General features: G+C 65.8%; 59 protein-coding genes and 2 pseudogenes (2 of these 61 only partly in view). 21 read left to right on the plus strand and 40 right to left on the minus strand.

From position 1 onward, the window contains the following. A protein-coding gene (locus JQ573_RS21460; RefSeq protein WP_212316985.1) for an SDR family oxidoreductase crosses the window boundary here: on the plus strand, positions 1-627 show its 3' portion. The gene continues 129 nt to the left of window position 1, outside the view; 627 of the gene's 756 nt are visible here — the last part of the coding sequence; its start codon lies beyond the left edge, outside the window; it ends in the stop codon at positions 625-627. A 9-nt stretch (positions 628-636) separates the two neighbouring features. Here the strand turns inward: JQ573_RS21460 and JQ573_RS21465 are convergent, their stop codons facing one another. The 7 genes and pseudogenes from JQ573_RS21465 to JQ573_RS21495 form a co-directional block, all read right to left on the minus strand. Beyond that, positions 637-1,041, minus strand: coding sequence for a hypothetical protein (locus tag JQ573_RS21465; RefSeq protein WP_212316987.1), 405 nt, complete (start codon positions 1,039-1,041; stop codon positions 637-639). Next, positions 1,041-2,624: a hypothetical protein gene (locus tag JQ573_RS21470; protein WP_249132082.1), complete on the minus strand. Its 1,584-nt coding sequence runs from the start codon at positions 2,622-2,624 to the stop codon at positions 1,041-1,043. Before JQ573_RS21470 ends, JQ573_RS21465 begins: the two co-directional genes overlap by 1 nt. A gap of 81 nt (positions 2,625-2,705) precedes the next feature. Next, complete coding sequence (locus JQ573_RS21475; RefSeq protein ID WP_212316989.1) at positions 2,706-4,571, minus strand: sigma-54-dependent Fis family transcriptional regulator; 1,866 nt, start codon at positions 4,569-4,571, stop codon at positions 2,706-2,708. 175 nt (positions 4,572-4,746) lie between these two features. Continuing rightward, positions 4,747-6,861 (minus strand): glycogen debranching protein GlgX, encoded by a 2,115-nt coding sequence (glgX, locus tag JQ573_RS21480; protein ID WP_212316991.1) that lies wholly within the window; start codon positions 6,859-6,861, stop codon positions 4,747-4,749. Between the two features lie 360 nt (positions 6,862-7,221). Beyond that, positions 7,222-8,583 (minus strand): prenyltransferase, encoded by a 1,362-nt coding sequence (locus tag JQ573_RS21485; protein ID WP_212316993.1) that lies wholly within the window; start codon positions 8,581-8,583, stop codon positions 7,222-7,224. A 72-nt stretch (positions 8,584-8,655) separates the two neighbouring features. Next, positions 8,656-8,820 (minus strand): annotated as a pseudogene (locus tag JQ573_RS21490) (JAB domain-containing protein); the annotation flags it as partial. 105 nt (positions 8,821-8,925) lie between these two features. Beyond that, entirely contained in the window at positions 8,926-9,156 is a 231-nt protein-coding gene (locus tag JQ573_RS21495; protein WP_137900589.1) for an AlpA family transcriptional regulator, read from the minus strand. A gap of 530 nt (positions 9,157-9,686) precedes the next feature. On the opposite strand from JQ573_RS21495, the gene JQ573_RS21500 reads away from it, so the two are divergent. Then, on the plus strand, positions 9,687-10,694 hold the full coding sequence (locus tag JQ573_RS21500) for a TerC family protein (RefSeq protein WP_137900590.1): 1,008 nt from the start codon (positions 9,687-9,689) through the stop codon (positions 10,692-10,694). A 265-nt stretch (positions 10,695-10,959) separates the two neighbouring features. Beyond that, positions 10,960-11,382, plus strand: coding sequence for a tellurite resistance TerB family protein (locus JQ573_RS21505; RefSeq protein ID WP_157973351.1), 423 nt, complete (start codon positions 10,960-10,962; stop codon positions 11,380-11,382). Here the strand turns inward: JQ573_RS21505 and JQ573_RS21510 are convergent. Further along, positions 11,383-12,140 (minus strand): IS5 family transposase gene (locus JQ573_RS21510; RefSeq protein ID WP_116970707.1). Its coding sequence is split into 2 segments (ribosomal slippage): positions 11,383-11,807 and positions 11,807-12,140, totalling 759 coding nucleotides; the frame shifts between segments, so codons are not numbered across the junction. Between the two features lie 508 nt (positions 12,141-12,648). Between JQ573_RS21510 and ilvD the strand changes: the two genes are divergently transcribed. From ilvD to JQ573_RS21540, 6 genes are all read left to right on the plus strand, one after another. Then, entirely contained in the window at positions 12,649-14,412 is a 1,764-nt protein-coding gene (gene ilvD, locus JQ573_RS21515) for a dihydroxy-acid dehydratase (RefSeq protein ID WP_116970708.1), read from the plus strand. After that, entirely contained in the window at positions 14,399-15,502 is a 1,104-nt protein-coding gene (gene pyrC / locus JQ573_RS21520; RefSeq protein ID WP_116970713.1) for a dihydroorotase, read from the plus strand. Before ilvD ends, pyrC begins: the two co-directional genes overlap by 14 nt. After that, a complete protein-coding gene (locus tag JQ573_RS21525; RefSeq protein ID WP_116970709.1) occupies positions 15,489-16,373 on the plus strand; it encodes a DUF6671 family protein in 885 nt (294 codons plus the stop codon). The genes pyrC and JQ573_RS21525 overlap by 14 nt, the downstream gene beginning before the upstream one ends. Before the next feature lie 160 nt (positions 16,374-16,533). Next, the gene (locus JQ573_RS21530) at positions 16,534-17,835 is read left to right on the plus strand and encodes a folylpolyglutamate synthase/dihydrofolate synthase family protein (RefSeq protein WP_201280216.1); all 1,302 of its coding nucleotides are present in this window, start codon (positions 16,534-16,536) and stop codon (positions 17,833-17,835) included. Between the two features lie 381 nt (positions 17,836-18,216). Beyond that, a complete protein-coding gene (locus tag JQ573_RS21535) occupies positions 18,217-19,014 on the plus strand; it encodes a DUF4386 family protein (RefSeq protein ID WP_116970711.1) in 798 nt (265 codons plus the stop codon). A 46-nt stretch (positions 19,015-19,060) separates the two neighbouring features. Then, positions 19,061-19,996 carry an NAD-dependent epimerase/dehydratase family protein gene (locus tag JQ573_RS21540; RefSeq protein ID WP_137900591.1) on the plus strand — a complete coding sequence of 312 codons (936 nt, stop codon included), beginning with the start codon at positions 19,061-19,063 and terminating at the stop codon, positions 19,994-19,996. A gap of 8 nt (positions 19,997-20,004) precedes the next feature. On the opposite strand, the gene JQ573_RS21545 is transcribed toward JQ573_RS21540, so the two are convergent. After that, complete coding sequence (locus JQ573_RS21545; protein WP_116970728.1) at positions 20,005-20,628, minus strand: Crp/Fnr family transcriptional regulator; 624 nt, start codon at positions 20,626-20,628, stop codon at positions 20,005-20,007. Positions 20,629-20,738: 110 nt separating this feature from the next. Beyond that, complete coding sequence (locus JQ573_RS21550) at positions 20,739-21,626, minus strand: LysR family transcriptional regulator (protein ID WP_116970729.1); 888 nt, start codon at positions 21,624-21,626, stop codon at positions 20,739-20,741. A gap of 100 nt (positions 21,627-21,726) precedes the next feature. On the opposite strand from JQ573_RS21550, the gene JQ573_RS21555 reads away from it, so the two are divergent. The 6 genes from JQ573_RS21555 to JQ573_RS21580 are packed head-to-tail and all read left to right on the plus strand — an operon-like array spanning position 21,727 to position 28,897. Further along, positions 21,727-23,352: an NADH-quinone oxidoreductase subunit L gene (locus JQ573_RS21555; RefSeq protein ID WP_116970730.1), complete on the plus strand. Its 1,626-nt coding sequence runs from the start codon at positions 21,727-21,729 to the stop codon at positions 23,350-23,352. Continuing rightward, positions 23,349-25,907, plus strand: coding sequence for a YbcC family protein (locus tag JQ573_RS21560; protein WP_116970731.1), 2,559 nt, complete (start codon positions 23,349-23,351; stop codon positions 25,905-25,907). The genes JQ573_RS21555 and JQ573_RS21560 overlap by 4 nt, the downstream gene beginning before the upstream one ends. Then, positions 25,904-26,809, plus strand: coding sequence for a sulfate adenylyltransferase subunit CysD (gene cysD, locus JQ573_RS21565; RefSeq protein ID WP_116970737.1), 906 nt, complete (start codon positions 25,904-25,906; stop codon positions 26,807-26,809). The genes JQ573_RS21560 and cysD overlap by 4 nt, the downstream gene beginning before the upstream one ends. Positions 26,810-26,811: 2 nt before the next feature. Beyond that, on the plus strand, positions 26,812-27,675 hold the full coding sequence (locus JQ573_RS21570) for a DUF6671 family protein (protein ID WP_116970732.1): 864 nt from the start codon (positions 26,812-26,814) through the stop codon (positions 27,673-27,675). Between the two features lie 24 nt (positions 27,676-27,699). Further along, on the plus strand, positions 27,700-27,951 hold the full coding sequence (locus JQ573_RS21575) for a hypothetical protein (protein ID WP_116970733.1): 252 nt from the start codon (positions 27,700-27,702) through the stop codon (positions 27,949-27,951). 37 nt (positions 27,952-27,988) lie between these two features. Continuing rightward, the gene (locus JQ573_RS21580) at positions 27,989-28,897 is read left to right on the plus strand and encodes a LysR family transcriptional regulator (protein WP_116970738.1); all 909 of its coding nucleotides are present in this window, start codon (positions 27,989-27,991) and stop codon (positions 28,895-28,897) included. 34 nt (positions 28,898-28,931) lie between these two features. Here JQ573_RS21580 and JQ573_RS21585 read toward each other — a convergent pair whose 3' ends face one another. Genes JQ573_RS21585 through trbB form a run of 11 tightly spaced genes read right to left on the minus strand, consistent with a single transcriptional unit; the run spans position 28,932 to position 38,614 of the window. Beyond that, the gene (locus JQ573_RS21585; protein WP_116970734.1) at positions 28,932-29,156 is read right to left on the minus strand and encodes a DUF2274 domain-containing protein; all 225 of its coding nucleotides are present in this window, start codon (positions 29,154-29,156) and stop codon (positions 28,932-28,934) included. 2 nt (positions 29,157-29,158) lie between these two features. Continuing rightward, positions 29,159-30,373 carry a TrbI/VirB10 family protein gene (locus tag JQ573_RS21590; protein ID WP_201280134.1) on the minus strand — a complete coding sequence of 405 codons (1,215 nt, stop codon included), beginning with the start codon at positions 30,371-30,373 and terminating at the stop codon, positions 29,159-29,161. Then, a complete protein-coding gene (trbG, locus tag JQ573_RS21595; RefSeq protein WP_116970735.1) occupies positions 30,370-31,395 on the minus strand; it encodes a P-type conjugative transfer protein TrbG in 1,026 nt (341 codons plus the stop codon). Before trbG ends, JQ573_RS21590 begins: the two co-directional genes overlap by 4 nt. Next, the gene (gene trbF / locus JQ573_RS21600) at positions 31,392-32,075 is read right to left on the minus strand and encodes a conjugal transfer protein TrbF (protein WP_116970736.1); all 684 of its coding nucleotides are present in this window, start codon (positions 32,073-32,075) and stop codon (positions 31,392-31,394) included. Before trbF ends, trbG begins: the two co-directional genes overlap by 4 nt. After that, positions 32,075-33,415: a P-type conjugative transfer protein TrbL gene (gene trbL, locus JQ573_RS21605; protein WP_137900593.1), complete on the minus strand. Its 1,341-nt coding sequence runs from the start codon at positions 33,413-33,415 to the stop codon at positions 32,075-32,077. The genes trbF and trbL overlap by 1 nt, the downstream gene beginning before the upstream one ends. Positions 33,416-33,419: 4 nt before the next feature. Beyond that, positions 33,420-33,803 (minus strand): putative entry exclusion protein TrbK-alt, encoded by a 384-nt coding sequence (trbK-alt, locus tag JQ573_RS21610; protein WP_137900594.1) that lies wholly within the window; start codon positions 33,801-33,803, stop codon positions 33,420-33,422. A 10-nt stretch (positions 33,804-33,813) separates the two neighbouring features. Then, positions 33,814-34,575: a P-type conjugative transfer protein TrbJ gene (gene trbJ, locus JQ573_RS21615; RefSeq protein WP_137900595.1), complete on the minus strand. Its 762-nt coding sequence runs from the start codon at positions 34,573-34,575 to the stop codon at positions 33,814-33,816. Beyond that, positions 34,572-37,010: a conjugal transfer protein TrbE gene (gene trbE, locus JQ573_RS21620; protein WP_137900596.1), complete on the minus strand. Its 2,439-nt coding sequence runs from the start codon at positions 37,008-37,010 to the stop codon at positions 34,572-34,574. The genes trbJ and trbE overlap by 4 nt, the downstream gene beginning before the upstream one ends. A gap of 10 nt (positions 37,011-37,020) precedes the next feature. Beyond that, positions 37,021-37,302, minus strand: coding sequence for a VirB3 family type IV secretion system protein (locus tag JQ573_RS21625; protein ID WP_065998026.1), 282 nt, complete (start codon positions 37,300-37,302; stop codon positions 37,021-37,023). Next, complete coding sequence (locus JQ573_RS21630; RefSeq protein WP_033965391.1) at positions 37,302-37,634, minus strand: TrbC/VirB2 family protein; 333 nt, start codon at positions 37,632-37,634, stop codon at positions 37,302-37,304. The genes JQ573_RS21625 and JQ573_RS21630 overlap by 1 nt, the downstream gene beginning before the upstream one ends. Next, complete coding sequence (gene trbB / locus JQ573_RS21635; protein WP_137900597.1) at positions 37,631-38,614, minus strand: P-type conjugative transfer ATPase TrbB; 984 nt, start codon at positions 38,612-38,614, stop codon at positions 37,631-37,633. The genes JQ573_RS21630 and trbB overlap by 4 nt, the downstream gene beginning before the upstream one ends. Positions 38,615-38,990: 376 nt before the next feature. On the opposite strand from trbB, the pseudogene JQ573_RS40265 reads away from it, so the two are divergent. Next, a pseudogene (locus JQ573_RS40265) lies at positions 38,991-39,237 on the plus strand (glyoxalase); the annotation flags it as partial. On the opposite strand, the gene JQ573_RS40790 reads toward JQ573_RS40265, so the two are convergent. Further along, a complete protein-coding gene (locus JQ573_RS40790; RefSeq protein ID WP_137900598.1) occupies positions 39,215-40,153 on the minus strand; it encodes a GNAT family N-acetyltransferase in 939 nt (312 codons plus the stop codon). The pseudogene JQ573_RS40265 and the gene JQ573_RS40790 overlap by 23 nt on opposite strands. Beyond that, on the minus strand, positions 40,150-40,575 hold the full coding sequence (locus JQ573_RS21650) for a cyclopropane-fatty-acyl-phospholipid synthase family protein (protein ID WP_137900599.1): 426 nt from the start codon (positions 40,573-40,575) through the stop codon (positions 40,150-40,152). Before JQ573_RS21650 ends, JQ573_RS40790 begins: the two co-directional genes overlap by 4 nt. A 161-nt stretch (positions 40,576-40,736) precedes the next feature. Between JQ573_RS21650 and JQ573_RS21655 the strand changes: the two genes are divergently transcribed. From JQ573_RS21655 to JQ573_RS21670, 4 genes are read left to right on the plus strand one after another with little or no spacing between them, the layout of a single operon-like run. Further along, entirely contained in the window at positions 40,737-41,075 is a 339-nt protein-coding gene (locus JQ573_RS21655) for a helix-turn-helix transcriptional regulator (RefSeq protein ID WP_116970616.1), read from the plus strand. Further along, positions 41,065-41,532: an SRPBCC family protein gene (locus JQ573_RS21660; protein WP_116970615.1), complete on the plus strand. Its 468-nt coding sequence runs from the start codon at positions 41,065-41,067 to the stop codon at positions 41,530-41,532. Before JQ573_RS21655 ends, JQ573_RS21660 begins: the two co-directional genes overlap by 11 nt. Next, positions 41,532-41,987: an SRPBCC domain-containing protein gene (locus tag JQ573_RS21665; RefSeq protein ID WP_137900600.1), complete on the plus strand. Its 456-nt coding sequence runs from the start codon at positions 41,532-41,534 to the stop codon at positions 41,985-41,987. The genes JQ573_RS21660 and JQ573_RS21665 overlap by 1 nt, the downstream gene beginning before the upstream one ends. A 49-nt stretch (positions 41,988-42,036) precedes the next feature. After that, complete coding sequence (locus tag JQ573_RS21670) at positions 42,037-42,624, plus strand: uridine kinase (protein ID WP_157973342.1); 588 nt, start codon at positions 42,037-42,039, stop codon at positions 42,622-42,624. 50 nt (positions 42,625-42,674) lie between these two features. On the opposite strand, the gene JQ573_RS21675 is transcribed toward JQ573_RS21670, so the two are convergent. The 16 genes from JQ573_RS21675 to JQ573_RS21750 all read right to left on the minus strand — a co-directional run bounded on the left by JQ573_RS21675 (position 42,675) and on the right by JQ573_RS21750 (position 54,270). After that, positions 42,675-43,103: a CopG family transcriptional regulator gene (locus JQ573_RS21675; protein WP_116970689.1), complete on the minus strand. Its 429-nt coding sequence runs from the start codon at positions 43,101-43,103 to the stop codon at positions 42,675-42,677. Between the two features lie 9 nt (positions 43,104-43,112). Beyond that, positions 43,113-45,098 carry a conjugal transfer protein TraG gene (locus JQ573_RS21680; protein WP_137900601.1) on the minus strand — a complete coding sequence of 662 codons (1,986 nt, stop codon included), beginning with the start codon at positions 45,096-45,098 and terminating at the stop codon, positions 43,113-43,115. 407 nt (positions 45,099-45,505) lie between these two features. Continuing rightward, positions 45,506-45,898 carry a VOC family protein gene (locus JQ573_RS21685; RefSeq protein WP_137900602.1) on the minus strand — a complete coding sequence of 131 codons (393 nt, stop codon included), beginning with the start codon at positions 45,896-45,898 and terminating at the stop codon, positions 45,506-45,508. A gap of 228 nt (positions 45,899-46,126) precedes the next feature. Continuing rightward, on the minus strand, positions 46,127-47,866 hold the full coding sequence (locus JQ573_RS21690) for a VirD2 family relaxase/mobilization nuclease (protein ID WP_137900603.1): 1,740 nt from the start codon (positions 47,864-47,866) through the stop codon (positions 46,127-46,129). A 244-nt stretch (positions 47,867-48,110) separates the two neighbouring features. Continuing rightward, entirely contained in the window at positions 48,111-48,887 is a 777-nt protein-coding gene (locus JQ573_RS21695) for a lytic transglycosylase domain-containing protein (RefSeq protein ID WP_137900604.1), read from the minus strand. 4 nt (positions 48,888-48,891) lie between these two features. Then, positions 48,892-49,227 (minus strand): DUF736 domain-containing protein, encoded by a 336-nt coding sequence (locus tag JQ573_RS21700; RefSeq protein ID WP_137900605.1) that lies wholly within the window; start codon positions 49,225-49,227, stop codon positions 48,892-48,894. 46 nt (positions 49,228-49,273) lie between these two features. Then, the gene (locus JQ573_RS21705; protein WP_137900606.1) at positions 49,274-49,819 is read right to left on the minus strand and encodes a S26 family signal peptidase; all 546 of its coding nucleotides are present in this window, start codon (positions 49,817-49,819) and stop codon (positions 49,274-49,276) included. Continuing rightward, positions 49,816-50,337: a DUF2840 domain-containing protein gene (locus JQ573_RS21710; RefSeq protein WP_137900607.1), complete on the minus strand. Its 522-nt coding sequence runs from the start codon at positions 50,335-50,337 to the stop codon at positions 49,816-49,818. The genes JQ573_RS21705 and JQ573_RS21710 overlap by 4 nt, the downstream gene beginning before the upstream one ends. Next, entirely contained in the window at positions 50,334-50,588 is a 255-nt protein-coding gene (locus tag JQ573_RS21715; protein WP_137900620.1) for a hypothetical protein, read from the minus strand. The genes JQ573_RS21710 and JQ573_RS21715 overlap by 4 nt, the downstream gene beginning before the upstream one ends. After that, complete coding sequence (gene parA / locus JQ573_RS21720) at positions 50,585-51,223, minus strand: ParA family partition ATPase (protein ID WP_137900608.1); 639 nt, start codon at positions 51,221-51,223, stop codon at positions 50,585-50,587. The genes JQ573_RS21715 and parA overlap by 4 nt, the downstream gene beginning before the upstream one ends. 211 nt (positions 51,224-51,434) lie before the next feature. Continuing rightward, on the minus strand, positions 51,435-52,319 hold the full coding sequence (locus JQ573_RS21725; protein ID WP_137900609.1) for a replication initiator protein A: 885 nt from the start codon (positions 52,317-52,319) through the stop codon (positions 51,435-51,437). Positions 52,320-52,330: 11 nt separating this feature from the next. Further along, positions 52,331-52,612 carry an AlpA family transcriptional regulator gene (locus tag JQ573_RS21730; RefSeq protein ID WP_137900610.1) on the minus strand — a complete coding sequence of 94 codons (282 nt, stop codon included), beginning with the start codon at positions 52,610-52,612 and terminating at the stop codon, positions 52,331-52,333. A gap of 134 nt (positions 52,613-52,746) precedes the next feature. Continuing rightward, positions 52,747-53,286, minus strand: coding sequence for a DUF2285 domain-containing protein (locus JQ573_RS21735; protein WP_151646748.1), 540 nt, complete (start codon positions 53,284-53,286; stop codon positions 52,747-52,749). Further along, entirely contained in the window at positions 53,264-53,518 is a 255-nt protein-coding gene (locus JQ573_RS21740; protein WP_137901433.1) for a transcriptional regulator domain-containing protein, read from the minus strand. Before JQ573_RS21740 ends, JQ573_RS21735 begins: the two co-directional genes overlap by 23 nt. A gap of 111 nt (positions 53,519-53,629) precedes the next feature. Then, positions 53,630-53,893: a DNA -binding domain-containing protein gene (locus JQ573_RS21745; RefSeq protein WP_137901432.1), complete on the minus strand. Its 264-nt coding sequence runs from the start codon at positions 53,891-53,893 to the stop codon at positions 53,630-53,632. Positions 53,894-54,021: 128 nt separating this feature from the next. Further along, positions 54,022-54,270 carry an XRE family transcriptional regulator gene (locus JQ573_RS21750; RefSeq protein ID WP_033965369.1) on the minus strand — a complete coding sequence of 83 codons (249 nt, stop codon included), beginning with the start codon at positions 54,268-54,270 and terminating at the stop codon, positions 54,022-54,024. 154 nt (positions 54,271-54,424) lie between these two features. Between JQ573_RS21750 and JQ573_RS21755 the strand changes: the two genes are divergently transcribed. After that, on the plus strand, positions 54,425-54,643 hold the full coding sequence (locus JQ573_RS21755; protein ID WP_137901431.1) for a helix-turn-helix domain-containing protein: 219 nt from the start codon (positions 54,425-54,427) through the stop codon (positions 54,641-54,643). A 203-nt stretch (positions 54,644-54,846) separates the two neighbouring features. Here the strand turns inward: JQ573_RS21755 and JQ573_RS21760 are convergent, their stop codons facing one another. Next, positions 54,847-54,867, minus strand: the final stretch of a protein-coding gene (locus tag JQ573_RS21760) for an IS110 family transposase (protein WP_137901430.1). The gene runs 1,020 nt beyond the window's last position; only the last 21 of its 1,041 coding nucleotides appear in the window; its start codon lies beyond the right edge, outside the window — the gene reads right to left on this strand; it ends in the stop codon at positions 54,847-54,849.

The following is a 54,867-nucleotide window of genomic DNA, read 5'->3' on the forward strand; positions in this document are numbered from 1 at the left end:
TTGAAGGAGGCGCTGGCCGGCGCGGCCGTCGTGATCGACCTGGCCAACTCGCCATCATTCGAGGACAAGGCGGTGATGGCGTTCTTCGAGACTTCCGGACGCAACCTGCTGGCGGCGGAGGCGCCGGCCGGCGTCAAGCACCATGTCGCGCTCTCGATCGTCGGAACAGACCGCACGCCCGAGAACGGATACTTCCGCGCCAAGGTCGCGCAGGAGAAACTGATCGAGGCGTCCGGCATTCCCTACACCATCATCCGCGCGACGCAGTTCATGGAATTCGTCGGAGCCATCGCTGATGCGGGTGCAGTTGGAAACACCGTCAGACTCTCGCCCGGCCTGTTCCAGCCGATCGCGGCGGAGGATGTTTCCGCCCTTGTGGCCGATGTGGCGCTCGAGCCGCCGCGCAACGGCATCGTTGAGATTGCCGGACCGGAACGCGCGCCGTTCAACGAAATCGTGGCCCGCTACCTGAAGACGATCGGCGACCCGCGTCAGGTGGTGCGAGACCCTGACGCCCTCTACTGGGGCGGCCGGGTCGAGGAGCACTCGCTGGTGCCGTTGGGCGAGGCGCGCCTCGGCCGCATCGATCTGAACGAATGGCTGCGGCGCTCGCGGCCGGCAGGCTGACGGTAGCAGCTACTTGAGCCACACCAGCAGCGGGACAGGCGCGCGGCCCTCGCAGGACAGCGTGCCCTCGTAATTGTGCGTCTTGCGGGCGCTGTAGGTGCAGGGCGCGCCGTCCAGCACGAGTTCGGCCGTCACCTGCGAATCCGCACCCGTGAATTGCAGCCGGATCTCGCCGGCGCGTTCCTCGGGTCCATCCTGGACGCAGATTCCGACATGCTTCATCTTCAGCGGTCCGGAGAAGTGCTTGCGCGCATCCGGTCCGCTTTCGGTGAGATGCCCCGTCAGCTCCCATTCGCCGAGCACGCCGGCCTGGCCGAGGATCTCCATCGCACCGAGCGGCGGCACGTGGCAAAGACAGAGCGCAACGGCGCCGAGCAGCGCTGCACCACCGTTGCGCCATGTCGTCAGCGGCATCACAGCTTGCTTCCGGTTGTCTGGCGCAATTCGATCAGCTCCGGCCTCGACAGATCCGCATCCGCAGTGAGCCGGGCGATCTGATCAGCGCATTCCCGGGTCTTGGCCTGATCGCCGGACGCCCTGGCACTCTTGATCATCCCGAGATAGGCCGCCAGCCGGTTGGGCTCCTTCTTGAGCACGGCCTCGTAGGCGGCGAGCGCGTCGGCGGCCTTGCCGCGATCGAGCAGCATGGCGGCATAGAGCTCGCGCGCCGGCGCGAGCGGTCCCGGCGTGACGGGATGCTTCTCGGTCTTGTCTTCCGCCTCCGCGGCGGCATCCATTGCGCTGAGCGCCTCGTCGAATTTGCCTTCGGCGTACAGCACCCATGCGCTCGCGATCTGCTGCTGGATGTCGATGATGTTGGACCAGTAGGCGTCCTTCGCGTCCTTCAGCTTGTCGCGCAGCCCGACGAGCTTGGCGATGTCGGCCTTGGCCGCGGCCGGGTCACCGGAGCGCGCGGCGCCGACCGCCCGCGCGAAATATGTGATGGCATCCGCGTAGGCGTACTTGGTCGGACGGACCTGAAGCGCAGCAGCTCCCTTCCAGTCGCCGCGCTCGAAAACATAGCGGGCTTGGCTTGCCGCCACCGCGTAAGGGCCGGCGAACCGGTCGAGCTTGAACTCGAGCCTGCCGAGCTCGTCGACCACCGCGCGCGCCTCCTTGTCCTGGCCCAACTGCAGATAGGCGTAGACGAGGTAGTCCATCGCGTGCGCCTGATCCTGCTGTTCGCCGTCTTCCTTGGCGATGCGTGCGGATTCCTTGTTCGAGGCGATCGACTCCTTCCAGTAGCCGACGCGGGTGAAGATGTGCGACGGCATGTGCTGGGCATGCGGCGCGCGTTCGGCGATCTTGGCATAGCGCATCGCCGCGGGCAGGCCCTTCTCCGCGAGCGCCGGATAGTCGTAGAGATGGATCAGATAGTGGGCGATGCCGGGGTGCTCGGGCTGGCGCTTGAAGATCGGCTCGAGCAGCGCCGCACCCTTCAGCTGGTTGGCATAGGTCTTGTCGGTAGGGGATGCCGCGACGTTGAGCGTGATCGCATAGGCGATCTGCGCCTCGTCATCGTCGGCATAGTGCGTCGCGACCTGCTCTTCGGCTGCGAGGAATCTCTGCACGCGGGTGCGGTGATCGACCTTGTCATAGTCGACATACATCGCGGCGATCGCGTCGATGTAGTCCCGCTCGCGCTGCGTGCTCGCATTCAGCGCCTGGCCTTTCTTCACGGCTTCGAGGCCGAGCGGAAGGTTCTCCGGCGGTGGCGGCCCGTGCGGATTGTAGAGATAGCTGAGCGCGATCCCCCAGTAGGCGATGGCGCATTGCGGGTCGGCCTCGAGGACTTCCTCGAAGGTGCGTCGCGATGCGCTGTACCAGAACGAATGCTGATACAGCATGGCGCGATCGAACGCCTCCTGCGCCTCCGGTTTGCAGGATGTCGCAAAATGGACTTTGCCCAATCGTTGTTCAGTAGAATCCGAGGCGGCAGGCTGCGAAATGGTCGCGGCAACCAGGCCAACGACCACAGCGAGGGGAAACCGTGTCATGGGACCCGCTCCGTGGCGTTGAATGAAAGGCCTATGATAACACCGTTCCCGCGCGGCCGGAACAGAAGGTGCGCTTCCGGTCTAGCTGTCCAGCTCGATCCCTAACGCCTTGATCTTCCGGTACAACGTCGCGCGGCTGAGCCCTAGCGCCTTGGCAGCGTCCGTCACTCTTCCGTCATTGGTCCGCAACGCATCGACGATCGCGGCGCGCTCGCTCGCTGTGTGATCGGCCTCCACGCTGCGCGTGCCGAACGGCGGCAGGTCGAGATCGGCCTCGGTGATGACGCCACCTTCGGCGGTGGCACCCGCGAGTCGCAGCACGTGACGAAGCTGGCGCATGTTGCCGGGGAAGGGATAGGTCAGCAGCTGCGCCCAGGCATCCGGCGAGATGCGGCAGTGCGGCGCTTCCTCGTCGGCGATCTGCGTGATGATGTCCCTGCGGTCGGCGCGTTCGCGCAAGGCGGGCAGCCGGATCTCCATGCCGCGCAGCCGATAGTACAGGTCGGAGCGGAAGCTGCCGTCCTCCGCCATCCGCGCGAGGTCGCGATGGGTGGCGCTGATCAGGCGGATGTCGACGGGTACCGGCTTCAGCGCGCCGAGCGGCCAGACTTCGCGATTCTCCAGCACGCGGAGCAGCCGGGTTTGCAGCGAAAGCGGCATGTCGCCGATCTCGTCGAGGAACAGCGTGCCGCCAGAGGCCTGCACGATCAGCCCCTTCGATCCCTCGCGCCGCGCGCCGGTGAAGGCTCCGGCCTCGTAGCCGAACAGCTCGGCGTCGATCAGGCTCTCGGGCATCGCGGCGCAGTTCAGCGCAACGTAGTTGCGGCCGGCGCGATTGCTGGCCGCATGAATGGCGCGCGCGAACACGTCCTTCCCGGCGCCGGTCTCGCCCCGCAGCAGGATCGGCAGATCGAGATTGCCGACCGTCATCAGCCGCTTCACGCCCTTGATCAGCGCGGGATCGCGGCCCGCGAGCCGGTGCAGGCCTGAAAACTGTCCGGCCGGCGCCTCGCGCGACGGTGCCGGCAGCGGACGGGAGACACGCGCGCGCACCGGCGGCGCCACGCGGCCACGGCCCCATGGCGTGCCGTCGGCCCGGCGCAATGTGACCGGCTCGTCAACGGCCCGCGTCGCGCGATCGTCCAGTTGAATCAGGCGCGACAGGTCGATGCCGTCATCGATCATCGCATCGGTCAGCCCGAACTCGCCGCGCGCGGTGCGGCAGGCGCCGACCACGCGGCGGTCGTCGTCATAGGCGAGCATGCCGTGCCCGTCGCCGGGCAGTGTCGCGATCCATGAGGCGCGGTAGCGTCGTCGGAAAAACGACTGCTCGATCCGCCGCGTCGCTTCCGCGGTGACGGCGAGCGCCAGTTCATGCGCGCTGCGGCCGAGATCGCTGCGGCAGGAGGAGATGTTGACGGCGCCGGCCAGCCGCCCGGCATGATCGAACAGCGGCGACACCGCGCAGGTGAACATGTGCCACTGCTCGCGGAAATGCTCGTCGCCATGCACGATGATCGGCCGCTGCTCGGCGAGCGCGGTGCCGAGCCCGTTGGTGCCCTCGAAGGTCTCGGCGAAGTTCGAGCCGGTGTAGATCTTCCATTCCAGGAACATCCGCGCGTAGTCGCCCCCAGGCAGGCGGCTCACCAGCATCGTGGCGTTGGGGTCGGCGAGGTTGACGCAGTAGCCGGAGTCGTGGAGCACCCGGGCAAGGTCCTCGAGCTCGGGGATCGCGACCTGGATCAAATCTTCCATCGGTTCGGCGATGTGCCGGACCTCGGCTTCGGTCAGGGTCTGCGGCGGCCCGCGCCGGGCCGGGTCGAGGTTGTGATTGACCACGCAGCGTCGCCAGGACGCGGCAATCCGCGCCTCGGTGTCGACGCCGGCCACCTGATTGGCCGCCGATAAAACACGGGCGACGTGATTCGAGGCCGAAAGATTGGCCATCCAGAGGTCTCCACCCCTAATTTTCCGCGAAGTCTGGCACCCCGACGGCGAATGTCAATTGGCCGACGGAGTCGCGGGGAGGGGACCTTGGAGGGATGTCTGTAGGGCGGATTAGCGAAGCGTAATCCGCCATCCCGGTCGGTCTGCGGCGGATTACGCCTTCGGCTAATCCGCCCTACCTGATCTCACCGGCCGTGAGCAGCACGAACGAACGTCCGGCCGTCTTGTACATACTCTCGAACGCAAACTGCGCACCTGCCGGCTCCTCCGGCGCGTTGGTATCGAGCAGCAGCGACCACTGTGGTCCCGCGGACGTCGGCGGCAGCTTGAAGTCGACCTCGCCCTCATAGCTGTTGAGGATCACCAGCACGGTGTCGTCCTCGCCCGCGCGGGCGATTGCGGTCTTGCGCGCGCGGCCGTCGAGCACGGCGCCGAAGCACTTGATCCAGCCGGTGGTCCAGTCGGCCTGCGCCATCTCCACGCCTGAGGTGCTGATCCAGACCACGTCGCGGATCTCGAGCTGGGCATCGCGATCGCCGGAGAGGAAGCGGCTGCGGCGCAGGATCGGATAGTCGCGCCGCAGCTTGATCATCCGCCTGGTGAAGGCGAGCAGTTTGTTGGCGTCGTCGGAAAAATTCCAGTCGAACCAGGAGATGTCGTTGTCCTGGCAATAGGCGTTGTTGTTGCCGCGTTGGGTACGGCCGAATTCGTCGCCGCCGAGCAGCATCGGCGTGCCCTGCGAGGCCAATAGCGTCGCCAGCATGTTGCGCTTCTGGCGTTCGCGCAATGTGCGGATATCGGGGTTGTCGGTCGGGCCCTCGGCGCCGCAATTCCAGGAGTGGTTGTCGGACGAGCCGTCGTTGTTGTTCTCGCCGTTGGCTTCGTTGTGCTTGTTGTTGTAGCTCGCCCAGTCGTTCAGCGTGAAGCCGTCATGCGCCGTGATGAAGTTGACGCTGGCCCAGGTGCGACGGCCCTCGCGATTGAACACGTCGTGCGAGCCGAGCAGCCGCGGCGCGAGCGCGCCGGGCGCGGCCTCGCCGCGCCAGAAATCGCGCACGGTGTTGCGGTACTTGTCGTTCCATTCCGCCCAGCCCGGCGGGAAGCCGCCGACCTGGTAGCCGCCGGGGCCGCAGTCCCAGGGTTCGGCGATCAGCTTGACCGTGGCCAGCAACGGGTCCTGGTTCATTGCCTTCAGGAAGCCGGACTGCTCGTCGAAGCCGTAGACCTCACGCGCCAGGATGGTGCCGAGATCGAAGCGGAAGCCGTCGACATGCATGTGGCCGGCCCAGTAGCGCAGGCTGTCCATCACCAGCTGGATCACGCGGGGATGCGACAGGTTCACCGTGTTGCCGGTGCCGGTATCGTTGATGTAGTAGCGCCTCTTGTCGGGCAAGAGGCGATAATAGCTCGCATTGTCGATGCCCTTGAACGACAGCGTCGGGCCGCGCTCATTGCCTTCGGCGGTGTGGTTGTAGACGACATCCAGAATGACTTCGAGCCCGGCGCCATGCAGCCGCGACACCATCTCCTTGAATTCGCGCAGGCTGTTCGGCACGTCGGCGGCATAGCGCGGATCCGGCGCGAAGAAGCCGATCGTGTTGTAGCCCCAGTAATTGGTGAGGTGCTTGTCCAACAGATTGCTGTCGTTGATGAAGGAATGCACCGGCAGCAGCTCGACCGAAGTGATACCGAGCGCCTTCAGATGATCGATCGCGGCGTTCGAGCCGAAGCCGGCGTAGGTGCCGCGCAGGTTTTCAGCGACGCCCGGATTCTGCCTGGTGAAACCCTTGACGTGGGTCTCGTAGACCACGGTCTCGTCCCAGTGCACGTCCTGCCGCTGCGCCTCCTGGACCCAGTCGAAGCCGGGATCGACCACCACGCATTTCGGCATGAACGGCGCGCTGTCGCGCTCGTCGAAGGTCAGGTCGTCGCCCGTTTCCATCTTGTAGCCGAACACCGCCGGATTCCATGTCAGGCTGCCGGCATGGGCACAGGCATAGGGGTCGAGCAGCAGCTTGTTCGGATTGAATCGGTGGCCGCCCTCGGGCTGGTAGGGGCCGTAGACGCGATAGCCGTAGAACGTGCCGGGCTGTACGCCGTTGATGAAGCCGTGAAACACCTGGTCGGTATATTCCGGCAGCTCGAAGCGATGCGTCTCGCGCTCGCCGTCGAACAGGCAAACCTCGACCTTGGTGGCGTTGGCGGAAAACACCGCGAAGTTGGTGCCGTGGCCGCTCCAATGGGCGCCCAGCGGATAGGGCAGCCCTTCCTCAATCACGAAATCGGACATCGGTCCCCCAAACTCTGGAATGGGCAAATCAACCAGCAACAAACGCCGCCGCGCGGAAAACGTTGCATGGGCTAGCTTAGCGGCAGTTGCCGGTGGTTCGTATGACGTCCGGGCAGGCCGAGCGCGTCATGTCCCAAGAATGCCGATGTTTGATCCACAGGCCGTTCGACACACTCGGCGTCGTCCTGGCGAAAGCCAGGACCCATTACCCCAAATCTCGATTGTCGCGTAACGCTGGGGCGACGACCCGCTCCATCACCGAATGCGGTGGTAATGGGTCCTGGCTTTCGCCAGGACGACAGGGGCTACATCAGCCGCATCCCCTTAAGTCGCAAGCCCATTGTTGCTTTGGCCATCGCGCTAGTTGCCCGTCAGCAGCGCAAACCGCCGTCGGTCGATCCGCTCGCGCGCCGATTGTCCCGCTGCGGCGCAAAGATCGGGTGCATAGAGCTGGCAGGTTCCTCGCTTTTCGATTGCCTTGTCGATCAGATCCAAAAGTCGCGCAGGCGCGATGTCGGGAGACGCGGCAATGCGGCCGGCGACGACGTGCTTTTCCATTGTCTCGTGCTCAGCGTGATCGATATCGGGGTTGCGCCAGCAATTTGCGCACATGATCTTGAAGCTCTCCGAGTGCGAATAGATCACGGCGTCCCCGTCCAATTCTTCGCTGATGTCGGCCAATTGCCGTGCCGTCTGCTGCGTGCCCGCGAAAGCGAAGAACTGGTAATTCCGGCGCAGCAGCGTTGCCAGATGGGGGAAGACCGGGATCTGCTGCTCGCCATAGGTGTGATGCGTAATCGGAGCGCCGTCGATGAGGATGACGTCGCCATAATCGACGCCGAGATCGCGGTACAGCACGCTGCGGATAATGCCATGGCACGGACTCAACCGTTCGATCCAGACGGTCTCCTCCTCGCCTGGGTCATCACGATCTGCCGTCCGCTCAGCGAGGGGACGCGCGGCAAGTCTCACCTTGCAAGCCGGATATCCACCCTCCGGCAACCCAAAGCGTCCATGCTCGATTTTCTGCTCCATGCGCTTCCACACGCCCAAGGCGGTCGCGGCGTCGCTTGCGCCGGTGGCGCAGATGCCGAGGTTCCATTCGGTGCTGTCGACAGCCTCCTGTGACAGGCTTACAGCGACGCGGTTTGCCGCCACGCCTTCGGCGAATCTGCCGCGCGTCTTGTAGAACAGCCCCAAATTGTAATGGTGCGCGCTCTTTTGCGGATCGATTTCGGTCAGTCTCCGAAGACTGTCCTCGGCGATCGCATCGTGCTGGCGCGCCATCATTCGCGCCGACGTGGCGAGCCCGCGCAGGATCCGCTCCTGTTCAGGCCGCCCTTCATTGAGCTTGGACAAGCGGTGCAGCTTCTCGACCATCGTCTGAAATATTGGGTGTTCCGGCGGCGGCGCGTTCAGATCATCAATGTCGCGGACGGCTTCGAGGCACATGCCAAGCGCTGAGAGGATACCTATGTCGTCATCGTGGGCGTCTGCGATCTCTGAAAGAACGTCTGCCGCCTCTTCCCTCGCGAGGCTTCGTTCGTCGACAATCCATAACAACGCCATCGCGGCCTCAGGCTGGTGACGCTGGGCCTTTCGCAGTGGTTGGATCTTCTGCGATGCAGCCTGCTTGCGGTCCGCCTGTCCTTCCGCAACGGCGTCACGTGCAATCGCGTCGATCTCGTCGAAAGAGAGTACCGCGCTGGGACCATTCGACATGATCATCTCCGTGGAGGCGCCTCGGCATGGGCAGGGACCGGCGGTGGTTTGACGTACCTCAACGCAGCGAGACTACATCAATTTCATACCCTTCAAGCTGGTATGCCCGTTCTTGCCGACAATGATGTGATCATGCACGGCAATGCCGAGCGGCTTGGCGATGTCGACGATGGCTTTCGTCATCTGGATGTCGGCCTGCGACGGCGTCGGGTCGCCGGAGGGATGGTTGTGCAGGAGTCTGCTATGATCGACTAACCTGCTGTAGTTGCGCTAGAAATTGGTGATGCGTAAGTTGGGTGAGGTCGGCAACTGAGATCGGCAAATCGTGCACCTGGGTGATCATCACACCTGATCCTGACCCCTCATGCCGAGGCGCGTTGATGCACGGCAGGTCACGCGGTTCTTCTCGTCCCAGGCATCGAGTTCGTCAACGGGATACAGCACGGCTTTGCCGATCTTGATGAAAGTCGGCCCGATTCTCATAGCCCGCCAGTTGCGTAGAGTGCCTATCGAGATGCTGCCACGGTAGCGCTCCGCGACTTCTTCGGCAGTGAGATATCTCCTAGGGTCCATGCTTAGCTCCACATCTCGCATTCGCGGCGCCCGCCGACGCACTTTTAGCCAAGGATCACACAAGGCGGTGCGAACACGTTCCGGCAGGTTTCCGCACGCTGGCGCATGCGGTTGCCCGCTACGAATGGGACTTTCACCTTCGGACGGGAAGGGCGGACAAGCGGTGGTAGTGGCCGCGGACACCCACGGATAAGAATCGGACGGGCCGCGCTCGTTCGGTCGGGTGGTCGACGATCGTCGCCCACGGTCCGCTTTTCAAGCAACTCCAGCACAGCGTGCAACGCGGCGCAGAAATGAGCCGAATGACCGCGCGGATCCAGTGATGAGATTGCCGATCAAGCGTGGTCAGGCCGTAAGGCCGATCTGATCTTTGCGTTTGAAGCATCTTCCCTTGTGGCTAGTCTGGGCGCTTCCTATATGACCGTCGCGGGCCGGGCCCCTCTGGCGACCATGATGGTCGTGATGTCGGACCGCATCGAGTGCGCTCGATGCCCGGGTCCGATCCTACGCTCCCGATCGAGCCGCACTCCATGACAGGGAGGCGGCATTTGGAATTCCTACTGCTCGATTGGCTCGGCAACCCCGCTTGGATGTGGCTGGGCTTTGTGTCGATCGTCGGTGTGCTGCTCGCGCTGGACCTCGGTGTCCTGCATCGCAAGCAGAAAGAGATTGGCGTGCGCGAAAGCCTCGTGCTCTCGGCAGGCTACATCGTGCTTGGAGTCTCCTTCGCCGGCCTCGTTTGGTTGCAGCTGGGCGAAACCGCGGGCATCCAGTATCTCACCGGCTTCGTCGTCGAAAAGAGCCTGGCGCTCGACAACGTCTTTGTGATCGCGTTGATCTTCGGCTACTTCGCGGTACCACGTCAGTATCAGCATCGCGTGCTGTTCTGGGGCATTCTCGGCGTCATCGTTCTACGCGCGATCATGATCGGCATCGGCGCCACGCTGGTCGCCGAGTTTGCGTGGGTTCTCTACGTCTTTGCGGCCTTCCTTATCCTGACCGGGATCAAGATGCTGGCGCTGGGTGACAAGGAGACCGATCTCTCAAAGAACCCGGTCCTCAAGCTGATCCGCCGCCGCTTCCGCGTGACCGAGGAGTTGCACGGTGAGCGCTTCCTGGTGAAGCTGCCGGACCCGAGGACGGGGCGGCCGGTGCGCTATATGACGCCGCTCTTCCTCGCGCTGATCCTGATCGAGATCGCGGACGTGATTTTCGCGGTGGACTCAGTGCCCGCGATCTTCGCGATCACCACCGATCCCTACATTGTGTACACGTCGAATATCTTCGCGATCCTGGGGCTTCGCGCGCTCTATTTTGCACTTGCTGCCGTTCTGCACCGCTTCGCTTACCTCAAGCAGGCGCTTGCCGTGCTGCTGATCTTCATCGGCTCGAAGATCTTCGTCGCCGATTTCCTCGGGCTCGACAAATTTCCCGCCATCTGGTCGCTCGGCGCCACTTTCGCGATCCTCGCCGCCGGCATCGTCTATTCGCTGTGGCGGACCCGCAATCCCGCCCCTGCCGTGAAAGGCAAGTTCTGATGCCGTGCCGCGGCGTCTGGCTCGACCGCGGCCAGCTCGCAGAGCTGCTGGGGGTCGCACGGAAGGATGATGCCGCTGATCCGGCCCGCAAACGGGAGCGGACGTCGGAAGCGGCCACGCCAACCGAGAGCCCGCTCGTCTCGAAGGTCGGCGCGTTTGGGACGATGGTCACGACAACTATCGGCGCAACGAGCGGCGATCGCGCATCTTCGACTGATCGGCCGGTTGGCGGCGCTTCATGCAACATCGAGGAAAAGGAGATTACATGCCGTATCGACACGCGCTTGGAGGTTTTGCGAAACGCTCCTGGGAAGACTTCGGCGACGAGGTTCATCGGGCGCAGAACGAACATCTGATGGAAGGCATCGTCGCGGGGTGTGCGCTGATCGCCTTCGCCGATGGCTGGGTAACGACGGAGGAGCATGACCGGATGCTCGGGTTGATCCGTGGATTTGAGCCGATCGCTGCGTTCGGGCTAGACGATGTCACCGCGACGTTCGAAACTCTGACCGAGCGGTTCGCCAAGGACCAGAAGGGTGGCGAGGCGGCCGCGTTCGAGGCGGTCGCACGCGTCAAGGGCGCGCAGCGGTATCCGGCACTGCTCGTCGAGGCCTGCTGCGCGATCGCCGCTGCCGATGGCGGGTTCGACTCCGAAGAACGGGCGACCGCTAGGCTCAGGACTCATTGATCAGAGCCAGAAGATCACGGTGGCGGCGAGGGCGATAGCGGAGAAGAAGACCGTAGGGCACCGATCGTAGCGGGTGGCGACGCGGCGCCAGTCCTTGAGGCGGCCGAACATGATCTCGATGCGGTTGCGGCGTTTGTACCGACGCTTGTCGTATTTGATGGGGTCGAGACGGGATTTCCGCCCAGGAATGCAGGGCTTGATCCCCTTCTGCTGAAGGGCATCCCTGAACCAGTCGGCGTCGTAGCCGCGGTCACCCAGCAGCCATTGCGCCTTGGGAAGGTCGTCGAGAAGCGCCGCAGCGCCGGTGTAATCGCTGATTTGGCCTGCGGTCATGAAGAAACTGAGCGGGCGGCCGTTGGCGTCGGTGACAGCATGAAGCTTGGTGTTCATCCCGCCTTTGGTGCGGCCGATCAGCCGCCCGAGATCCCCTTTTTAACCCGCAGGCTCGATGCCGTGCGGTGCGCCTTCAAGTAGGTCGCGTCGATCATAACCGTCTTCGGATCGGCACCCTCGGCGGCCAGCCCTTCCATCATGCGGAGGAAGACGCCCATCTCGCCCCAACGCTTCCATCGGTTGTAGAGCGTCTTGTGCGGACCGTACTCCTTGGGCGCATCACACCAGCGCGAACCGTTGCGATTGACGAAGATAATCCCGCTCAGCACCCGCCGATCATCGACCCGGGGCCTGCCGTGGCTCTTGGGAAAATATGGCCGGAGCCGAGCCATCTGCTCGTCCGTCAGCCAGTACAGGTCGCTCATCTTCAGTCTCCTCGCGGAGCCTGAATCAGATCATGCCTCTCAAATCAATGGGTCCAGAGCCTAGCCGGATCTGCGAAGTTCTCGGGCTCGAACCGGCGGACTTTGGGTTGGCCGACGCGCCTTGAAACGAGGTGGTCGCAAACTGACTTCGATCGGGATCCACACCGACGTTTGGAAGTGAGCGGCCTGGGTTGACCGTCAGTGTTTGCCCTGAATCCGGATCCCGGCAAGGTGTTGCTGTTGCGACGAAGGAATCGCTTCCGTCGCAGTGCGAGGAACGCCGGGCGCGCGTTGGTTTGGCGGTGCGGACGTGCTTGCGTCGCGCCGTTTAAGCTCGGTGGCGGGTTGTTATATAAAACAGAACAAAACCGTGAGTTATTTGAAGTAACTAAAAGCTCTCACTACCGCTACCGTACAGGGAGGACGGTTTCGAAACGGCAGAGCGGAGCGGCTGGTCCCATGCAAATCGCAGGACAGAAGATCGGGTTGCACGTCGCGGAGGCGCTTCGTGGATGACCGTGACGAATCCGCGCCGACGCAGTCTCGGGCTGTCCAATCGGACCCGGGCAAGTCGGGGCTGCCGAGCCGGCATACGACAGTAGGCCCCGAGCGCGCACCCCATCGCTCGTTCCTGTACGCGATGGGCTTGTCGGCCCGCGAGATCGCGCAACCTTTCGTCGGCGTCGTCACGACCTGGAATGAAGCGGCGCCCTGCAACATCTCGCTGTCTCGGCAGGCGCAGGTGGTGAAGAAGGGGGTGGCGGCCGCCGGCGGCACGCCGCGCGAGTTCACCACCATTACGGTCACCGACGGCATTGCGATGGGGCACGCCGGCATGAAGGCCTCGCTCGTCAGCCGCGAGGTGATCGCCGACTCGGTTGAACTCTCCGTGCGCGGTCATTGCTACGACGCGCTGGTGGGGCTGGCCGGGTGCGACAAGACTCTGCCGGGGCTGATGATGGCGATGCTGCGCCTCAACGTGCCCTCGGTATTCCTCTACGGCGGCTCGATCCTGCCGGGACGGTTCCGCGGCAAAGACGTCACGGTGCTCGACGTGTTCGAGGCGGTCGGCGCCAACGCCGCCGGAACGATGAGCGATGCGGACCTCGCCGAACTCGAAACGGTGGCATGCCCATCGGCGGGGTCATGCGGCGGCCAATATACCGCCAACAGCATGGCCTATGTGTCGGAGGCGATCGGTCTCGCTCTGCCGGGTTCGGCCAGCACACCGGCGCCTTACGAGTCCCGGGACCGGTTTGCCGACGCGTCGGGTCGCGCGGTGATGGCGCTGCTCAAACGGGGCTTGCGCCCGCGTGACATCGTCACGCGCCAGGCGCTCGAGAATGCGGCCGCGGTCGTCGCCGCGACAGGCGGATCGACCAACGCCGCGCTCCATCTGCCGGCGATGGCCCATGAGGCAGGCATCGCCTTCGACATCTTCGATGTCGCCGCGGTGTTTCGGCGCACGCCGTTGATCGCCGATCTGAAGCCCGGTGGACGCTATCTCGCCAAGGACGTGCACGAGATCGGCGGCGTGCCGGTGGTCCTGAAGGCGCTGCTCGACGGTGGCTTCCTGCACGGCGAATGCCTGACGGTCACGGGCCGCACCCTGGCCGAGAATCTGGAATCCGTGCTTTTGCCCGACCACCAGGACGTCGTCCATCCGACGACGCGGCCGCTGTCACCGACCGGCGGCCTCGTCGGCCTTTCCGGAAATCTCGCGCCTGAAGGGGCAATCGTGAAGGTGGCGGGCCTGCGCAGGCTCGCCTTCAGCGGTCCGGCGCGCGTGTTCGACCGGGAGGAGGATGCCTTCGCAGCGGTGATGCAGCGGCGCTACCATGCGGGCGAGGTGCTCGTCATCCGCTACGAGGGGCCGCGTGGCGGACCCGGCATGCGCGAGATGCTGTCCACCACCTCGGCGATCTATGGCCAGGGCATGGGGGAGGACGTGGCCTTGATTACCGACGGCCGCTTCTCGGGCGCGACGCGCGGCCTGTGCGTCGGTCATGTCGGACCGGAAGCCGCGGTCGGCGGCCCGATCGCATTGATCGAGGACGGCGATGTGATTGAGATCGATGCGGAGCGAGGGACGCTCTCGCTCCGCATCGATCCCGCCGAGTTGGCGGCGCGCCGCGAGCGGTGGCAGCCGCGCCGGCATGCCTTCCAGTCCGGAGCGCTGTGGCGCTACGCGCAGACCGTCGGTTCCGCCGGCAAGGGCGCGGTGACCCATCCAGGCGCTGCCGCCGAAGAGCACGTCTATGCTGATATCTGACCCAGGCGCCGCAGCCGAGAGAGTGGAGTCATCCAGCGCGCACCGCTTAGTCCTTCGCCAGCCCGATGATTGGCATGTGCATCTCCGTGACGGCGGGATGCTCGCCGCCGTCGTCAACGAGACCGCCCGTCAGTTCGCCAGGGCGATCGTCATGCCCAACCTCGATCCGCCGGTGACCACCGTGGCCGCGGCGGAAGCCTATCGTGCGCGGATCCAGGGGGCGCTCGCGCCTGGCCTTGCCTTCACACCGCTGATGACGGCCTATCTGACCGACGACATCGCCCCGGCGGAAATCGAGCGCGGCTTCAGGTCCGGCGTGTTCACCGCAGCCAAGCTCTATCCTGCGCATGCGACCACCAACGCCGCGCAGGGCGTGACGGACGTGGCTCACATCTTCGGCGTCCTTGACGTCATGCAGCGCCTGGGGATGCCGTTGCTGCTGCACGGGGAAGTCACGGACCACGACGTCGATGTTTTCGACCGCGAAGCCGTCTTCATCGACCGTGTGCTTGCGAATGTCGTCGCAGGATTTCCCGCTCTCAAGATTGTCTTCGAGCATATCACCACCGCCGAAGCCGTGGCCTTCGTCGAGGCCGCCGGGCCGAACGTCGGCGCCACGATCACGCCACACCATCTGATGATCAATCGCAACGCGATGTTCGCCGGCGGCATCAGACCGCATCTCTACTGCCTGCCGGTCGCAAAACGCGAGCGGCATCGTCTGGCGTTGCGACGCGCGGCGACCTCGGGAAATCCGAAGTTCTTCCTCGGCACCGATTCAGCGCCACACGCGGTCCGTGACAAGGAGTCCGCCTGCGGCTGCGCCGGCATCTTCAACGCGCCGGTCGCCCTGCAGAGTTACGCCACGGTGTTTGACGAGGAAGGTGCGCTGGACCGGTTCGAAGCCTTCGCGTCTGAGCATGGAGCGCGCTTCTACGACCTCCCGCTCAACGCCGGCTCGATCGTCCTTGAACGGACACCATGGCGGGCGCCATCGGTCTTCGCCGCTGCTGGCGACCAAGTCGTTCCGTTCCAGGCCGGTGCGTCCATGGCCTGGACGTATCGAGGACCGATCGATGCGCCGTCATGAGCGAACCGCGATCTATGAACCACGTCCTTACGCAGGTCGCAGCGCCGTGCTCGCCACCATGCATCGCAAGGAAGAAGCGATCGCGCCGGCCCTTAGCGCGACCCTTGGTCTTGTCGTCGTACCCGCGGCGGGTCTCGATACCGATCAGCTCGGGACGTTCTCGGGCGAAATCGCGCGGCAGGGGACGATGCTCGAGGTCGCGGTGCGCAAGGCGAGGCTGGGCATGCAGGGCGCCGGATTACCGCTCGGCCTCGCCAGCGAGGGCTCGTTCGGGCCCCATCCAGCGATCCCGTTCTTCGCGGCCGGCATGGAGCTCCTGGTGTTCGTCGATGACGAGAGGGGGATCGTCGTCAGTGAAAGCCTGATCGCCGACGCGACCAACTTCGGCCATCTCGTCGTTTCTCCAGGCGATGCGCTGGAGGCATTCCTCGAACGGGTGGGATTCCCGAGCCACGCCCTGATCGTGCGGGCGAATGAGGGTTCGGTGACAGCGGCTCTCGTTAAAGGCCTCACCGACCGGAAAGGCCTTGCGCTCGCGATCGCGGCCGCCGCTGCCGCATCCTCGGATGGCCGGGCGCGTCTCGAGACCGACATGCGCGCGCACCTCAATCCGACGCGGATGAAAAGCCTCGCCGCGCTCGCGGATCGCCTCGCTCGACGGCTCGCGACACCGTGCCCTGCGTGCGGCGCGCCCGGCTTCGGACGTACGGGATCGCGGATCGGGCTGAAATGCGAGGACTGCGGCGCGCCCACCGAAATGGTCCTCGCCGAGGAATATGGTTGCTCGGTGTGTGGGTGTCGTGAGGAACGGCCTCGGTCTGATGGGTTGCTCCGTGCGCCGGCGCAATATTGCCCGGAGTGCAATCCATGAGGAAGCGGGGCGCTCGCCCGGATTCGAGATCGTCGTCGCGGGGTGCTGCTGCTCGGAGGCGTGCGCGGCGCGAAGGGCGGACCCCGCCGGCTTCGGTGGGGCCCGCCGAATCGCCAATCGCACCGCCGCTCCCGGTGGACCGCCCCTCGTGATCCACGGTGTGCGAGCTCACGACGCCGCGCTGGAGCGGCTGCGCGCGCTGCATCCGCAGCTGATCGACTTCTCGCTCGTTCGCATGAAGCGTCTCTGCGCGAAACTGGGGCGCCCTGAGCGTCGGCTGCCGCCCGTAATCCATGTGGCGGGGACCAACGGCAAAGGGTCGACGATCGCCTTCCTGCGCGGCATCGCCGAGGCCGCCGGCTTACGCACGCATGTCTATACCTCACCGCACCTCGTACGTTTTGCGGAGCGCATCCGGCTGGCGGGCGAACTGATTTCCGAGGACGATCTGGCCGAGGTGGTGGCGCGGATTGAAACGGCGAACGAGGGTGAGCCGATCACATTCTTCGAGATCACGACGGCGGCGGCGTTGCTGGCGTTCGCGGAGACGCCCGCCGATCTCTGCCTTGTCGAGGTGGGTCTGGGCGGGCGTTATGACGCAACGAACGTCATAGAGCGTCCGGCGATCACGGCCATCGCGCCCGTCGCCCTTGACCACTGTGAGTTTCTTGGCGAAACGATCGCCGAGATCGCGGGGGAGAAGGCCGGCATCATAAAACCCGGCGTTCCCTGCGTTTCCACTCGCCAGGTCGAAAGCGCCTTGGTCGTGATCAGGAAAGCGGCCGAGCGCGCACGAGCGCCGCTGATGCTCGCTGGCCGCGACTTTAATGCATGGACGGAACAGGACCGCGTCCGCTACCAGGACTCTGCCGGCAATATGGACTTGCCCCACGGTCGTTTGATGGGCGCGCATCAGGTCGCCAACGCGGGGCTCGCGGTAGCCGTGGCCCGCAAGTTCGGCTTGTCGGATGCAGCCGTGAACGAGGGACTGAGACGCGCCTCGTGGCCTGCCCGGATGCAGCGCTTGACGGCGGGTCCGCTGGCCGCACGAGCGTCAGCGCGAGGCGCCGATCTCTGGCTCGACGGCGCCCACAATCCGCACGCGTTCGAATCGCTGGCGCGATCGTTGCGCGACCTCAGAGCGAGGGACGGGCGGCCATTGGCAGTCATCCTCGGCGTCCTCGCCAACAAGGACCTTGAAGGCATCTTCGCGGCGTTGTGTCCGATCCGTCCCCTAAAGCTGTTGCTCGTGGACTTTGATGCAAGCGGGGCGGCCGATCCCGCGGTCCTTTTGGACGTGGCTCGGCGTACAGGGCTTGGCGCGGAGGTTCGGCCGGATGTCTCATCGGCTCTCGATGCGGCGCTTTCTGGCGATGGGCCGCCGCCGCATGTGGTCATTTGCGGTTCGCTGTATCTCGCTGGCGAGGTCTTGGCGCTGGACTTAGAAACCTGGCCAAAATGAAAGGCTGACGTTGCCGCAGGGTGCATTCGAGCGGAAGCCACGGCATCCTTTCCGTTCGCCGCCCGGATGGGCAACTCCAAGCCAATAATTCGAAACGCGACGCTTCTCGGTGCCCGCGTAGAAGGTCTCGCTGAGGTTCGGGACCGGAAGAGGCCTTTGCGAGGGGGTCGGCGGGAGAGCTCGCGGTTGGCTGCGCAAGGCCGAAGGTCCAGCTCCGACCAGCGGGCTAGGGATTCACAACCGGGTTCAGTGGGACGGACACCGTCGATCTTACCCGACATCAATGGCAGCCGAGCCTGAGGTCTCCATAAACGGGGGGTAAGTCGTCGCGTAACGACCCCAATCCCCCTGCGCTCCCCTGCGCGAGAAGGAGAAACCCGGATGGCCAGTGTTTCAAATCCCATGACTCGTGATCTGTCAGCGGGAGTATCGGATCAACCCCAAGCGCCACCCTACCTCCCGGCAGCTGTGCTCCTGCTCGCCCAATTCATCTTGATGTGGGCCGCCTTCTTCATATTGATGCCGTCAATCAACTGGCCCGCGTCGCTCGGGGAGCCGCCATCGATCATCCTGCCGTTGATCCTTCAACAGGCCGGTCCGGTCTTTGCGGGCTATCTGAGCTACCTCCTGCACGCACTGATTCTGATTCCCTTGGCGATCTTACTCGGCCGCACATTGGCGATGGGGCGGGCGCTCGGAAACTTTGCGGTTGCGCTCGGAATTCTGGCCGGGGTCGCGAAAGCGTTTGGTATCGTCCGCTGGCTGTTCCTGATGCCGGGTCTCGCCGTTGCCTATGTCGATCCGGGCGCGAGCGGCGCCACCAAAGCCGCGATTGAGGTTGTTTACGTTTCCTTCAACGCCTTCGCTGGCGGGGTTGGTGAACTTTTAGGTGTCGGCCTTTTCGCCGGCGTCTGGACCATCCTGGTTTCGATCGCCCTGCTGAGGCTAGGCGGCGGCGCCCGCATCATCGGCTGTGCCGGTTTTATTGCGGCGGCAGGTCTGCTCTCCACGCTACCCTCGGTGATCGGGGTGGAATCATCGATCCTGCTGACGCTTTCGGGGATCTTCTGGCAGCTCTGGACGGCGGCGCTTGCGATTTGGCACCTGCGCGCACGCTCAGTGGAAAACATTGGGATCTCATCCGACGCGAGAGCGGCCGTCCGATCAAGCCGAGCCTGATCACGGCACAGGTGAACCCCCATCGCGCGGACCGGGAGCTACTTTGATGAACAGCCATGATCTGCATGTCGTGATCGGCCAGGGTCCGGTCGGCAAGGCCGTCGTCAGCTCGCTGTTGCTGCAGGGCGCGCGGGTTCGGACCGTCACCCGCTCCTCTCGTTCTGCCCGCCATGCAGGCGTCGAGGTTCACGTCGGCGACGTCTCGCGGCGTGAGGACGCCATATCGGCCTGCGCAGGGGCCACCGTGGTCTATCAATGCGCCGCGCCGCCCTATCAGAGCTGGTCCATGATGTTTCCGAAGCTGCAGGCGAGCGTTCTGGAAGGGTCTGCGCGTGCCGGCGCGGTCCTCGTGGCCGCCGAGAACCTCTACGGATACGGCGTTGCCGGGACTCTGGATGAGAACCTTCCGCTCATCGCGACAACGCGGAAGGGCAAGGTTCGTGCAGATCTCAGCCGGCAACTGATCGAGGCCCACCAACGCGGCGATGTGCGTACAGTGACTGGGCGTGCAGCCGACTTCCTCGGCCCCGGCGTGCGCCAATCGGCGTTTGGTGAGCGCGTGTGGCCGAACCTGTTAAAGGGCAAAGCGATTGGATGGTTCGGCAACGCCGACATGTTGCACAGCGTGACATATGTACCGGACTTCGCCCAAGCGCTGATCCGGCTCGGGCGGGAGGAGCGCGCCTGGGGCAGGGCATGGCACGTGCCGTCTCCACCGGCGCTAACGCCACGGGAGATCCTGACGCGGGCGGCGGAGATCGCTAACGCACCAGCGCCCAAGATCTGTCGGGTTCCCAGGTTCGTTCTCCGAACGATCGGCCTCTTCGCGCCTGCGGCGAGCGAGGTTATTGAAATGGCCTACTCCTATGAGGCGCCGTTCATCATCTCCGACAAGGCTTACACCGAAACGTTCGGCGTCCGCGCCACGGACTGGGACGACGCGCTCACGGCGACGCTGGAAAGCTGGCAGAACGCATCTTGACGCTCCGATCACCGCTTAACGGGTAGCTTTTTGACGAGCCGCCCGCGGATGCGCGACAGGCTTTCCGGCGTGATTCCGAGATAGCTCGCAATGAGATATTGTGGCACACGCCGTGCCACCTCCGGCCTGGCGTTGACAAACGTGCGGTAGCGCTCGTCAGGCGCAAGGGTGAGGAGACTGGTAGAGCGTCGCTGTGAGCCAACCAGTGCCGCCTCCACCATCAGCCGACCGAATCGCTCCATCGCATGGTCGGCGGCGTAGGCGGCGTAAAGTGCCCGGCGAGACAGACAGATCACCTCGGACGGTTCCAGCGCCTGCATCGACTGAGATGCGGGCGCTTGGGACAGGAAGCTCGATGCATCGGTGAAGACCTGGTCCTTGTCGAAAAACTGTCCGGTGCGCTCTTCACCGCTATCGCCGTCGAGAAAATAGTAGCGAACAAGCCCGGCTGACATGAAGTAGATGTGCTCAGCGATGTCCCCGACCCGGAGCAGATGGTCGCCTTTGGCAAGCACACGGAGTTCGCAGGCGTCCGCGATATCGTTCAGCGTCAGCTCGGACGGCGTCAAGGGTGCCACTGATCTGATGATCAGGTCGGAAAAGGCTGCAAATGCTGGATCCTTGGAACGCATCCAGCGACTATACGCGATGCGGTGAATGCTGAAGTTCGCTTTGTGTTCGGTCGACCGTCAGCCCTTGAGACGATGTGACAGGCCTCATGATGCGCATGTGAGCAACAAAGTCATTTATCCTTTACCGCCCGCGTGAGCAGCTCCCCGAGCAAGGGATTCGGAAAGCGGCGCTTCTGGGTGATCGCGTAGAATGTTTCGCTGAGGTTCGGGACCGGACAGACCTCCACGAGCAGGCCGGCGGCGAGTTCGTCGCGCACGACGATCGGCGGTACGAGAGCCAGACCGTCGCTGTCACGGGCGAGGAGCCGCAACATGGCCATGTCATCCACTTCGGCAAAAATGATCGGGCGCACGCCGGCGAGTTCGAGGATCCGATCGAACCCAACGCGAATTTCACTGTCGAGACTCGGTAACAAGATGGGCTGCGACCGCAGGTCGTCCGGGAAGCGGAACGCGGTCGGTTCGGCGCGCGGGCGCCTTACCAGTGCGACCGGCTGCTGAGCGAGCAAATGGCTGCGAAGGTCGGAGCGCGCGTCGTGCTGCGGAGCGCTGTTGGCGAGCACGACATCGATCATATGCGCCTCAAGCTGGGCGAGGAGATCGCGCATGGTGCCTGAGCGGATAATCAACTCGACGTCGGCCCGGCCCACGAGTGGGCTCAGGAACTCCAGCTGGAAGTTTCGGGATAGCGTCGTCAACGCGCCCACCCGGAACGCCTGCCGCCGATCCACCGGCCGCCCTTTCATCGTGCTCACCAGCTCGTCTCCGGCCTGAAAGACGGTGTCGGCATAGTCGAGGGCGATCCGACCGGCCTCGGTGAGGATGAGACGCTTGCCGGATCGGTCGAACAGCGGATGGCCCAGCTGCAGCTCGAGCTTGCCGAGCTGCACCGAGAGGGCCGATTGCGAGAGATTTAGCCGATCGGCGGCGCGGGTAAGGCTGCCCTCATGCGCGATGGCCCAGAAATAGCGCAAGTGGTGATAGTTGAGGGTTGCCATTGCATGATTTTACAGAAACGAACGAAGTGCCGCAATCTTTGTATTATTAAGAACCCGCATGTGGCGTTAATTGATAGGTCGCTTCTCGCTGGAGACGACCATGACGCCGAACCTGACCTGGTGCCTCGCTCTCGGACCATTCGCGCTCGCAGTCGCCGGATTGGCGACCGGAAGCGCCAAGTCGGGTCAGCGACAGGTCGGAGGGGGCGCCGCTTGGATCGCCGGCTTCGCCCTGGCGATGGCCGCAGCCGCGGGCCTCTGCGTCGCGGTCAACGGCCCCCTGGTGACAGGCACGGTGGGGTTCGCAGGTGTCGGCCTGGGATTCTACGTCGATACTCTGGCCGCGATCATGTTCGTGCTGGTCGCCTTCGTCGGCCTGATCGTCGTCCTGTATAGCCGCAACTATCTCGACGGCGACCGCGGGCAGGCCCGCTTCACCAAGTGGCTGTGTCTGACCCTCGCGGCGGTGCTGCTGCTGATCGTCTCGGGCAATCTGTTCCAGTTCGCGCTGGCGTGGATCGCGACCAGCCTCGGGCTCAACAAGCTGCTGCTGTTCTATCCCGAGCGGCAGGCGGCCGTGCTCGCCGCGCGCAAGAAATTCCTCGCCAGCCGGCTCGGCGATCTCTGCCTGATCGCGGCGATGGTGCTGCTCCATCAGGCTTTCGGCAGTCTCGACTATGCGGTCCTGTTCGCGGGGGCGGAGGCGATGCGCGTCGGCGGAGACATTCCCGCTGCCATCCATGCGGTCGCGGTACTGCTGGTGATCGCCGCGCTGCTCAAGTCGGCGCAGTTCCCGCTGCATGGCTGGCTCACCGAGGTGATGGAGACACCGACACCCGTGTCGGCGCTCCTCCACGCCGGCGTGATCAACGCCGGCGGCTTCCTCGTGCTGCGTTTCGCCGACGTCATTTCGCTCTCGTCGCCATCGATGGAGATCCTGGTCATCGTTGGCGGCGTTACCGCGCTGTTCGGATCGGTCGTCATGCTGACCCAGACCAGCGTCAAGGTTTCGCTGGCCTATTCGACCATCGCCCAGATGGGCTTCATGATGCTGCAATGCGGGCTCGGCGCGTTCGCCGCAGCGTTGCTGCACATCGTCGCTCACTCGCTCTACAAGGCCCACGCCTTCCTCTCGTCTGGCAGCGTCATCGACCTGGCGCGGGCGTCGTGGTCGCCGAGCCCCGGCGGTCAGCCGCACCCGGCCCGGATGGCGATGATCGTCGGCCTGGTCCTGGCCGCGGCTTTGGTCGTGGGGACGCTGTTCGGCGCGACGATCACCGCGCAACCCGGTGTGTTCGCCCTCGGCGCGGTGGTGATGCTGGGTCTCGCGCACCTCATAACCCAGGCCTTCGACGAGCGGCCAAGCCTCTATGTCGTCGGCCGGACGGCCGCGCTCGCACTGGTGGTGTCGCTCGCCTATTTCGGACTCCAATGGGCGGTGGAGCATGTGCTTGCCGGGTCCTTGCCCCCGGTGCAGGCGCTGCGCGGACCACTCGACCTCGTCATCGTCGCCCTGGTCGTCCTGGCGTTCGCGGCGGTGACCGTCTTCCAGAGCGTCTTGCCGGGCAAGGCGGACGCCCCGCGCTGGCAGGCGGCCTACGTCCACCTTGCCAACGGCCTCTACGTCAACACGCTCGCCAACCGGCTGGTGCTGCGGTTCTGGCCAAGCCCGCCGCCGCCGCCCGCGATCGTTCCTTCGACCCCTGTCAGCGGAGTTCCCTCATGAGCCATGCCGTCGCCGCCGCGATCGACCCGCCGAGGCGGGCGCAAGATGCGGAGCCAGTGGCCAACCCGCCACGCCCGGCGATCGACGCCGCCATCGACCGGGCGTGCAATAAGATCGCGCCGCTTTGGCCGCTCAAGCACTTCGTCGCGGTCAATCCGTTTCTCGGCTTCAGCGACCAGAGCTTTTCCTCGACGTGCGCGACGCTGCGCCGCGTCGCCGGCGTCGACATGCTGATGCCGCGTGCATTCTACCGAGAAGCGCTGGCGGCGGGACGGATCGAGGATCGCGACCTGAAGGCGGCGGTCGCCGCGACGTCCGGTCACGCAGCGCTGGCGAGCGACGACGCGGCGCTGCGCCGGTCGGCCGCAACAGACCCGGTGACGAAGAGGCCAAAAGCAGTGGTTGCGACCGTCGCCGAGGTTCTCGACAGCCTGTCGGCGGGCGACCGCCAAGCCTCGCGCACTGCCTTCATGATCGACGAGATCTCGAAGTGGTGCGCGGCCTATTTCGACGAGGGTCAAGCCGCGTGGAAGCTGCCGTCGCGGGCGCTGCCGCCTTACGCCGCCTGGCGCGCGGCTATGCAGTTCGACCGCAACCCCGAGACGATGGGAATCAAGGGCTTCCGCAAGGCCGTCGCCGCCATGCCGGACGACCCGCGCGAAGCGATCGCCGCAGTCGTGGGCGCGCTCGGCATCCCCGAGCGCGCGGTCGAGGATTACCTGCACCGCGCGCTGATCGATGTCGGCGGCTGGGCCGCCTATGCGCGATACCGCGTCTGGGACAACTCGCTCTACGGGCGCGATGACGACACGCTGGTGCAGCTGTTGGCGATCCGGGTGGTGTGGGGCTATGCGCTGTTCCTCGAACGCGCCGACCCGGATTTTAGGGCGGCATGGTCGAAGGCGATGGCAGAGGCCACCGCGCTGCCGGAGGACGAGCGCCTTGGCGACGATCCGGAGCTGGTCGTCGATCTGATGCTGCACGAAGCCTATGAGGCCGGGTATCAGCGCCAGTTACTGGCGCGGCTCGGGCAGCACCTCGCATCCCCCGTGCCCTCAAAGGCTGTGCGCAAGGCGTTCCAGGCGGCGTTCTGCATCGACGTGCGCTCCGAGGTCTATCGGCGCGCGCTCGAGACGGTCTGCCCCGACGCCGAGACGATCGGCTTCGCCGGCTTCTTCGGCTTCCCAATCGAATATGTGCCGATCGGCCGCGACACCGGCGGCGCGCAATGCCCGGTGCTGCTCAAACCCGCCTTCGTCGTCTGCGAGGCGGTCGCCGGTGCTTCCGAGCCCGAGGAGGCGGAGATCCTCAACCGGCGCCTGCTGCGCCGCCGCGCGGCGAAGGCGTGGAAGGCGTTCAAGCTCTCGGCGGTGTCTTCCTTCACCTATGTCGAGACGGCGGGGTTGCTGTTCGCCGGCAAGCTCGTCGGCGACAGCGCGCGCCTGACCCGGACGGTCAGCGACCCCAATACCGATGGCCTCGACGAGAGCGTCATCGATCGGGTGGGCCCGCGTCTAGATCCCCGCGCGGTGGCTGGCCGGCTCACCGGCTTCGACGACGCGCAGCGTGTCGCCATGGCCGAGGCCGTCCTGCGCGCGATGTCGATGACGCAAGACTTCGCGCGCCTGGTCCTGCTCACCGGGCACGGCAGCACGACCGTCAACAATCCCCATGCCTCGGGGCTCGATTGCGGCGCGTGCGGCGGCCACACCGGCGAGGCGAACGCACGGGTCGCCGCCGCCATCCTCAACGATCCGGGCGTGCGCAGAGGTCTCGCCGGCAAGGGAATCGATATCCCCGAGGACACCTGGTTCCTGGGCTGCCTGCACGATACGACCACCGACGAGGTCCACATCTTCGACGCGGACGATCTCCCCGCGTCCCACGCCGCCGATCTCGCCGCTCTGCGCAGGGCGCTGGCGAAGGCTTCGTCGCTGGCGCGCGCCGAACGCGCGCTGGGGCTCGGAATCGACAAGACCAGGGACGTTGATCGTGCGGTGAAGGCGCGTAGCCGCGACTGGGCGCAGGTCCGTCCCGAATGGGGGCTCGCGGGCAACGCCGCCTTCATCGCCGCGCCGCGGTCACGGACGCGCGGGCTCGATCTCGGCGGCCGCGCCTTCCTGCACGACTATGACTGGCGCAAGGACGACGGGTTCGGCGTGCTCGAACTGATCATGACCGCGCCGATGGTCGTCGCGAGCTGGATCAACCTGCAATATTACGGCTCGACCGTGAACAACCGCGCCTTCGGCAGCGGCAACAAGGTGCTGCACAACGTCGTCGGGCAGCTGGGGGTGCTGGAGGGCAACTCCGGTGACCTCAAGGTGGGATTGCCCTGGCAGTCGGTCCACGACGGCGAGCGCTTCGTGCATGAACCGCTGCGGCTCAACGTCTTCATCGCAGCCCCCGAAGACGCGCTGAATGGCGTCATCGAGAAGCACGCGGGCGTTCGTCATCTCGTCGACAACGGCTGGGTTCACCTCTTCCGGCTGGCCGATGAAGGCCGGGTGATCCGCCGCTACGTCGGTGGGCTTCAATGGGAAGCCGCCGCATGACCGCACGGCTGTCCCACCTCGCGCGACTGGAATCGGAGGCGATCCACATCCTGCGCGAAGCCGTCGCCGAAGCGCGCAAGCCGGTGATGCTGTTCTCGGCCGGCAAGGACTCGACCGTGCTCGCTTACCTCGCCTTGCGCGCCTTCTTCCCGGGAAGGCCTCCGTTCCCGCTGCTCCACATCGACTCGACCTGGGAGTTCCAGTCGCTGCTCGACTTCCGCGACGGCTTCGCGCGAGAGCATCGCTTCGAGTTGATCGTCCACGCCAATGAGGCGGCGCGCGCCGCCGGTCTCAACCCGTTCGATCATGGCGATCGCTATACGTTGGAGATGCGCACCGAGCCGCTCAAGGCCGCGCTGGACCAGGGCGGCTATGACTTCGTCTTCGGCGGGGCGCGCCGCGACGAAGAGAAGTCGCGGGCCAAAGAGCGGGTGTTTTCCGTTCGGAGCGCCGGCCATGTCTGGGATCCGCGCCAACAGCGGCCCGAACTCTGGAACCTATACAACACCCGGCTCGGCAAGGATCAGTCGGCGCGGGTGTTCCCGCTCTCGAACTGGACCGAAACCGACGTCTGGACCTACGCGCTGACACACGACATCGCGCTGGCGCCGCTCTATTTCGCCGCGCCCCGGCCGGTTGTCGAGAGGGGCGGCGGGCTGATCGTCGTCGATGATGAGCCCCGCATGCGACTGCGGGCCGGCGAAACCGTCCAAACCAAGACCGTGCGTTTTCGGACGCTCGGCTGCTGGCCGGTGACGGCGGCGGTCGAATCCGACGCGGCCGACCTCCGCTCAGTCGTTCAGGAGACGTTGGCTGCCACGGGATCGGAACGTCAGGGCCGGATCAGTGACGGCGAGGACGGCGGCTCGCTCGAACAGAAGAAGCGGGAGGGGTATTTCTAGTCATGCCGGCCGCTCCGCGCCCCTACGACGATGAACTGGCGATGCTCGCGACGATGCACGCCAAGGAGCGGGTGATCGCGCCGCTGCTGGAACGATCGCTCGGCGTGCGCGTCAGGGTAAGCAGCGGCATCGATACTGACCGGTTTGGGACCTTCAGCCGGGACGTCGAGCGGACCGGCTCGCAGCTCGATGCCGCGCGGGCCAAGATCGCGGCGGCGTTCGCGGAAGCGCCCGACGCTCAGTTCGCGTTGGCCAGCGAAGGCAGTTTCGGCCCTCATCCTTACATCCCGTTCGCGCCGCTCGCCCGCGAGATCGTCGTCCTGGCCGATCGCGCGCGCGGGATTGAGCTCATCGGTCGTCATGCGAGCCTGACCACCAACTTCAGTCACGCGGTTGTTTCAGACTTGCCCAGCGCGCGCGCATTTTGCGAGCGGGCCCAGTTCCCCGGTCATGGCGTGATCGTCATCGGCTGCATCGACGGTGAGCCGGCGCCTGGCCGCGCGCTCATCAAGGACATCGCCAGCGCGGCGGACCTCGACAACGCTGTGACTCAGACGATCGCGATGTGCGGCGCGGCCTTCGTCGAGACCGACATGCGAGCCCATCGCAACCCGACCCGCATGCGCGCCATCAAAGCCGCCACCCTCGATCTGGTCCGCCGGTTCCGCAGCAAGTGTCCCGTGTGCGCGGCGCCCGGATTCGCGGTAACCGAGCGGCTTTCCGGTCTGCCCTGTTCGTGGTGCGGCGGGCCAACTCTGGCGATCAAGGCGGACGTGCTTTCGTGCGAGGGCTGTGGTCATCGGATCGAGCGCCCCGTCGCAGCGACGACGGCGGACCCAGGTCAATGCGGCGATTGCAACCCCTGAGGTCAGTCGAGAGAGGAGGTCCACATGGCAGAAGTCGGAAAGCCCCGCGACGGCCCAGCAGACACCGACTCGATGATCGAATGGGTCCTGTCGCACCCTGGTATGAGCAAGTGGCTAAAGGACGCGCTGCGTAGCGCACTTGATCGGAACCCCTTTGATGTCCTCAACGACCTCGAAATATTGAAACACCTGTCGACAGCACGATGCCGATCAGCGCTGAGCTCCTATTACGCGGAACCCGACAGCGGCGCCGTCGAGTCCGTCGACAAGGATTGAGCCTGCGCCTCGAGAGATGACAGGAGGCGTTGAAAGGATGGAGCTTCGGCATCTTCGCTACATGGTTGCAGCCGCCGAGCGGGGGAGCTTCCGGCGCGCCGCTAAAGCAATGGGAGTCCACGAGTCCGCTATTAGCCGCCGCGTGCGCGACCTTGAGGATGAGATCGGCGCAGCACTGTTTGTCCGCCATCACGGGGGCGTTCAACTCACCCATGCAGGCAACCAGTTTCTCGTCCGGGCACGCAAGGCCCTGCGGCATATTGGTCATGCAGCGATGGATGCCGGCTCGCACGGGCGTGGAGAGGCTGGAGCTGTCCGGATCGGCATATTCTCTTCTCTTGCTTCCGGATTCCTCGCTGATCTGCTGCGCAGCTTCATTGCGGCACATCCGGCCATCCGACCCGACCTTGTCGAGGGCGGACCGTCTACGCACATCAACGCGATACAGCGGCTTGAACTTGACGTTGCGTTTCTCACTGGCGAACCGAGCGCGGAGGGCTGTGATGTGGCACAGCTTTGGACGGAACGCGTTTATGTGGCAGTCCCCCTGGGTGACGAGTTGTCGAAGATGGCGGTTATTTCGTGGGCGGCCCTATACGAGCGACACTTCATCATCAGCGATACCGACCCCGGGCCCGAAATCCACGACTATCTCATCAAGCACCTCGCTGACCTCGGTCGTCACCCGAGCATTGAGAGCCATCGCGTTGGGCGAGATAATCTGATGCACCTCGTGGCCCTTGGGCGAGGTCTGACTTTGACAAGCGAAGCGACCATAGCGACGCGCTTCCCCGGTGTTGTTTACCGGCCGCTCTCGGACGATCTCCTCACGTTCTGTGCCGTATGGTCTCCGCGAAACGACAATCCGGCCTTGAGACGATTGCTCAGCCTCGCCAAGTCGCTGTCAGCGCCCCAAGGGCTCGCAAGGTCACGCGTCGATTCCTAAGTCTTGAATCAATTACAATGTCGTCGAATGCGGTTCAGCTACCTGTTGTCCGACGCGCTTTTGCGAACGCTCGATCGGTCGCCATGAACCGCTCGATCATCGGTGAAATCAGCTTGATCGGATCACCGACAGGCCGACCCGTCTCGCGCGCGAGCACCTCGGCGTAGGCGATCAGGTTCCGATGGACGGTCGCCGGCAGTTCGACCGACGCCTTAACCGGCTTGTCGTCGTCGAGGGCGCCAAGTTTCAGCTTCGCCATGGTCAACCTCCATAGGGCTCGAGAACAAGGTCGCGCGTTACGATGACCCGTACGGGGAATCCCGGTCGGATCGTAAGCGTCGGCGCGACGTTGAGCTGACGGCGGACGATCTGCTGGCCGGCGTCATTGATGGTGTCCTGTCCGCCGTTGCGGATCGCCTGGATCAGGCGGTTCTCATCGTTGGTCGCGAGCTCGGCGCCGACGCTTAGCAACGTGGAGAGGCCAGCCGCCTTGGCGAGATCCCACCAATGATAATCGACGCCGTCCTGAAGACCGGCGTAGCCTTCCGCATCAGCACCGGGCTGACGCTCGAGCACAATTGACCGGCCGTTCGGGAAGATCAGCCGGTTCCAGACCAGCAGCACGCGGCTTTGACCGAACTGAACGTTGTTGTCGTATTGGCCGATGATGCGCGTGCCTTGTGGCACGAGCAGGGTACGTCCGGTTGGGCTGTCATAGATGTTTTCGGTCACCTGGGCTGCAATTTGGCCCGGAAGGTCGGAACGGATGCCGGTAATGAGCGCGGCGGAGATGACCGCGCCCGCCTGCAGGATGTTCGGCGACGCCGGCGCGGCGACGCGGTCGGGGGCGACCGTGCGCCGATCGGCGGCGGCATTGAGGAAGGCGAGCTGCCGATCCTGCGCTGTGGGTGTGGCGGGTTGCGGCGCCAGCCCGAGGCCTGTGAGATCGGGCGCCGGTGGGGGCGCGACAGAGGCAACGCCGGCTGCCGGCGATGACAGCGGACGGCCCTCCGTCCCGGCAAAGAGCTTGGCAGTGCGCGCGGTCTCGATCTCCTGGAGACGTCGTTGCTCCTCGGCGCTGAGGCCGGGGTTCGGCGTGGCGATGCCGGGCACCGGCACCGGTTGGCCGCGGTTCTGCGCGTCGAGGATTGGGCGACCGAGATCGCCTGGGAGCGGTGGTCCGAGCTGCGGAACCCGGCTGTAGTCGCGCGGGAGGCTCGCCAAGCCGTCCGCGGTCGAGCGGTTGTCGGTGGAATAGAGCTCCTCGGAGGCCTTGCCGCCGTCGCGGGTTTGAAGCGCGTAGATCAGGGCGCCGCCGAGGCCGACGCTCGCGACCAGCCCGATCCCGGCGAGCACCTTGCGTGACAGCCGCGTGACCCTTGGTGCTTCGGCGCGCAGCCGCATGGTCGAGGCAGCCTCCGGGGCGGCCCCCGTCAGCGGCGCCGTCTCGTCTTTCGGGGACTGCGGCTCGCTCACGATGTGGGCCTCCCGTCGGTGCGGGTAACGCGAACCCGCCTCTGGCGATCGCCGGCGCCCAACCGCAGCTCGGCGGCCGCGAACAGGCGATCGACGATCATGTAGTTGCCGCGAACGCGGTAGTTCACGAGCTCGGACGTGTTGCCCTCAGGGCCGACCACGAACAACGGCGGCATCTCGCCCTGGGCGATGCCCCGGGGGAACTCGATGAACACCTGCCGCCCATCGTCATAGGCGCGCAGCGGCCGCCAAGGCGCGCGGTCGCCCTCGATGGCGTAGCGGAAGTTGATGTTGGCGAGGTCGACGCCGGTAGCGACCGGCCGCGCCGCCTCGGCCTGCGCGTTCTGGCGGCGAAGCGCGATCAGCTGATCCTGCGGATACTGCCAGGAGACCGACGCCATATAGGTCCGCTCGGTGGAGCGCAGCTCCATATGGTAGGTGCGCAGGTTGGTGTTGATGACCAGGTTCGTCATCAGGTCCGCACGGGTCGGCTTCACCAGGATATGGACTTGGGTGGTCGCGCCGGAGCCGCTCTGGGTGTCGCCGATGATCCAGCGCACCGTGTCGCCGGCGGCCACCGGCCCCGAGCCGACGAGCTGTTCGCCGGGCTGGAGCGCAATGTCGGTGATCTGCCCGACGGCGGTATAGACTTGATAGAGCGCGCCCTGCGTCCACGGATAGACCTGCATGGCGTTGATGAAGCCGTCGCGAACCGGCTGCACCCGCGCGGCGGCATTGGCCTGGTTGACCCGCGCGGCAGGATCGGTCGGCTCGGGCGTCCGGCGACGTTCCTCTACCGGCTTCATCTGGCCGGGCAACGGCAGCGGGCGTGGCAGCTCCACGACCTGGACCGGCGCAGGCGGATCAACCGTCTGCACTGCGGGCGCGGCGTCGTCATACGAAATCTCGGGCGGCTTTTGCGTGGTGGCGCAGCCGGCGAGCGTGGTTGCTGAGAGCAGCAAAGCCGCGATTGTGGACGTGCGGAAAGCCGGGTTTCCGGCTCTACGGAAAGACGGCTTCATTGTCCAAGCTCCCGTGACCAGTTGATGGCGTTGACGTAGATGCCGAGCGGGTTCGCGCGCAGCCGGTCGGCATTGCTCGGGACCTGCACGACGATGGTGAGGATGGCGGTCCAGCGGCTCGTCTCGGCGAGCTGGCCGTTCTCGTAGCGGCGCTCGGTCCAGGCGACGCGGAACGAGTCCGGCGACGCCCGGATCACGCTCGAGACGTCGATCGCGACCTGGATCCGCCCGACCTTGGTGAAGGGGTCGTTCGAGCGTGCATAGTCGTTGAGCGCCGCGGCGCCGCGATCGGTGGTGAAATCGTAGGCGCGCAGCCAATTCTGGCGGACGATGATCGGGTCGGCGGGGATCGAGCGGACCTGCTCGATGAAGCGCGCGAGATGGAAGGCGATCTGGGGATCGGTGGGACGATAGTCCGCGACCGCGGGCGCGATCGCCTGCGCCTGGCCGAGCCGGTCGACCTGCACCACCCAGGGCACGACCGTGCCGCGCGCCGATTGCCAGACGAGCGCGGCCGCGAACCCGGCAGACAGGATCAGCGAGCCGAAGGCCATCAGCCGCCAGTTCCTGGCCTGGACGCGGGCGCCGCCGATCCGGTCATCCCAAACCTGGGCGGCGCGTTGGTAGGGCGTCTCGGGCTCGGGGGTCTTGCCGTAGTGTGTGGAAGGTCTTTTGAACATCAGCGGTCGCTTTCGGAGAGGTTGATGGAGGAGCCGCCGCCATGGCTGTCGCCGCTGCGCACCGCGTGCGCGGCGGCCGTCACGCCGTGGCTGAGGGCTTGGGAGCGTTTCATGCGGCGGGCCCAGGCGGGCGGCGCGTCACTGGCCGCCGACGAGGCTGCGTCCGTCGCGCCGCCGCCGATCGAGCCCATGGTCGACGAACCGCCCGTCGCCTCGAACGCGGTCTTGCCGCCCTCCGAGAAGCTCGACTTCATGCTGGCCGCGGCGCGGCGCAGCGGCGAAGTCGCCCCGCTGCCGGCGGCGCGGGCGACGCCGCCGAGGCCGGAAGCCACGCCAGCCGCGCCCGACTGACCCGCCGCACCGAGGCTGTAGGCGGTGGACGCGCCGCCCGCCATCGCGGCGCCGCCCCGTGCGGCGGCGGCCGCGCCGCCGGCCACGGCTCCGACACCACCGGCGGCCAGACCGGCCGCGGCGCCGCCGGCGGCGATCATGCCTCCGGCCGCGAGCCCGGTCCCGACCGCCGCGCCGGCGCCGAGCTGAGGGCCGCCGGACACCAGCCCGTTGGCGATGCCGGGCCCGAAGATGCCAAGTCCGAGCAGCGACAGTGCGGCGAGCACGATCGCCATGGCCTCATCGATAGTCGGATTGGCGCCGCCGAAACCGGCGGTGAACTCGGAGAACAGTGTCGAGCCGATACCGATGATGACGGCGAGCACCAGGACCTTGATGCCCGACGAGATGACGTTGCCGAGCACCCGCTCGGCCATGAAGGCGCTCTTTCCGAACAGGCCGAAGGGGATGAGCACGAAGCCGGCGAGAGTCGTCAGCTTGAATTCGATCAGGGTAACGAAGAGCTGGATGGCGAGGATGAAGAAGGCGAGCAGCACCAGCGCCCAAGCGAGGAACATGCAGGCGATCTGGATGAAGTTCTCGAAGAACGACCAGTAGCCCATCAGGCTGGAGATCGAATCGAGCAGCGGTCGGCCGGCATCGAGCCCGGTCTGCGCGACCTTGCCGGGGCGCAGCAGATCGGCGGTCGTGAAACCGGTGCCGGAGGCCTTCAGGCCGAGGCCGGCGAAGCTCTCGAAGACGATCCGCGCGAGGTTGTTCCAGTTGCCGATGATGTAGGCGAACACGCCGACGAACAGGGTCTTCTTGACCAGGCGCGCCATGATGTCGTCGTCGGCGCCCCAGCTCCAGAACAGGGCGGCGAGCGTTACGTCGATGACGATCAGCGTGGTCGCGATAAACGCGACCTCGCCACTCAAGAGGCCGAAGCCGCTGTCGATGTAGCGGGTGAAGATCTCGAGGAAATGATCGATGACGCCGGTGCCGCCCATGATGCTATCGGGCCTCGTCCAGCTGCGGCGCCATTTCCTTGCGGATCGGATCATCCGGCATGGAGCGAGTTCCGGCCGCGTCGGGCGGCGTCGGCGGAACCTCGGTGGCCGGGGTGGCGCGCACGCCCGGCCGCGCGCCGGGAGCAAGGAACCGCTCGCGGCTTTCCGCCCAGGCGGAGAGGCATGCCGGATCGCGGGGACCGGCTTCGCCGAGGCGCTGGCACCGGATCAGCTCCGCGCGCAGCGGGTCGGCCGCCACCGCGACGGCGGCGCGCGCGAACGCCGCCGCCGGTTCTTCCTCTTTCCGGGTCATCTCGATCGCCGTCGCAGTGACCGCGACAGCGACGAAGACGATGGCCCCGATCCGCGCGAAAAGCTTGCCGTCCATAAGCTCGCCCTCAGTTCCCGCTTGGGAACATCCGGGCGTTGCCGGGCTGATAGCCGACGCCGGGGGTCAGGAACCGTCGGCGCTGCTCGCGGCCCTGTTCGGCAGCCGCCGCGCGTTCGGCTTCCGAGAGCGATTGCGCGCGGCCGTTGGCGGCGACGACGGCGGTGAGATCGGCGAGCTGTTGGGCCTGGAGTGCGAGGAGCTGGTTGCCGGCCTGGGCCGCCTGCAACGCGCCGGTAGCGCCCTGGCTCTGGCCAACCAGCGCGGACAGCTGCGTGCGGTTGGTGTCGATGTTGCCGACGACGCCCGCCTGCACCCGCATCGCGTCCTGCAAACCGCCAACCGTGTTCTGCCAGCGCTCGCGGGCCTGGGCGACGAGCTGGGCGTCAGACGCGGAGAGTGAGGCGTTGCCGTAGGTCGACTGGAAGGCGCGGTCGACCTGCTGGACGTCGAAGGCGATGTTTTGCGCCTGATTCAGGAGCTGCTGGGTCCGCTGCACGGACTGTTGAAGCTGCTGCAACGAGGAGTAGGGGAGGCTGGCCAGATTGCGCGCTTGATTGATCAGCGATTGCGCTTCGTTCTGCAGCGAGGTGATCTGGTTGTTGATCTGCTGCAGCGCGCGCGCCGCCTGAAGGACGTTCTGGGCGTAGTTGGTCGGATCGTAGACCACCCACTGCGCAGCGGCCGGGGTGGTGAGGACCGGCGACAACGCGACGGGCACGGCGAAGATGCTGGCGGACAAAAGGGCCGCGCGCGAGCGACGAAGGATCATGGTCGGGTCTCCAGGTTGGTGAGGTCGGGGATCAGGTCGGCGGCCCAGCCGACGCCGCGCAGGCCCAGCCATTCGGCGAGGAAGGCGTCGCGGCCGTGCTCGGCGAGGACGCGCTCGATGGCGGCCTGGTCGGTCTTGGAGGATGCGGCGCATAGCGCCAGCGCGACCTCGCCGAGGCCGAGCTCGAACAGCCGGTTGCCGCGGCGGGACTGGCAGTAATAGTCGCGCTTGGGCATGGCCCGGGCGAGGATCTCGATCTGCCGGTCGTTGAGGCCGAAGCGCCGGTAGATCGCGGTGATCTGCGGCTCGATCGCCCGCTCGTTCGGCAGGAGCAGCCGGGTCTGGCAGCTCTCGATGATGGCGGGCGCGATGGCCGATCCATCGATGTCCGACAGCGACTGCGTGGCGAATACGACGGAGGCGTTCTTCTTCCTCAAGGTCTTCAGCCATTCCCGAAGCTGGCCGGCGAATCCCTCGTCATCGAGCGCCAGCCAGCCTTCGTCGACGATCAGCAAGGTCGGGCTGCCGTCGAGGCGGTCCTCGATGCGGTGGAACAGATAGGGGAGCACCGCTGGCGCCGCGCCGGTGCCGATCAGGCCCTCGGTCTCGAACGCCTGGACGGACGCTTGACCCAGATGCTCGCTCTCGGCGTCGAGCAGGCGACCGTAGGGGCCGCCGACGCAGTAGGGGCGGAGCGCCTGTTTGAGGTCGTTGGACTGCAGGAGGACTGCGAGCCCGGTGATCGTGCGCTCGCCCACCGGCGCGCTGGCCAGCGAGGTCAACGCCGTCCAGAGATGTTCCTTCACCTCGGGCGAGATGGTCACGCCCTCGCGCATGAGGATGGCGACGATCCAGTCGGCGGCCCAGGCGCGCTCGGGCACCTCCTGGATGCGGGCGAGCGGCTGCAGCGACACGCTGTCGGTGGCGCCTTCCGTCAAGCCGCCGCCGAGGTCGTGCCAGTCACCGCCACAAGCAAGCGCAGCCGCACGGATCGAGCCGCCGAAGTCGAAGGCGAAGACCTGCGAACCCGGGTATCGCCGGAACTGCAGCGCCATCAGCGCCAGCAGGACGGACTTGCCGGCGCCGGTCGGGCCAACCACCAGGGTGTGGCCGACGTCGCCGACGTGAAGGGAAAACCGGAACGGGGTGGAGCCTTCGGTCTTGCCGAACAGCAAGGGGGGCGCACCGAAATGCTCGTCCCGTTCCGGCCCCGCCCACACCGCTGACAGGGGAATCATGTGGGCGAGATTGAGGGTGGAGATCGGCGGTTGCCGAACATTGGCGTAGACATGACCCGGCAGGGAGCCGAGCCAGGCATCGACGGCGTTGACCGTCTCAGGCATCGCGGTGAAGTCGCGCCCCTGAATGACCTTCTCGACCAGGCGCAGCTTCTCGGCCGCGACGCGTGGATCAGCGTCCCAGACGGCGACGGTCGCCGTGACATAGGCCTGACCGGCATAATCGGCGCCGAGCTCCTGCAGCGCGAGATCGGCATCCGCCGCCTTGTTGGCTGCGTCGGTGTCAACCAGCACGGAGGCCTCGTTGGTCATCACCTCCTTCAGGATCGCGGCGATCGACTTGCGCTTGGAGAACCATTGCCGCCGGATCTTTGTCAGCAGCTTGGTGGCGTCGGTTTTGTCGAGCAGCACCGCGCGGGTCGACCAGCGATAGGGGAAGGCGAGGCGGTTGAGATCGTGGAGCAGGCCGGGCGTGGTCGCCGTTGGAAAGCCGACGATGGTGAGGACGCGCAGATGCGCCTCGCCGAGCCGCGGCTCGAGGCCGCCGGTCAGCGGCTGGTCCGCCAGCAGCGCGTCGAGATACATCGGCGTCTCGGGCACGCGCACGCGGTGGCGTTTGGTAGAGACGGTCGAATGAAGGTAGGTCAGCGTCTCGCCATCATCGAGCCAGGCGCATTCGGGCATGAAGCTCTCGACGAGCTGGAGCACGCGGTTGGTGCGATCGACGAAGCCGCGCAGCGCCTCCCAGGCGTCAACGCCCTTCTCGGCCTTGCCTTCGTAGAGCCAGCTTTCAGCGCGTGCGGCGTCCTCGGCCGGGGGCAGGAAGACGAAGGTGAGGAAATAGCTCGACTCGAAATGCGAGGCGTCTTCCTCGAAGTCGGCTTTGCGCTCGGCGTCGACCAGCGCGGATGCGGGCTCTGGAAAGCGGCTCGCCGGGTAGGCGCCGACGCTGTGACGCTGGGCCTCGACAAAGATCGCCCACCCGGAGCCCAGGCGGCGGAAGGCGTTGTTGAGCCGGCCGGCGACCGCGACGAGCTCAGCCGGCACCGCGGAATCGAGATCGGGCCCGCGGAAGCGTGCTGTGCGCTGGAAGCTGCCGTCCTTGTTGAGGACAACGCCTTCGCCAACCAGCGCCGCCCAAGGTAGGAAGTCGGCGAGGCGGGTCGAGGTCCGGCGATACTCGGCAAGGTTCATCATGCGGTCGGCCTCAGACGTTCAGGAAGCCGGGGATACGCAGGTGGCGGCGCACCACATCGACGAACTGCGGATCGCGCTTGGCCGCCCAGACGGCGGCAAGGTGCCCGACCGCCCAGAGTCCCAAGCCCACCAGCCAGAGGCGCAATCCGAGGCCAAGCGCCGCCGCCAGCGTGCCATTGAGGATGGCGATCGAGCGCGGCGCGCCGCCAAGCAGGATGTGCTCCGTCAAGGCGCGGTGCACCGGCACGCTGAAGCCAGGCACTTCGCCGGCGCTGTCGGCAAGGCCCGTCATCAAACGAGCGCCCCGCCGCCGAAGGAGAAAAACGACAGGAAGAAGCTCGATGCCGCGAAGGCGATCGAGAGGCCGAAGACGATCTGGATCAGCCGGCGGAAGCCGCCGCTCGTGTCGCCGAAGGCGAGCGTCAGGCCGGTGACGATGATGATGATCACCGCGATGATCTTGGCGACCGGTCCTTCGATGGACTGCAGGATCTGATTGAGCGGTTGCTCCCACGGCATGGACGAGCCGGAGGCGTGGGCGGCCGGCGCGAACGCAACGCTGAAAAGCGCGAGACTGACCGCCGTTGTGAGGCGGCGACGTAGGGCCAAGGACCGGCGGATCATGCGGGATCTCCTGAGGGGGGCTGGGTTGCGGGGGTTACGTGGTAGTCGCCGTCGGGACGGAGGCCCTCGATCCGGGCGAGTTCGGCCAGGCGGCGATTGGACCCGCGGCCGCTCAGCACCGCGACCAGATCGATCGTCTCGGCGATCAGGGCGCGCGGGACGGTGACGACGGCTTCCTGGATGAGCTGCTCGAGGCGGCGTAGCGCGCCTAGCGCGGTGCCGGCGTGGATTGTGCCGACGCCGCCAGGGTGGCCGGTGCCCCAGGCCTTCAAGAGGTCGAGCGCCTCGGACCCGCGCACCTCACCGATGGGGATACGGTCTGGTCGCAGGCGCAGCGACGAGCGGACCAGCTCAGAGAGGGTGGCGACGCCATCCTTGGTGCGCATCGCGACCAGGTTTGGGGCCGCGCATTGCAGCTCGCGCGTGTCCTCGATCAGGACGACGCGGTCGGCGGTCTTTGAGATCTCGGCGAGCAAGGCGTTGGTGAGCGTGGTCTTGCCGGTCGAGGTGCCGCCGGCCACGAGGATGTTGCGCCGATCGGCCACGGCGCGACGAAGGACGTCGGCCTGATCCGCCGACATGATCGCGGACGCGACGTAGTCCTGCAGCGTAAAGACCGCGACGGCGGGCTTGCGGATCGCGAAGGCCGGCGCCGCCACGACGGGGGGCAACAGCCCCTCGAACCGCTCTCCGGTTTCGGGCAGCTCGGCTGAGACGCGTGGTGCGCCGGCATGAACCTCGGCGCCGACGTGATGCGCCACCAGGCGCACGATACGCTCGCCGTCGGCGGCGGACAGGCACTCTCCCGTATCAGACAGCCCCTCGGACAGGCGGTCGATCCAGAGCCGCCCGTCGGGGTTGAGCATCACCTCGACGACTGTGGGGTCTTCCAGGAATCCGGCGATGGCGGGGCCGAGCGCGGTGCGCAACATGCGCGCGCCGCGTAAGCTCGCCTCGGATCGCTGGTGAGAAGCCGCCATGTCGTCCCCGTTCGTGAAGGGACCGCGGACGAGCGGCCCTGGATCGGGGATGAGTAGAAGAGGCAGAAATGTGGGCGCGGCAACAAGGGAATGCGTTCGTAGAACCGTAGCGTAGAAATACAGGTAAAGGGCGGACCTGCGGAATAGCTTGCGATCCTTCGCCGGTCAGCGTGCCCAACTTTGGAGATCGTCCAATGGCGCTAAAGAGATATCTCGAATGTGCTGTAGCTCTCGAACCCCGTACTCAATCACTTCCGCGATCATATCGCAGAGAGCTTCTGGGCACTCGCATGGCCAGGATCGCTTGTAAGAAAGACCGTCTGCCATTGGGTGCGAATACGTCGGAATCGGATAGATCGCGCGCAGTACCAAGCGACCTTACGTCGCCCGCGGACGCGCGACTGACATCCTTCTCAATTTCGAAGTCGACGATGTTGACACCGTGCATGGCCAGGTTGTTGCCGACGGGATCCCTATGCTCCTGTCCTTGCGCGATGAGGACTTCGGCCAGCGCCACTTCATCACTAGCGACCCCAACGGGGGTGCTGATCGACATCATCAAGCCGATCCCGGCCAGCGCGGAGTTCGCAGCCAGCTATGTTACCGGGGATTCGCCGAGGTAGCGAAATCGACCGCAGACAAAGCCTTGCGGACCTCCAGGCTGCCGGGAACGCGACGGAAGCCAATCGAGGCGTTGAGCCGAAGCGCCGCAGTATTGGCGTCGAGGTTCGTTGTCCGCATCGTCGTGATGCCCGACATTTGCGCCGCAGCGATCAGGCGCAGCTTGAGCGCGAGGCCGACATGCCTGCCGCGCCAGTCGGGCAACACGCCAGTGAAGTAGGAATAGATCTCCTGGCCCAAAGCGTGGCCGATGGTGAGGCCGACGGGTCTGCCGTTAAACCCGGCAACAACGACCCATTCCGGTCGCGAGGCCGGAGTCTCGCGCAGTACCGAAAAACAGCGCGCCAACGTCCATGACGGGAGGTCTCGCATGTCGGGCGCATCGGCGATGAGGGTCTGCAACAGCATCGCCACCGCCTTCCACTGCGCCTCACTGGCTCCGGTCATGTCCGAGAGCGTCACCCCCGCGCGCACTGCCGACTGACCGTCGAAGGTCCGAAGGTCGAGCAGACTGTCGCAACGCAGCGCGTGGCGCTGAAACCCGCGTGCCTCGGCCCAGGCCTGCGGACCGGATGCTGCCTCAGGTATCGTGGCGACAAGCCCCCGAAAACCGCGCCCGATGGCTTCGCTCTCCACAAGGCCGAGCATGGTGCTGCCTCTCCCCCGGCCGCGATGATCGGGATCGACAGTGACCTGCACGGCAAGATGATCAGATAGCGCATAGGGCGAGTTGGCGATCTGCCCGAGGGCAACGGCCCGGTCATTGTCGTAACCAAGCCAGCGCAGACGCAGATCGCCCGCCGGCCATCGTGCCTCGCGGTCCAGGAACTCGGGCAGGCTGATCGGCGTGAGCCGAAGCAGGTTCATCAGGCGCAATGCGTCTTCGGCACGATCCATCGTGAAGGGCACGATCCTCACCTTGGCGTCTCCGCAGGTATCTCAACGCCATCGACGAAGATCCGTCCGCTTGGGGCAAGCGCCGCGCGAATTCGCGGCCAGGCGCGAGCGCCGGCCGCGGGATGACGGCCGTCGAGCGCGCCGACGCGGACCGCCACGACAAGATCGAACGGCGCCTCGCCGGGTCCCATCACGAAATCCTCGGCCGCCACCGTTCGGAATGACAGACGGCCGGCAGCGACCTGCTCCTTGGAGCCTGCGATCGCCTGCGCGATGGCCCGGTCTGACCGGTCGATCCCGAGCACATACCCGCTGCCGATCGCCGACGACATGGCGCGCGTCAGCGCTCCGGGACCGCATCCCACCTCGAGCACGCGTATACAGGGCGAGAGAGGCAGGGCTTCGAGGATTGCCTTCAGACGTAGGGACAGCCGTTCAGTCACTTTTCTCCTCCGGACAGGCTCGGTGGCTTCGACGGGTTTGGTGCGACGACGTCGTCCGTGTCGTTTGGTTTCATCATGACCTTCGCTCCGCCGGATGGAAGACACCTTTCCATATGGCTAGGTATCTTGACGAGCACTGTGCCAAGTCAATAGATAGCCATATGGCTAACCTTGATTCGATTTTCCACGGACTCGCTGATCCCACCCGCCGTGCGGTGATCGCCCGGCTGGCAGCCGGCCCCGCGCCTGTCTCTGAGCTTGCCGCGCCGCATGACATGGCGCTGCCGAGCTTCCTCAAGCACCTGAAGGTGCTGGAGGCGGGCGGATGGATTGAATCCGACAAGGCCGGCCGCATCCGCACCTGTCGGCTCAAGGCTGAAACGGCGAAAGCCGCCGAAGGCTGGCTGGGCCAGCAGCGGTCACTTTGGGAGGCGCGTCTCGACCGCCTCGATGCATTTCTAGCGAATCTACCCGGTGAAGGAGAAAATAGTGACGCATGATGCCAAACTCGATCTCGTGCTGGAGCGGACGGTCAGGGCCACACCCGCCCAGCTCTGGCGCGCGTGGACGGAGCCCGACCTGCTCAAGCAATGGTTCGCACCGAAACCTTGGACGGTAGCGCGCGTCGCGATCGACCCCCGCGCCGGGGGAATCTTCTCGGTCGTGATGGCGTCGCCGGACGGCGCCGAAATGGATGAAACGCCAGGCTGCGTGCTGCTGGCAGAGCCTCGGAAGCGTATGGTATGGACCGATGCGGTCGGGCCCGAGTTCCGTCCGAATTCCGAAACCTTCATGACCGCCGACATCACGATGGAGGCGGTGGAAGGCGGCACCCGCTATCGGGCACTGGTGCGCCACAAGTCAGACGCAGACCGTCAGAAGCATGAGGAGATGGGCTTCCATGATGGCTGGGGCACGTGCCTCAACCAGCTCGAAGCCTTGGCCGGAGGGCTCTGATGGCGGGCAACCCGATCAAGCACGGAAGCTTCACCATCGAACGGAATTACTCTGCGCTGCCGGCCAAGGTTTTCGCGGCGTTCGCGCAGGCCGACGCGCGGCGCAAGTGGCTGGTCTTCGCCGACGGCTGGACCATCCATGAGTATCGGCCAGCCGAACCGACCGTGGCAGGCGCCGTTGAGTTCACCCGGTTCAGCCCCCGGGGAGCGGACTTCGTCCTCACGAACGCCACGACCTGGCTGCACGTAGATGAGGGCAACACGCTCATCTACGCCTACCACATGACATTGGAGGGGACGCCGCTGTCCTCTTCGCTCGTCACCATCAGCTTCAACTCCGATGGCGCCGGTACGCGTTTGGAGCTGACCGAACAGGGCGCCTACTTCGACGGCGACATCGCCGGCCGGGAAGCAGGTACGAGAGCGCTCCTCGATGAAGTGGAGAAGGTGCTTTGAAAGGAGGATCGCTGAACAGCCCGACGCAATCAGCGAACGGAGTGGTCGAATGATGCGTGCCAGCGATGAGGTCACGCTGGCCGGGATCATGACCGAAGCGGCGCAGCGTAAGGGGCTGCCCTTGATCGTCGCGGTTGATGGCAGAAGTGGTGTCGGCAAATCGACGTTGGCGAGGACGCTCGCCGAGCGGGTCGAGGCCTGCGTGATCGAGGGCGACGACTTTTATGCGGGCGGGATCGAGCTTCGGGCGGATAGCGCCGTAGCGCGCGCAGCGGCCTGCATCGATTGGACGAGACAACGATCGGTGCTCCAAGGCCTTGCGGCCGGCCGGGAGGCATGTTGGCGCGCCTTCGACTGGGACGCTTTCGATGGACGGCTGCGCGATGAGCCGACGTGGATCGGCCCAAGGCCGATCGTGATCCTGGAAGGGGTCTATGCGGCGCGTCCGGAACTGGCCGACCTGCTCGATCTGCGCGTCGCGCTCTTGGCGCCGGACGATGTGCGCTTGGCGCGGTTGGCCGCTCGGGAAGGAGCGATCGGACCTTGGGAGCGGCAGTGGCATGAAGCTGAGGATTTCTACTTCAAGAGCGTGATGCCCCCTGACGCGTTTGACGTGGCCATTAATCTCACCCCCTGAGCCCGAGCGTCGCAAACCTGGTCGCGTAGCCGAGGTGGTCCCGGCACCGATCAATTGCCGCCTGCAGGAACGTCCTCCGAGATTTCCTGTCGCAGCTTCGGCCCCTTGGCGAGTCGCCGGCCGAGGGCCGCGACGAACGCATCGTAGCGCTCGCCGGCCTGTGCGCGGGCGGCGGCTTGGGCCGGCTCAGGCAAGGGTGGATTGGTCGTGAGCCAGAAGCGCACGAAGACCGCCAGTGTCTCGACCGAGATACCGAGGTCGCGTTCCATGCGCGTCATGCGCCGATCGAGTTGATCGAGCCGCTTCGTCGTGGCCGCCTCCTGCCGCTCGGCGGCGTCGGGAGACAGGAAGGACGCGATGGCCGCCTCCGCGACGAGAGAGCGCGAATGATCCCGGCGCGCGGCATAATCCGCCAGCGCCTTCATGACCTCCCGGTCGAGGTAGACGGACAAGCGCTGTTTTTTCGAGCTTGATGCCATCGCCGCCTCTCACAGCTCCATGCCGTCGTTGGGATCAAGCGACACTTGCCGGGCCACACCCTGCACGAGCCGGTTCATCCGGCTGATCCGGGCGCTGTCGTCTTCGGCGTCATCATCGAGATCTGCCGCAAACTCGTTCTCGATCGGGACCTTCTTCTCGACCGCTTGGGCGTGGCTCAATTCGGGCTGGTGGCGGCGCTCCGATCCCGTCGGATCCTCACCGTCAGTCCCGCCCTGCTCGACGGCTGGTTCGGTTTGCGGTGACCGCGGCAACGGCAAGGCGCTCCAATCGTCGGGATTTGCCTCAGGCGACTTCGCCAAAGAGGGCGGTGGCAGGATGCGCTCCTGGAAGCGCCGGTCCTCGAAATAGCGCGCCTTTTTTGCGCGGATCGGCGGCGTCCCAGCCACCATGACGATCTCATCGGCCGGTGGGAGCTGCATCACCTCGCCGGGGGTGAGCAGCGGCCGCGCCGTCTCCGAGCGCGAGACCATAAGGTGGCCGAGCCAGGGCGAGAGGCGGTGCCCGGCATAGTTCTTCATCGCGCGCATCTCGGTCGCGGTTCCGAGCGCATCGGAAACCCGCTTGGCGGTACGCTCGTCGTTTGTCGCGAAGCTGACCCGGACATGGCAGTTGTCGAGGATCGAGTTGTTCGGCCCGTAAGCCTTCTCGATCTGGTTCAGCGACTGCGCGATCAGGAAGCTCTTCAGGCCGTAGCCGGCCATGAAAGCCAAGGCGCTTTCGAAGAAGTCCAGGCGTCCGAGCGCGGGAAACTCATCGAGCATCAGGAGCAGCCGGTGGCGTCCGCCTTTGGCCTGCAGGTCCTCGGTCAGCCGTCGGCCGACCTGGTTGAGGATCAGGCGGATCAGCGGCTTGGTGCGCGCGATGTCGGAGGGCGGCACCACCAGATAAAGCGTGGTGGGTCGTTTCCCCCCAATGATATCCGTAATGCACCAGTCGCAACGGCGCGTGACTGCGGCGACGACGGGATCGCGGTAGAGGCCGAGGAACGACATCGCGGTAGAGAGCACGCCTGACCGTTCGTTGTCCGATTTGTTGAGCAGCTCGCGCGCGGCGCTGGCGATGACCGGGTGGGGACCGGCCTCGCCGAGATGCGCGGTCTTCATCATGGCGGCCAGTGTCGATTCGATCGGTCGCTTCGGGTCGGAAAGGAAAGCGGCGACACCGGCCAGCGTCTTGTCGGCTTCGGCGTAGAGGACATGGAGGATGGCGCCGACGAGGAGCGCGTGGCTGGTCTTCTCCCAATGGTTCCGTTTCTCCAGGCTCCCTTCCGGATCGACCAGGATGTCGGCGATGTTCTGGACGTCGCGTACCTCCCACTCGCCGCGGCGGACCTCGAGCAGAGGATTGTAAGCGGCCGACTGCGCATTGGTGGGATCGAACAGCAGCACCCGGCCGTGCCGGGCGCGAAAGCCCGCAGTGAGCTGCCAGTTCTCACCCTTGATGTCGTGGACGATCGCGGAGCCCGGCCAGGTCAGAAGCGACGGAACGACGAGGCCGACTCCTTTGCCGGACCGGGTCGGAGCAAAGCAGAGCACATGCTCGGGTCCATCATGACGGAGATAGGCGCGGTCGAGCTTGCCGAGCACTACGCCATCGGGTCCGAGTAACCCGGCGGACCTCACCTCGTCCGGGCGTGCCCATCGCGCCGAGCCGTAGGTCTCGACGTTCTTGGCCTCGCGTGCCCGCCACACCGACATGCCGATCGCGACCGCTATCGAAATGAAGCCACCCGATGCGGCGATATAGGCGCCTTCGACGAAGATCGGCGGCGCATAGGCATCGTAGAAATACCACCACCAGAAGAAGGCCGGTGGGTAGTAGATGGGCCAGCCGAACAGCTCGAACCAGGGTGAGCCGAGCTGCGGCTGGAAGCCGAGCCGCCAAGCCGTCCATTGCGTCGCCGCCCATGTGGTCAGGACCACGATCAGCAAGACGGTGAGGATCTGACCCCATAGGATTTTCGTGGCAGACAAGCAGATTTCCTCGACGGTGACTGCATCGAGGTCAGTGCTTGGCCGGCCAGATTGCAAGACGCGTTTTCGGGGATCGCATTGCCGGCAACCTTGGCGCGCGAATACAGGTCTTGGCGTAGAAAGTTTCATTGTCCGAGACCGGCGCCCGCATGACACCTGACCCCGTATTGCGCTGGGGCAGGCATTTCTCGCCATCGGCCGGTTCGCGATGATCGCCTGGGGCCGGACTTCTAGCCCGTGCCAAAGGCGACGCTACGGATAGGCAGCTTTTGCCATATCGGCGACGGGCGGCTGACTGACTATGCGGGCGAACCCCAAGGTGAGCATTTGAACGGCGCGCTCAGCAGCTGACTCCCTGTGGAGTCCGGAATGTCGGCCTTTGCGACAAGAACCGATTGAACCGGAGGCTAGAAATAAGGCCCGTTGCTCAGGCGCTGGGAGATCCACCATATGTTGCCTGCGGGATCTCTGATGCCCCCTTGCAGATCTCCATAAGGCATGTCGGCCGTATCCATGATCTTGTCGGCGCCAGCTCCCAATGCTTTGTCCATCGCTGCATCGGCATCGTCGACGTAAAGGTAAAAGGCAGCTGAGCTCGCTGGAAAATCCTCGGACGCTTCGCTGATCATGATCGTCGCGGTCTCGAATCTCATCTGGCAATTGGCGATGCGGCCGTCGGGAGCGATGCTTCTACCGATTTCGCGCGCGCCGAATGCGGCCTCGAGGAAGCGTACATAATCCTCGCCTCCATCTACAAAAATGTACGGCGTCACCACCGCGAAACCTTCTGGAACGGGCATGTCACTCTTCCTTTGGGTGCGAAATACGATGTCTAGCTCAGCCTTTAAGGTCAACGCGGAAGCCTACGTTTGGCGGAAACGTCATCACCGCGGTCGAACGCTGGCAGTGTGCCAGCCTGTAGCGACGCCATCCAGGTGGCGGGCACGCTCGTCGGCCAGGCCACGTTGGCCCCCTGTCCAACGATGGGGTCTCGGCTTCCTGTAAACTATTCCAAAACGCAACTCCAACTATAGGCCGAGGCCCCGCTTGCGGCCGAAGCTCCAGTCGACGCCGCCGTCGCCGCGCGAGACGCCGGAAACATGCTGACCGAGCTGCCTTTCCAGCGAGGGGGACCAAGGCACGAGCTGGAAGCCGAGCCCGTCGTCGATCATCGCGAACCGGCCCGAGGCGAGCGTGAAGCGCTGTCGGTAGCTGCCGGCGACATACTCGCCGGCCGCGGCGCGGGTCAGCGGCCGGCCGATTTCGGTCGTCAACTGTTTCGCGAGGGCGTTCAACTCACGCTGGCGGAGCGTCTCGATCAGCCCGGGTCGGAAGCTGACGCCGCGAGCCTGGCGTTCGGCAAGACCTTGCCCGATCAAATGTTCGGCGCGTGCGTCCATCGCGTGGCGAACCTCCGCGCCGAAACCGGCACCGCCGAGCGCGACCGGCTCGCGCGCGATCGCCTGCCGGTCCAGCCAGGTGGCGCCGCTCGCGGTAATCTGTTGTTCGATCGCCAGGTCCGAGCGGACCGCCAACGCGACCCGTCGCTGACCCCGCGCGTCGTCGAATTTGCGGAGTTCGACGATCGAGCCCGGCGCACTGTCGCCGGCGGCGTCGAGGTCGGCGAGTCTGACGTGGTGCGTGCGGCCATCGACGCCGTCGATCACGGCGAAGGCTGTGCCCTTCAGCTCGTCGTCGAGGCCGCGGGCGACCAGCCGGCCGACGACGGGATCGTCGAGGCTCTCGCCGGCCAACACGTAGCTCGCCGTGCCGCGCTCGATGCCGCGCTCCGAAAGCCCACGATGGATGCGCTTGATGATGTCGCCGCGCTCGCCGAGCTCGCGCAGCGTCGCCTCGGCCTTCTCTGATACCGACCACTGGCCGGGGCCGATCTGGTCGGCGAGTCCCAGTGACTCCAGCTTGCGCAGCCGTCCGACCTTGAGGGCATGGAATTCATCGGGCTGGCGGTCTGGATGCGGTGCGAGGTCGATGACGCCGGTCCGGTAGGTGTCGCGGGCGAGCTGGCGATCGAGATTGGTCCAGCGCTCTGCTTCGATCTGGCGTTCGAGCGTGCGGCGGATCTCCTGATCGGTCCGGACGCCGAGCTCCTGGGTGATCAGGTCGCGCGCGCGATCGCGCATGCCTTCCTTGATGTAGTCCCGCGCGATGACAAGATTTTCGCCGTCGTCGCGCACGCCGCGGAGGATCAGGTGGACGTGCGGATGTTCGGTATTCCAGTGCGCGACGCCGACCCAGTCGAGCCCGGTCCCGAGATCCTTCTCCATCTGGCCGACGAGCTCGCGAGTAAAGCCTTTGAGGTCGGACATCTCGACGGCGTCGTCGGGCGAGACGATGAAGCGGAAATGATGGCGGTCCTCCTCGCACCGTGCCGAGAAGGCCTTGGGATCGGCGTCGTCGATTTCGGGGCCGAACAGCCGGGCCTTCTCTCCATCCCGGGTGACGCCTTCGCGGCGCAGATAGCTCAAGTGGGTGGCGAGCGGCGCGCCTCGTCCCGTGTGGCGCACGACGCGCGCCTTGATCACGGCGCCGCGCGACCGGGCGGTGATGAAGCGATTGGCCTGGACCGAGGCGCGCTGGCCGCGGCCGAAGCGCGAGCGATGGCCGGGTCCGATCGCGCCCTTGCGTGAGACCGATCCGCCTGCGCGCTGGGCGGCGGCCAGCGCCTGGGCGATGAAGGGTCGCGCCCGGTGCGCGCTGGTCGAGCGGATGCGGCCCGGCCGGATGCGGAACTCGTCCTCGCCGCTCATTGTGCCCAGTTCGCACATCGCGCGATCGCGCTGATCTGCCGAGGAAAATACCGAAGTCGCAGGCTGCGCCTCTCATGCGCACATCGCGAATTTGCCGCATAAGTCCCTGAAAAAGCACGACCGACCCGAAGCGCACATCGCGCCCCTTTATCCTGCCATCGTGCGGTTGTGTTGCCTGCTTCTCCTCCCGAAGGTCGCCAGAAGACGCCGGGGCACGCTAGACTGCGATATCGGCTTGGTGCGGTCATCGCGGGCCTCGACTATCGGGTCGTGCGACGAACAGGCCGGTGGACTGCGGCGCCATCGCTAGCGTTTCCTGCACTGGAGCGGGCAGCGGAGCCTCGCCCGAACGGCGTTCAGTTTGCGCCGGATCGGCAGCTGTCGTGCTGCCGCTGTGCGCGATGAACAGCGGCGCCCGCGTCCATGCGAGTGGATCGGCGGCCGCCACTATGGCGGGGCCGGCGATCTCTCCGCCGCCAATGACGGGCGCGAGCGCCGCCACATAGGCCCGCGTTTCAGCCGGCAAGGCTCGGCCGCTCGCCAGGTATTCGTCGTAGCGGCCGGGACCCGCATTGTAGGCCGCGAGGAAGCCGGGCGAGCCGTAGCGGTCGTGCATCTCGCGCAGATAGGCGGCCCCCGCCAGGATGTTCTCGCGGGGATCATAGGGGTCGTTCCCGAGCCCGTGACGGGTGCGCAAATCGGCCCATGTCGCGGGCATGATCTGCATCAATCCCATCGCGCCCGCAGGAGAGATCGCGCGCACCTCGCCGGCGCTTTCGACACGCATGACGGCGCGGAGCCAGCTCTCCGGAACGCCGAAGCGCTGCGCCGCTTCGGTGACGAAGGCGGCGAACGGATCGGCTGGAACCGAGCGGACGATCTGCGGCGTCTGGCCGAGTGCGGCTGCGGGCGGGCCGAGCTGGATTAGCAGACCGGAAAGGAGAAGCGGTGAGAGACGCCGGGCGGCGTGTAACCGCCCGGTGTCGGTGGATGGCTCAAGCGAGCGGCGAAACCTCCACATCGGCTCAGTCCTGCTCGTTGCGCTTGGGCGGACGGCTCCAGTTCAGGCCCCAAGCCGATATGTCGTCGCCCGACTGGAACAGGTTGGCGCGCATCGGACGGGCGAGCGTGGGATCGTCGAGCAGCAGCGAGACGTAGTCGCCGGCCTTCTCGCCGGTGCGTTTCCACGCAGCGCCGACCTCCGGGCCGTCCTCATCGCCGAGATGGATGCGGAAGTCCGGCGCATTCTCGGCGTCGGACGGATCGGCCGGGAGGAGGACGAGTGCAGCATCCAGCGTGAGCGTTCGGATGTGGCCGGAATAGCCGGACTTGGTGCGGGTGAATTGACCGATCAGCGCCATGGAAAGGCTCCTTCTGCTGGTGGTGGGGGAGAGGATCGGCGCGCGGTCATCGTGTTGGCGCGCGCCATTCGAAACGGCCGCTGCCGTCTTCGTCGGTCCACACCGGCATCGCGCGGCCGATGATCGTGCCCGTGGGAAGCGGACCGAAGTAGCGGCCGTCGAGGCTGTCCTCGACGGACCAGTTCATGAGGAAGATTTCGCCCGCCGCGATACGGCGGCAGCCCTGCCAGATCGGCAGTTCGCGACCGAGCCGGTCGCGCGCCAGCGCGTCTCCCATCGGCACGCCGTCGACGCTGACCTGCGCGCCGGCGCGGCAAACCCGTTGTCCGGGAAGGCCGGCGACGCGCTTCAGGAGTGGCACGCCGCGGGGCAGATAGCCACGCCCGGCGAGGAAGGACGCGAGCGGTTCCGGGGCGTCCACGGCCACGAGGTCCGTGACCTCAAGACGGGGCGAGCGCTCGATCGCATAGAGCCCGATCGGCGTGCTGCCGGAGGCATTCCAGATCAGCCTCGGCGTGATCGGCAGCACCGACAGCCCGCCGATCAACATAACGGTCAGACCCGTTGTCATGACATAGCCGAGACGGGTCATGGTGCGACGCTCCGGCGCAGGCGGAACGCCAGGTGGCGCGCGGACGTATAGGTCCGCGGCTCCAAACCGGCGGCCAGCCGGTTGTGGACATGTCGCCAGTAATCCGGCGCGGCGTCGGCGGGATCGAGGCCGCGGTGCTCGACGGCGTCGATGGTCTGCAGCACGCGCTCGACCTTTGGCCATCCATCCACCGTCAGCAGGATGTCCGCGCCAGGACGCACCGATGGCAGCGTCTGAAAGGCCTCGGCGTGCTCCACCGCGCGCCCAATGGCGATGTTGGAGAGGATCGTGCCGAAGTCGTTGGCCGCCCACCGGACCAAGGCAAACGTGCTTCCGGGTGGGAAGCTGACGACCCGTCGGCGGCGATCGAGAATCTGTTCACGCGCCTGCCGGCCGAACCGGATCCAGTCCTCCTGCCGCTTCTCGAGCCAGGTCAGCTCGACGTGGGTGAGCGGGTCGGATGCGGCGTCGGCGGAGCTCTTGTCGCGCCTCGCGGGGCTGGCGTCGGGGGCGATCATTGATCACCTCCTTGGTTCTCGGGATACTCACGCGCGAGCAGCGCGCGCAGCATGTCGGCGACGGTTTGCGCACGCTGGAACGCGGCGATCTTGATCCGTCCGCGCAGCTCCGGCGTGACGTCGATGGTTAGCCGGGCCGTGAAGGCGGCGGCATCGCCGCTTCGCGGCCGTTGCGGGTCGCAGGCCTTGATCCAGCTGTCCGGATCAGCGGGACGCTTGGCGAAGGCACGCTTCGACGACCGCTCGGTCACCATGTGATCCTCCCGATTTCGGCGCAGAGGGCGGTGATCTCGCGCGCCGCTCGGCTTTGCCCGTCGACCTCCGAGACGAGCCGTCCGGATTGAGCGGTGTCGGCGAAGGCGACGCGCTGGCCGATGGTGGAAGCCAGCAGCGGCGGATCGTGGTCGGCGAGCGTCTCGGCGGTGTCGCGGGCGATGACGGTGCGCGCGGCGCAGCGGTTGAGCACGAAGCGTGCGGCGAGCTGCGGGCGGTAGATGCGCGCCTCGCCGAGCAGCGACAGCATCTCGGCGGACGCCCAGCCGTCGAACGGCGATGGTTGCACCGGGATCAGGATCAGATCGGCGGCGAGCAAGGCCGATCGCATCAGCCCGGCGACGCGCGGCGGGCCGTCGATGACGATGTGATCGGCGTCCTGCGCCAGCTCGGGCGCTTCACGGTGGAGCGTGTCTCGCGCCAGGCCGACGACGCCGAACAGGCGCGGCAAGCGCTCACGGGCGCGCTGCTGCGACCAATCGAGCGCGGAGCCTTGCGGGTCAGCGTCAATCAGGGTGACGCGCCGACCCTGGCGCGCCCACTCGCCGGCGAGATGCAGAGCGAGCGTTGTCTTGCCCACGCCGCCCTTCTGATTGAGGAGCGCGACGATCATGACGCGCCCCGGAGCAGGGCCTGCCGGTTATCCGCAGGCGTGCAAAACCGCGGTCGCGTTAGAAAGATTCCGAAGGAATCTAGGTTAGATAAGTTACGGGGGCCGCAAGCTACTGAACCGAAGACTGGAATCGACGATTCCGGTCCCCGATAGCACGAGGATCGGGTCCCCGATGGCACGATAGGGGCGGTCCCCAATAGCACGAGACGATTCACAGCTTATCCCCAAGGCGCGTTGTCGGCCGACGGTGGCGCCGCGGCATCCCGAGCGCGTCGGGATCGGTTGCGACGAAGGACAGGATTTCGGGGCCGTCGGCGCACGGCTCGATGCGTAGGCGATAGCCGGGCAGCGGCTGACGGCGGACGATGTCGCGCAGGTCGTAGGCGAAGTGCTTGAGCGGCGAGAGGCTGCCCGACTTGGCGTGGAGGTGCGCGAAGTCGAAGCTCCAGCCGTGTTCCTGGCGGCCGCCATGCTTGCGGACGAGCCTGTAGAGCCAGCGCTCAAGGCCTCCGGTGAGGCCGAAATAGGCGCGGTCGATGGTCAGCACGAGCGCGTCGTCGAGCACCGCGGCGTAGAACCAGTCGGGCACGATCAGTTCGAGGCCGAGGGGCCGCCCGCGCGCGTCGGCCTTCTCCTTCCACTCGTTGATCCAGGAGAAGCGGTGCATCCGCCGCTCGCTGGGCTGGCGGATCGAAGTTGCGATCGTGGTCGACTGCAGCCGGTCGAGGGCCGCCTTCAGCCGGTCATAGTCGCGCAGAGACACGCCGCGACCGATGAAGTTCAAGATCCCGTAGGGCGTCGTGCCCATCAGCCGTGACGGCCGCAAGCCGGTGTCGCGCGCCTCGACGATCTGGCTCGCGGCCCAGATCAGCACGTCGGCGTCCCAGATGGTTGCCATGCCGTGCTCCGGCACGGCTTCGACCCGGATGACAACGGGGCCCGCCTTGAAGTTGATCGGCGCCAGGCGCTTCGACTTGGCGAGCGAGAAGAACGGATAGGCCATGAGGTCTTGGGTATCCCTGGGTGCGAGGTCGCCGGGCAGCGCCCGGAAGAGATCGAGCTGCTCGCGTTCGTGGCGTGGACGAGGCGGCGACATCCGGGGATGTTTCAGCGGGCCTGACGACTGGCGCGGACCAACGCCGCGGGTTCATGGCGCTTGGCGGGGAGGACGCTCCCGCGCGGGTCGGACGTGGAGGTGACGGCGCCGCGATCGGCCCAGGCCTGCAGGTCGTCGACCGCGTAAACGACACGGCCGCCGAGCTTGCGGTAGGCGGGGCCGGTGCCGTAGGTCCGGTGCTTTTCCAGGGTGCGGCCGGACAGACCGAGAAATCGCGCGGCTTCGGGTGTGCGGAGATAGCGCGGCGGCAAGCCGGCTGCGTTGGCGGACATGATCGAGCCTCCGGGTCGTTCGTTGAGGCCGCTGGCGAGCAGCGGCGAGCGAAGGCCACGGTGGCGAAGAGTTGTCGCGCGGGGGGATGGCGAAGATGGGTGGGCTTAAATCGCACCCCTTTTGGTGCGCAGCCTCAGGTACGGCGTCGGCTGCGCAGCAGCTTGCGATAGCCGCCGGCGATCAGCGCGGCGCCGTCCTTGACGAGGTCGATGGTGCTATCTCGGAGGGCGGAGGTCTTCCATGCGGCCGCGCCGACCCGCGACGCACCGTAGATCGCGGCGGCGATCTCGCGATAACTTGCGCCGTTCATGTGCCCGTCAACCGCTTGCAGCATATAACGCAGCCGGCGTCGCTGCTGGGCGGTGAGGCGGCCGTCCGGCGGCACGGACCGTTTGTTGAGGGCGCGCCAGAGTCGCGTCACAGCTTCGATCCGGTCGAGGCCGTCCGCGCCGAGGGGGACGAGCGCCGCGAGGGGCTGGGTGGGAAGGGCAGCGTCGACAAGAAGGAGGCGGACGGCTTTCGGTCCGCGTCCGTAAACCAAGCTGAGCCCGTCGACGCCTGCATGGAAGTCGCCTAGCTCGCGGCCAGAAAGCGATCCTCCATCCAAACCCGGGATCGGTGGAACCGTTGTGACAATGACGCTGCCTGGATCAATCTCCGGCGCCCAGAACACCGTCGTCTCTGTGGCATTGAGGATCGGTGGGACGGGGAAATCGCAACCCCCATCGCAGGCGCACTCCCTCGGTGATGATCTGCAGGTCGGGGGCGGGCCGCTCGGTGTCAGCGTAATCGCGTTGATAATCGCGGTTGCGGCGCAGACATTCCCAGGCGAGGTCCGGGGCAATGAGTTGGTCGAGGAAATCGTAGCCGGGTGAAGTGCGCCACCCGGACGTGTCGGGCGTCATCGGTATCCTCCTGGTCGCACGCGTGCGGGACGGGGAAGAGACGATCCACGGTTGAGCGAGGCGCGGGAAGTCAGCGCGTCGGCAATGGGTGATGCCGCGGCGGCATCGCGCTCAGTGGTGGCCTTCACGGACGAGCTGGCGATAGCCGTGCTCGGTCATCCAGCGCGCGCGCGCCAGGTGGCTGTGGTGAACGCGTTGGGCTCGTTCGGGCTCGCGGTCCGGATCGATGCCGAACAGCAATGCGACCGCCTCCCGCCAATCGGCCCCATCGGTGTCGGCGTCGAGCAGGCGCAAATAGAGCTTCACGTGCGTACGGTCGTAGGGTGTCAGCGCCGGGCTCTCCGGCGGCTGGTCAAGAAACTCTTGCTGGGTCATGCGTTCCCCCCGCCGTGATGAGCGCCGCTGAATCAGCGGTTAACCATATCCACAATTCTGCGACATGCGAGGGGCGATGGGGGGCATCACCCGATGAACGCGCGGCATCACCGCAGGTCCGGCGCACCTCAAGTTGCTGAGCCGATCTTCGCACGGACAAGCATGACTCCTTCACCCTGGTCGGAGGTGAGGAGGACGATGCCGCTTCGTTCCAGGGCCCGACGGACCTGATCGCGCGTGCTTTCAAACACCTCGAGACCGTTGACGGATTCGAGGCGTTTGAGCGCGGTCAAAGAAACCTGGGCCTTGTCAGCGAGCGTCTCCTGGTTCCAACCGAGCAGCGCGCGTGCGGCCCGCGACTGTCGGGCGGTGATCATGCATGATCACCTCCCACCGACACGAACGTGCACGCCAGAACTACGACTTCTCTATTCGGATCAGGCCGCTAACACGGTCCAATCCCATATCCAATCGTCATTTACATACTATAGTTGATAAACTCAAAGTATGTAAATCACGATCCTCCTGCGCATGGATATGCGCAAATTGGTCGGCCGGAACTTCGCCCGTCTGCGTCGGGAGAAGGGCCTGACCCAGGAGGAGGTCGAAGCGCGTTCTGGGTTCAGTCAACAATACCTCAGCAGTCTGGAGCGCGGGCGGCGCAATCCGACCGTGATCACCCTTTTCGAGCTGGCCCAAGCCCTGGGCGTCAGCCATATCGAGCTCGTCCAACCGGACGGCGAAGGCTGATAGGCATACCCGTGAGGATCATGCTTCTCTTCGTGGTCGGCACAAAGCCGCCACAGGATGGGGTCAGAGGAGCGGCGGAACAATCTAAAATGCGGCATCGCGTTGGTAGGACCGACGCGGCCAAGTCGTATTTGCGAACTCGCCGTCCCTCGTCCCCTCGCGGGGAGCCCTTCGCACCCGGCCTGCGCCCGGCGCGAGATCGTTCAGGCCGTAGCCGCCGCAGG

The sequence above is a fragment of the Bradyrhizobium sp. AUGA SZCCT0105 genome, assembly GCF_018129565.1.
Lineage (GTDB): Bacteria > Pseudomonadota > Alphaproteobacteria > Rhizobiales > Xanthobacteraceae > Bradyrhizobium.

What these genes read in the sequence shown, in the direction of transcription:
- JQ573_RS21470 (WP_249132082.1), bottom strand. Translation starts at nt 2,624, where the DNA reads ATGACACGGTTTCCCCTCGCTGTGGTCGTTGGCCTGGTTGCCGCGACC.
- JQ573_RS21670 (WP_157973342.1), top strand. Translation starts at nt 42,037, where the DNA reads ATGATGCGTGCCAGCGATGAGGTCACGCTGGCCGGGATCATGACCGAA.
- JQ573_RS21675 (WP_116970689.1), bottom strand. Translation starts at nt 43,103, where the DNA reads ATGGCATCAAGCTCGAAAAAACAGCGCTTGTCCGTCTACCTCGACCGG.
- JQ573_RS21540 (WP_137900591.1), top strand. Translation starts at nt 19,061, where the DNA reads ATGAACAGCCATGATCTGCATGTCGTGATCGGCCAGGGTCCGGTCGGC.
- JQ573_RS21525 (WP_116970709.1), top strand. Translation starts at nt 15,489, where the DNA reads ATGCGCCGTCATGAGCGAACCGCGATCTATGAACCACGTCCTTACGCA.
- JQ573_RS21700 (WP_137900605.1), bottom strand. Translation starts at nt 49,227, where the DNA reads ATGGCGCTGATCGGTCAATTCACCCGCACCAAGTCCGGCTATTCCGGC.
- JQ573_RS21580 (WP_116970738.1), top strand. Translation starts at nt 27,989, where the DNA reads ATGGAGCTTCGGCATCTTCGCTACATGGTTGCAGCCGCCGAGCGGGGG.
- JQ573_RS21575 (WP_116970733.1), top strand. Translation starts at nt 27,700, where the DNA reads ATGGCAGAAGTCGGAAAGCCCCGCGACGGCCCAGCAGACACCGACTCG.
- JQ573_RS21485 (WP_212316993.1), bottom strand. Translation starts at nt 8,583, where the DNA reads ATGTCGAATGGTCCCAGCGCGGTACTCTCTTTCGACGAGATCGACGCG.
- JQ573_RS21685 (WP_137900602.1), bottom strand. Translation starts at nt 45,898, where the DNA reads ATGCCCGTTCCAGAAGGTTTCGCGGTGGTGACGCCGTACATTTTTGTA.
- JQ573_RS21695 (WP_137900604.1), bottom strand. Translation starts at nt 48,887, where the DNA reads ATGTGGAGGTTTCGCCGCTCGCTTGAGCCATCCACCGACACCGGGCGG.
- trbE (WP_137900596.1), bottom strand. Translation starts at nt 37,010, where the DNA reads ATGATGAACCTTGCCGAGTATCGCCGGACCTCGACCCGCCTCGCCGAC.
- JQ573_RS21730 (WP_137900610.1), bottom strand. Translation starts at nt 52,612, where the DNA reads ATGTCCGCCAACGCAGCCGGCTTGCCGCCGCGCTATCTCCGCACACCC.
- JQ573_RS21570 (WP_116970732.1), top strand. Translation starts at nt 26,812, where the DNA reads ATGCCGGCCGCTCCGCGCCCCTACGACGATGAACTGGCGATGCTCGCG.
- JQ573_RS21505 (WP_157973351.1), top strand. Translation starts at nt 10,960, where the DNA reads ATGCCGTATCGACACGCGCTTGGAGGTTTTGCGAAACGCTCCTGGGAA.
- JQ573_RS21725 (WP_137900609.1), bottom strand. Translation starts at nt 52,319, where the DNA reads ATGTCGCCGCCTCGTCCACGCCACGAACGCGAGCAGCTCGATCTCTTC.
- JQ573_RS21755 (WP_137901431.1), top strand. Translation starts at nt 54,425, where the DNA reads ATGGATATGCGCAAATTGGTCGGCCGGAACTTCGCCCGTCTGCGTCGG.
- trbB (WP_137900597.1), bottom strand. Translation starts at nt 38,614, where the DNA reads ATGGCGGCTTCTCACCAGCGATCCGAGGCGAGCTTACGCGGCGCGCGC.
- parA (WP_137900608.1), bottom strand. Translation starts at nt 51,223, where the DNA reads ATGATCGTCGCGCTCCTCAATCAGAAGGGCGGCGTGGGCAAGACAACG.
- JQ573_RS21535 (WP_116970711.1), top strand. Translation starts at nt 18,217, where the DNA reads ATGGCCAGTGTTTCAAATCCCATGACTCGTGATCTGTCAGCGGGAGTA.
- JQ573_RS21550 (WP_116970729.1), bottom strand. Translation starts at nt 21,626, where the DNA reads ATGGCAACCCTCAACTATCACCACTTGCGCTATTTCTGGGCCATCGCG.
- trbG (WP_116970735.1), bottom strand. Translation starts at nt 31,395, where the DNA reads ATGAAGCCGTCTTTCCGTAGAGCCGGAAACCCGGCTTTCCGCACGTCC.
- JQ573_RS21585 (WP_116970734.1), bottom strand. Translation starts at nt 29,156, where the DNA reads ATGGCGAAGCTGAAACTTGGCGCCCTCGACGACGACAAGCCGGTTAAG.
- JQ573_RS21625 (WP_065998026.1), bottom strand. Translation starts at nt 37,302, where the DNA reads ATGACGGGCCTTGCCGACAGCGCCGGCGAAGTGCCTGGCTTCAGCGTG.
- JQ573_RS21655 (WP_116970616.1), top strand. Translation starts at nt 40,737, where the DNA reads ATGGCTAACCTTGATTCGATTTTCCACGGACTCGCTGATCCCACCCGC.
- cysD (WP_116970737.1), top strand. Translation starts at nt 25,904, where the DNA reads ATGACCGCACGGCTGTCCCACCTCGCGCGACTGGAATCGGAGGCGATC.
- JQ573_RS21545 (WP_116970728.1), bottom strand. Translation starts at nt 20,628, where the DNA reads ATGCGTTCCAAGGATCCAGCATTTGCAGCCTTTTCCGACCTGATCATC.
- JQ573_RS21495 (WP_137900589.1), bottom strand. Translation starts at nt 9,156, where the DNA reads ATGGACCCTAGGAGATATCTCACTGCCGAAGAAGTCGCGGAGCGCTAC.
- JQ573_RS21630 (WP_033965391.1), bottom strand. Translation starts at nt 37,634, where the DNA reads ATGATCCGCCGGTCCTTGGCCCTACGTCGCCGCCTCACAACGGCGGTC.
- trbL (WP_137900593.1), bottom strand. Translation starts at nt 33,415, where the DNA reads ATGGGCGGCACCGGCGTCATCGATCATTTCCTCGAGATCTTCACCCGC.
- JQ573_RS21740 (WP_137901433.1), bottom strand. Translation starts at nt 53,518, where the DNA reads ATGACGCCCGACACGTCCGGGTGGCGCACTTCACCCGGCTACGATTTC.
- JQ573_RS21710 (WP_137900607.1), bottom strand. Translation starts at nt 50,337, where the DNA reads ATGATCGCCCCCGACGCCAGCCCCGCGAGGCGCGACAAGAGCTCCGCC.
- JQ573_RS21665 (WP_137900600.1), top strand. Translation starts at nt 41,532, where the DNA reads ATGGCGGGCAACCCGATCAAGCACGGAAGCTTCACCATCGAACGGAAT.
- JQ573_RS21555 (WP_116970730.1), top strand. Translation starts at nt 21,727, where the DNA reads ATGACGCCGAACCTGACCTGGTGCCTCGCTCTCGGACCATTCGCGCTC.
- JQ573_RS21465 (WP_212316987.1), bottom strand. Translation starts at nt 1,041, where the DNA reads ATGCCGCTGACGACATGGCGCAACGGTGGTGCAGCGCTGCTCGGCGCC.
- trbK-alt (WP_137900594.1), bottom strand. Translation starts at nt 33,803, where the DNA reads ATGGACGGCAAGCTTTTCGCGCGGATCGGGGCCATCGTCTTCGTCGCT.
- JQ573_RS21745 (WP_137901432.1), bottom strand. Translation starts at nt 53,893, where the DNA reads ATGACCCAGCAAGAGTTTCTTGACCAGCCGCCGGAGAGCCCGGCGCTG.
- JQ573_RS21705 (WP_137900606.1), bottom strand. Translation starts at nt 49,819, where the DNA reads ATGACCCGTCTCGGCTATGTCATGACAACGGGTCTGACCGTTATGTTG.
- JQ573_RS21560 (WP_116970731.1), top strand. Translation starts at nt 23,349, where the DNA reads ATGAGCCATGCCGTCGCCGCCGCGATCGACCCGCCGAGGCGGGCGCAA.
- JQ573_RS21690 (WP_137900603.1), bottom strand. Translation starts at nt 47,866, where the DNA reads ATGAGCGGCGAGGACGAGTTCCGCATCCGGCCGGGCCGCATCCGCTCG.
- trbJ (WP_137900595.1), bottom strand. Translation starts at nt 34,575, where the DNA reads ATGATCCTTCGTCGCTCGCGCGCGGCCCTTTTGTCCGCCAGCATCTTC.
- trbF (WP_116970736.1), bottom strand. Translation starts at nt 32,075, where the DNA reads ATGTTCAAAAGACCTTCCACACACTACGGCAAGACCCCCGAGCCCGAG.
- JQ573_RS21750 (WP_033965369.1), bottom strand. Translation starts at nt 54,270, where the DNA reads ATGATCACCGCCCGACAGTCGCGGGCCGCACGCGCGCTGCTCGGTTGG.
- JQ573_RS21500 (WP_137900590.1), top strand. Translation starts at nt 9,687, where the DNA reads ATGACAGGGAGGCGGCATTTGGAATTCCTACTGCTCGATTGGCTCGGC.
- JQ573_RS21475 (WP_212316989.1), bottom strand. Translation starts at nt 4,571, where the DNA reads ATGGCCAATCTTTCGGCCTCGAATCACGTCGCCCGTGTTTTATCGGCG.
- glgX (WP_212316991.1), bottom strand. Translation starts at nt 6,861, where the DNA reads ATGTCCGATTTCGTGATTGAGGAAGGGCTGCCCTATCCGCTGGGCGCC.
- pyrC (WP_116970713.1), top strand. Translation starts at nt 14,399, where the DNA reads ATGCTGATATCTGACCCAGGCGCCGCAGCCGAGAGAGTGGAGTCATCC.